This window comes from Bacillus sp. GW823-FHT06A11, assembly GCF_058795355.1.
This window is the reverse complement of the sequence record NZ_JBXAHS010000001.1, coordinates 574,698-632,368: the sequence shown is the minus strand read 5'-3', so window position 1 is coordinate 632,368 and position 57,671 is coordinate 574,698. Positions and strand designations below refer to the sequence as shown.

At 33.9% G+C, this 57,671-nt stretch carries 56 protein-coding genes, 1 pseudogene and 1 other annotated feature (1 of these 58 only partly in view); of the genes and pseudogenes, 47 read left to right on the top strand and 10 right to left on the bottom strand.

Annotation, left to right across the window (positions count from 1 at the left end; translation table 11 throughout):
- A protein-coding gene (locus AC1Q8L_RS03035) for a DUF4153 domain-containing protein (protein ID WP_001024718.1) crosses the window boundary here: on the top strand, positions 1-888 show its 3' portion. Its footprint begins 360 nt before the window's first position; 888 of the gene's 1,248 nt are visible here — the last part of the coding sequence; its start codon lies beyond the left edge, outside the window; the stop codon is at positions 886-888.
- A 211-nt stretch (positions 889-1,099) separates the two neighbouring features.
- On the opposite strand, the gene AC1Q8L_RS03030 is transcribed toward AC1Q8L_RS03035, so the two are convergent.
- Complete coding sequence (locus AC1Q8L_RS03030) at positions 1,100-2,065, bottom strand: arsenic resistance protein (RefSeq protein ID WP_000103816.1); 966 nt, start codon at positions 2,063-2,065, stop codon at positions 1,100-1,102.
- Positions 2,066-2,357: 292 nt separating this feature from the next.
- Here AC1Q8L_RS03030 and AC1Q8L_RS03025 point away from each other — a divergent pair, with 292 nt between their 5' ends.
- The 5 genes from AC1Q8L_RS03025 (at position 2,358) to AC1Q8L_RS03005 (ending at position 7,786) form a co-directional block, all read left to right on the top strand.
- Positions 2,358-3,050 (top strand): FMN-dependent NADH-azoreductase, encoded by a 693-nt coding sequence (locus AC1Q8L_RS03025; RefSeq protein WP_000522501.1) that lies wholly within the window; start codon positions 2,358-2,360, stop codon positions 3,048-3,050.
- A 238-nt stretch (positions 3,051-3,288) separates the two neighbouring features.
- Positions 3,289-4,647: a branched-chain amino acid transport system II carrier protein gene (brnQ, locus tag AC1Q8L_RS03020; RefSeq protein WP_001284785.1), complete on the top strand. Its 1,359-nt coding sequence runs from the start codon at positions 3,289-3,291 to the stop codon at positions 4,645-4,647.
- A gap of 85 nt (positions 4,648-4,732) precedes the next feature.
- Positions 4,733-5,152 (top strand): VOC family protein, encoded by a 420-nt coding sequence (locus tag AC1Q8L_RS03015; RefSeq protein ID WP_000750850.1) that lies wholly within the window; start codon positions 4,733-4,735, stop codon positions 5,150-5,152.
- A gap of 329 nt (positions 5,153-5,481) precedes the next feature.
- Positions 5,482-7,131, top strand: coding sequence for a copper resistance CopC/CopD family protein (locus AC1Q8L_RS03010; RefSeq protein WP_000114327.1), 1,650 nt, complete (start codon positions 5,482-5,484; stop codon positions 7,129-7,131).
- 34 nt (positions 7,132-7,165) lie between these two features.
- Entirely contained in the window at positions 7,166-7,786 is a 621-nt protein-coding gene (locus tag AC1Q8L_RS03005) for a YcnI family copper-binding membrane protein (protein WP_000821388.1), read from the top strand.
- A 42-nt stretch (positions 7,787-7,828) separates the two neighbouring features.
- Here the strand turns inward: AC1Q8L_RS03005 and AC1Q8L_RS03000 are convergent, their stop codons facing one another.
- Positions 7,829-8,734, bottom strand: a complete 906-nt coding sequence (locus tag AC1Q8L_RS03000) for a DMT family transporter (RefSeq protein ID WP_492339401.1) — start codon at positions 8,732-8,734, stop codon at positions 7,829-7,831.
- Between the two features lie 97 nt (positions 8,735-8,831).
- Between AC1Q8L_RS03000 and AC1Q8L_RS02995 the strand changes: the two genes are divergently transcribed.
- The 7 genes from AC1Q8L_RS02995 to AC1Q8L_RS02965 all read left to right on the top strand — a co-directional run bounded on the left by AC1Q8L_RS02995 (position 8,832) and on the right by AC1Q8L_RS02965 (position 14,810).
- Complete coding sequence (locus tag AC1Q8L_RS02995) at positions 8,832-9,701, top strand: LysR family transcriptional regulator (protein ID WP_000156761.1); 870 nt, start codon at positions 8,832-8,834, stop codon at positions 9,699-9,701.
- 120 nt (positions 9,702-9,821) lie between these two features.
- Entirely contained in the window at positions 9,822-10,253 is a 432-nt protein-coding gene (locus AC1Q8L_RS02990) for an Rrf2 family transcriptional regulator (RefSeq protein WP_000704085.1), read from the top strand.
- A gap of 71 nt (positions 10,254-10,324) precedes the next feature.
- Positions 10,325-10,975: a DsbA family oxidoreductase gene (locus AC1Q8L_RS02985; protein ID WP_000216673.1), complete on the top strand. Its 651-nt coding sequence runs from the start codon at positions 10,325-10,327 to the stop codon at positions 10,973-10,975.
- A 57-nt stretch (positions 10,976-11,032) separates the two neighbouring features.
- Positions 11,033-11,635, top strand: coding sequence for a nitroreductase family protein (locus tag AC1Q8L_RS02980; RefSeq protein WP_001277011.1), 603 nt, complete (start codon positions 11,033-11,035; stop codon positions 11,633-11,635).
- 125 nt (positions 11,636-11,760) lie between these two features.
- Complete coding sequence (locus AC1Q8L_RS02975) at positions 11,761-11,892, top strand: hypothetical protein (protein ID WP_000997344.1); 132 nt, start codon at positions 11,761-11,763, stop codon at positions 11,890-11,892.
- 111 nt (positions 11,893-12,003) lie between these two features.
- Positions 12,004-13,614 (top strand): amidase family protein, encoded by a 1,611-nt coding sequence (locus AC1Q8L_RS02970; protein ID WP_000759472.1) that lies wholly within the window; start codon positions 12,004-12,006, stop codon positions 13,612-13,614.
- Positions 13,615-13,796: 182 nt separating this feature from the next.
- A complete protein-coding gene (locus AC1Q8L_RS02965) occupies positions 13,797-14,810 on the top strand; it encodes an AI-2E family transporter (protein WP_001006602.1) in 1,014 nt (337 codons plus the stop codon).
- Between the two features lie 88 nt (positions 14,811-14,898).
- On the opposite strand, the gene AC1Q8L_RS02960 is transcribed toward AC1Q8L_RS02965, so the two are convergent.
- Entirely contained in the window at positions 14,899-15,843 is a 945-nt protein-coding gene (locus AC1Q8L_RS02960) for an L-lactate dehydrogenase (protein WP_000715322.1), read from the bottom strand.
- Positions 15,844-16,043: 200 nt separating this feature from the next.
- Between AC1Q8L_RS02960 and AC1Q8L_RS02955 the strand changes: the two genes are divergently transcribed.
- The 7 genes from AC1Q8L_RS02955 to AC1Q8L_RS02925 all read left to right on the top strand — a co-directional run bounded on the left by AC1Q8L_RS02955 (position 16,044) and on the right by AC1Q8L_RS02925 (position 23,417).
- Positions 16,044-17,480, top strand: coding sequence for a flavin monoamine oxidase family protein (locus tag AC1Q8L_RS02955; protein WP_000527998.1), 1,437 nt, complete (start codon positions 16,044-16,046; stop codon positions 17,478-17,480).
- A 106-nt stretch (positions 17,481-17,586) separates the two neighbouring features.
- A complete protein-coding gene (locus AC1Q8L_RS02950) occupies positions 17,587-18,510 on the top strand; it encodes a CobW family GTP-binding protein (RefSeq protein WP_001044941.1) in 924 nt (307 codons plus the stop codon).
- A gap of 262 nt (positions 18,511-18,772) precedes the next feature.
- Positions 18,773-19,990: a substrate-binding domain-containing protein gene (locus AC1Q8L_RS02945; RefSeq protein ID WP_000061994.1), complete on the top strand. Its 1,218-nt coding sequence runs from the start codon at positions 18,773-18,775 to the stop codon at positions 19,988-19,990.
- Positions 19,991-20,079: 89 nt separating this feature from the next.
- Positions 20,080-20,853 (top strand): ABC transporter ATP-binding protein, encoded by a 774-nt coding sequence (locus AC1Q8L_RS02940; protein WP_000149328.1) that lies wholly within the window; start codon positions 20,080-20,082, stop codon positions 20,851-20,853.
- Entirely contained in the window at positions 20,831-21,532 is a 702-nt protein-coding gene (locus AC1Q8L_RS02935; protein ID WP_001196708.1) for an ABC transporter ATP-binding protein, read from the top strand. Before AC1Q8L_RS02940 ends, AC1Q8L_RS02935 begins: the two co-directional genes overlap by 23 nt.
- 21 nt (positions 21,533-21,553) lie before the next feature.
- Positions 21,554-22,414 carry a branched-chain amino acid ABC transporter permease gene (locus tag AC1Q8L_RS02930; protein ID WP_000382787.1) on the top strand — a complete coding sequence of 287 codons (861 nt, stop codon included), beginning with the start codon at positions 21,554-21,556 and terminating at the stop codon, positions 22,412-22,414.
- Positions 22,415-22,463: 49 nt separating this feature from the next.
- Positions 22,464-23,417, top strand: a complete 954-nt coding sequence (locus tag AC1Q8L_RS02925) for a branched-chain amino acid ABC transporter permease (protein WP_002083259.1) — start codon at positions 22,464-22,466, stop codon at positions 23,415-23,417.
- A 93-nt stretch (positions 23,418-23,510) separates the two neighbouring features.
- On the opposite strand, the gene AC1Q8L_RS02920 is transcribed toward AC1Q8L_RS02925, so the two are convergent.
- Positions 23,511-24,299, bottom strand: a complete 789-nt coding sequence (locus tag AC1Q8L_RS02920; protein ID WP_000404994.1) for a LysR family transcriptional regulator — start codon at positions 24,297-24,299, stop codon at positions 23,511-23,513.
- 120 nt (positions 24,300-24,419) lie between these two features.
- Between AC1Q8L_RS02920 and AC1Q8L_RS02915 the strand changes: the two genes are divergently transcribed.
- The 15 genes from AC1Q8L_RS02915 to AC1Q8L_RS02845 all read left to right on the top strand — a co-directional run bounded on the left by AC1Q8L_RS02915 (position 24,420) and on the right by AC1Q8L_RS02845 (position 40,561).
- The gene (locus tag AC1Q8L_RS02915) at positions 24,420-24,968 is read left to right on the top strand and encodes a DUF4865 family protein (RefSeq protein ID WP_000579908.1); all 549 of its coding nucleotides are present in this window, start codon (positions 24,420-24,422) and stop codon (positions 24,966-24,968) included.
- A 42-nt stretch (positions 24,969-25,010) separates the two neighbouring features.
- Positions 25,011-25,430, top strand: a complete 420-nt coding sequence (locus AC1Q8L_RS02910) for a tautomerase family protein (RefSeq protein WP_001117236.1) — start codon at positions 25,011-25,013, stop codon at positions 25,428-25,430.
- Positions 25,420-25,743: a carboxymuconolactone decarboxylase family protein gene (locus AC1Q8L_RS02905; protein WP_000787201.1), complete on the top strand. Its 324-nt coding sequence runs from the start codon at positions 25,420-25,422 to the stop codon at positions 25,741-25,743. The genes AC1Q8L_RS02910 and AC1Q8L_RS02905 overlap by 11 nt, the downstream gene beginning before the upstream one ends.
- A 153-nt stretch (positions 25,744-25,896) precedes the next feature.
- Positions 25,897-26,340, top strand: coding sequence for a MarR family winged helix-turn-helix transcriptional regulator (locus AC1Q8L_RS02900; protein WP_001205523.1), 444 nt, complete (start codon positions 25,897-25,899; stop codon positions 26,338-26,340).
- Positions 26,341-26,460: 120 nt separating this feature from the next.
- Positions 26,461-27,537, top strand: coding sequence for an LLM class flavin-dependent oxidoreductase (locus AC1Q8L_RS02895; RefSeq protein ID WP_000417551.1), 1,077 nt, complete (start codon positions 26,461-26,463; stop codon positions 27,535-27,537).
- A gap of 572 nt (positions 27,538-28,109) precedes the next feature.
- Entirely contained in the window at positions 28,110-29,513 is a 1,404-nt protein-coding gene (gene cydA, locus AC1Q8L_RS02890) for a cytochrome ubiquinol oxidase subunit I (RefSeq protein WP_000448870.1), read from the top strand.
- The gene (gene cydB, locus AC1Q8L_RS02885; RefSeq protein ID WP_000950083.1) at positions 29,500-30,516 is read left to right on the top strand and encodes a cytochrome d ubiquinol oxidase subunit II; all 1,017 of its coding nucleotides are present in this window, start codon (positions 29,500-29,502) and stop codon (positions 30,514-30,516) included. Before cydA ends, cydB begins: the two co-directional genes overlap by 14 nt.
- Positions 30,516-32,237, top strand: a complete 1,722-nt coding sequence (cydD, locus tag AC1Q8L_RS02880) for a thiol reductant ABC exporter subunit CydD (RefSeq protein WP_000824020.1) — start codon at positions 30,516-30,518, stop codon at positions 32,235-32,237. The genes cydB and cydD overlap by 1 nt, the downstream gene beginning before the upstream one ends.
- Positions 32,234-33,958 carry a thiol reductant ABC exporter subunit CydC gene (cydC, locus tag AC1Q8L_RS02875; protein ID WP_492339400.1) on the top strand — a complete coding sequence of 575 codons (1,725 nt, stop codon included), beginning with the start codon at positions 32,234-32,236 and terminating at the stop codon, positions 33,956-33,958. The genes cydD and cydC overlap by 4 nt, the downstream gene beginning before the upstream one ends.
- 133 nt (positions 33,959-34,091) lie before the next feature.
- Positions 34,092-35,240 carry a hypothetical protein gene (locus AC1Q8L_RS02870; RefSeq protein WP_000664243.1) on the top strand — a complete coding sequence of 383 codons (1,149 nt, stop codon included), beginning with the start codon at positions 34,092-34,094 and terminating at the stop codon, positions 35,238-35,240.
- A 107-nt stretch (positions 35,241-35,347) separates the two neighbouring features.
- Positions 35,348-37,909 carry a glycosyltransferase gene (locus tag AC1Q8L_RS02865; RefSeq protein ID WP_001260417.1) on the top strand — a complete coding sequence of 854 codons (2,562 nt, stop codon included), beginning with the start codon at positions 35,348-35,350 and terminating at the stop codon, positions 37,907-37,909.
- 19 nt (positions 37,910-37,928) lie between these two features.
- Positions 37,929-39,059 (top strand): DegT/DnrJ/EryC1/StrS aminotransferase family protein, encoded by a 1,131-nt coding sequence (locus AC1Q8L_RS02860; RefSeq protein ID WP_000427961.1) that lies wholly within the window; start codon positions 37,929-37,931, stop codon positions 39,057-39,059.
- Complete coding sequence (locus AC1Q8L_RS02855) at positions 39,052-39,618, top strand: acyltransferase (protein ID WP_001084186.1); 567 nt, start codon at positions 39,052-39,054, stop codon at positions 39,616-39,618. The genes AC1Q8L_RS02860 and AC1Q8L_RS02855 overlap by 8 nt, the downstream gene beginning before the upstream one ends.
- A gap of 184 nt (positions 39,619-39,802) precedes the next feature.
- Positions 39,803-40,024 (top strand): hypothetical protein, encoded by a 222-nt coding sequence (locus tag AC1Q8L_RS02850; protein WP_000459099.1) that lies wholly within the window; start codon positions 39,803-39,805, stop codon positions 40,022-40,024.
- Positions 40,025-40,114: 90 nt separating this feature from the next.
- Complete coding sequence (locus tag AC1Q8L_RS02845) at positions 40,115-40,561, top strand: DUF6376 family protein (protein WP_000695203.1); 447 nt, start codon at positions 40,115-40,117, stop codon at positions 40,559-40,561.
- 101 nt (positions 40,562-40,662) lie between these two features.
- Here AC1Q8L_RS02845 and AC1Q8L_RS02840 read toward each other — a convergent pair.
- Both AC1Q8L_RS02840 and AC1Q8L_RS02835 read right to left on the bottom strand, forming a co-directional pair.
- Positions 40,663-40,934, bottom strand: a pseudogene (locus AC1Q8L_RS02840) (hypothetical protein); the annotation flags it as partial.
- Positions 40,935-41,077: 143 nt separating this feature from the next.
- Positions 41,078-42,079: a S66 family peptidase gene (locus tag AC1Q8L_RS02835; protein WP_000926327.1), complete on the bottom strand. Its 1,002-nt coding sequence runs from the start codon at positions 42,077-42,079 to the stop codon at positions 41,078-41,080.
- A gap of 206 nt (positions 42,080-42,285) precedes the next feature.
- Here AC1Q8L_RS02835 and AC1Q8L_RS02830 point away from each other — a divergent pair, with 206 nt between their 5' ends.
- Together AC1Q8L_RS02830 and AC1Q8L_RS02825 are read left to right on the top strand one after the other, a co-directional pair.
- The gene (locus tag AC1Q8L_RS02830) at positions 42,286-43,239 is read left to right on the top strand and encodes a D-alanyl-D-alanine carboxypeptidase family protein (protein WP_001080882.1); all 954 of its coding nucleotides are present in this window, start codon (positions 42,286-42,288) and stop codon (positions 43,237-43,239) included.
- Between the two features lie 246 nt (positions 43,240-43,485).
- Positions 43,486-44,088 carry a nitroreductase family protein gene (locus tag AC1Q8L_RS02825; protein WP_002153079.1) on the top strand — a complete coding sequence of 201 codons (603 nt, stop codon included), beginning with the start codon at positions 43,486-43,488 and terminating at the stop codon, positions 44,086-44,088.
- A 46-nt stretch (positions 44,089-44,134) separates the two neighbouring features.
- Here AC1Q8L_RS02825 and AC1Q8L_RS02820 read toward each other — a convergent pair whose 3' ends face one another.
- Positions 44,135-44,305 (bottom strand): hypothetical protein, encoded by a 171-nt coding sequence (locus AC1Q8L_RS02820; protein WP_001244281.1) that lies wholly within the window; start codon positions 44,303-44,305, stop codon positions 44,135-44,137.
- A 685-nt stretch (positions 44,306-44,990) separates the two neighbouring features.
- On the opposite strand from AC1Q8L_RS02820, the gene entFM reads away from it, so the two are divergent.
- Positions 44,991-46,283, top strand: a complete 1,293-nt coding sequence (gene entFM / locus AC1Q8L_RS02815) for an enterotoxin EntFM (RefSeq protein WP_000755510.1) — start codon at positions 44,991-44,993, stop codon at positions 46,281-46,283.
- Between the two features lie 99 nt (positions 46,284-46,382).
- Here the strand turns inward: entFM and AC1Q8L_RS02810 are convergent, their stop codons facing one another.
- A complete protein-coding gene (locus AC1Q8L_RS02810) occupies positions 46,383-47,147 on the bottom strand; it encodes an alpha/beta fold hydrolase (protein WP_001194304.1) in 765 nt (254 codons plus the stop codon).
- A gap of 240 nt (positions 47,148-47,387) precedes the next feature.
- On the opposite strand from AC1Q8L_RS02810, the gene AC1Q8L_RS02805 reads away from it, so the two are divergent.
- The 3 genes from AC1Q8L_RS02805 to hitS are packed head-to-tail and all read left to right on the top strand — an operon-like array spanning position 47,388 to position 50,936.
- A complete protein-coding gene (locus tag AC1Q8L_RS02805) occupies positions 47,388-49,148 on the top strand; it encodes an ABC transporter ATP-binding protein (protein WP_000453877.1) in 1,761 nt (586 codons plus the stop codon).
- A 40-nt stretch (positions 49,149-49,188) separates the two neighbouring features.
- Complete coding sequence (gene hitR / locus AC1Q8L_RS02800) at positions 49,189-49,866, top strand: envelope stress response regulator transcription factor HitR (protein ID WP_002153076.1); 678 nt, start codon at positions 49,189-49,191, stop codon at positions 49,864-49,866.
- Positions 49,863-50,936 (top strand): envelope stress sensor histidine kinase HitS, encoded by a 1,074-nt coding sequence (gene hitS / locus AC1Q8L_RS02795; RefSeq protein ID WP_142317956.1) that lies wholly within the window; start codon positions 49,863-49,865, stop codon positions 50,934-50,936. The genes hitR and hitS overlap by 4 nt, the downstream gene beginning before the upstream one ends.
- Before the next feature lie 24 nt (positions 50,937-50,960).
- Here the strand turns inward: hitS and AC1Q8L_RS02790 are convergent, their stop codons facing one another.
- The gene (locus AC1Q8L_RS02790) at positions 50,961-51,527 is read right to left on the bottom strand and encodes a DUF3139 domain-containing protein (RefSeq protein WP_000927526.1); all 567 of its coding nucleotides are present in this window, start codon (positions 51,525-51,527) and stop codon (positions 50,961-50,963) included.
- 217 nt (positions 51,528-51,744) lie between these two features.
- Here AC1Q8L_RS02790 and AC1Q8L_RS02785 point away from each other — a divergent pair, with 217 nt between their 5' ends.
- From AC1Q8L_RS02785 to AC1Q8L_RS02765, 5 genes are all read left to right on the top strand, one after another.
- Positions 51,745-52,464: a 3-ketoacyl-ACP reductase gene (locus AC1Q8L_RS02785; protein ID WP_000818985.1), complete on the top strand. Its 720-nt coding sequence runs from the start codon at positions 51,745-51,747 to the stop codon at positions 52,462-52,464.
- Positions 52,465-52,611: 147 nt separating this feature from the next.
- Positions 52,612-53,283 carry an O-methyltransferase gene (locus tag AC1Q8L_RS02780; RefSeq protein ID WP_025118476.1) on the top strand — a complete coding sequence of 224 codons (672 nt, stop codon included), beginning with the start codon at positions 52,612-52,614 and terminating at the stop codon, positions 53,281-53,283.
- Between the two features lie 133 nt (positions 53,284-53,416).
- The gene (locus tag AC1Q8L_RS02775) at positions 53,417-54,289 is read left to right on the top strand and encodes an aminoglycoside 6-adenylyltransferase (protein ID WP_001258528.1); all 873 of its coding nucleotides are present in this window, start codon (positions 53,417-53,419) and stop codon (positions 54,287-54,289) included.
- 118 nt (positions 54,290-54,407) lie between these two features.
- Positions 54,408-55,235 (top strand): peptidoglycan-N-acetylglucosamine deacetylase, encoded by an 828-nt coding sequence (locus AC1Q8L_RS02770; RefSeq protein ID WP_000291203.1) that lies wholly within the window; start codon positions 54,408-54,410, stop codon positions 55,233-55,235.
- Between the two features lie 71 nt (positions 55,236-55,306).
- A complete protein-coding gene (locus AC1Q8L_RS02765; protein WP_025118474.1) occupies positions 55,307-55,645 on the top strand; it encodes an SdpI family protein in 339 nt (112 codons plus the stop codon).
- Positions 55,646-55,693: 48 nt separating this feature from the next.
- Here the strand turns inward: AC1Q8L_RS02765 and AC1Q8L_RS02760 are convergent, their stop codons facing one another.
- Positions 55,694-56,302 (bottom strand): NUDIX hydrolase, encoded by a 609-nt coding sequence (locus AC1Q8L_RS02760; RefSeq protein WP_000141386.1) that lies wholly within the window; start codon positions 56,300-56,302, stop codon positions 55,694-55,696.
- Positions 56,303-56,383: 81 nt separating this feature from the next.
- Here AC1Q8L_RS02760 and AC1Q8L_RS02755 point away from each other — a divergent pair, with 81 nt between their 5' ends.
- Positions 56,384-57,022, top strand: coding sequence for a pyridoxamine 5'-phosphate oxidase family protein (locus AC1Q8L_RS02755; RefSeq protein ID WP_000402144.1), 639 nt, complete (start codon positions 56,384-56,386; stop codon positions 57,020-57,022).
- 233 nt (positions 57,023-57,255) lie between these two features.
- Positions 57,256-57,487: a binding site (T-box leader), on the top strand.
- Positions 57,488-57,671: the final 184 nt, after the last annotated feature.

The following is a 57,671-nucleotide window of genomic DNA, read 5'->3' as shown; positions in this document are numbered from 1 at the left end:
AAAAGTATTATTTATTCCCTTGCAGCGTTGTTCCTTATTTCCGGGATGTATCTTAATACGTTGCCATTAAATTATAAAGACAGTACCATTCTTGCTTATTTACATCTTCCTATATTTTTATGGGTCTTAGTAGGGCTTGCGTTTACAGGAAATGAATATTCAAAAGGCAGTACAAGATTAGCCTATATAAAATTTAATTTAGAATATTGTCTTCTCTACGCCAGCATGGCAGTGAGCGGAATGATACTAGCAGTATTCACCATGCGTTTATTTAGCTTTGTTGACTTAGATATAGGAGAATTCTATTTTAGTAATGTTGTTTTATTTGGAGCAGCGGCTCTCGCTATTGTGGCTGCATACTTAGTATCAATGAATCTTAAGCTTGCTAAAAATATTACACCATACATATCTAAAATTTTTAGTCCTCTCGTCCTGATCACGTTGCTTATCTATCTTATAACGGTAATTTGGGTCGGGAAAAATCCGTTCTTGGATCGCAATTTCCTAATGGCCTTCAACGGAATCCTCCTTGGTGTATTGGCTGTTACCATATTTTCTATCGTTGAAAGTGACTCGGACGAGAAAAAGAATATTTCAGATTATATAAATTTTTCCTTAATTGTTCTGGCGCTTATTATTGACACTGTCGCATTGTCAGCCATAGTATTTAGACTTTCTTCTTACGGGATTACACCTAATAGACTTGCTGTTTTAGGAGTAAACATACTGATTTGGGCAAATCTCATTTGGATTATGTTTGCCTATATGCGTTTCTTGCAAAATAAATCAGGACCAAAAGCTATCCAAGATGCCGTTACGAAGTATTTGCCAATATACGGACTTTGGGCAGCTTTCGTTATATTTACGTTTCCTATCATTTTTAATTAGAAAGGATCTGTTAATGCGGGAGTGGTGAGGGCTAATAATCATTGGGGGATGAACAAAACCCCCAATGATTAAAGTTTCACTTTATTACAATTGGTATTATTACGTTTGTAGTTTCGGTAATTTCATTTGTATTGATAAATAAGAAATAAGAAATAAGTGTTGTATGTAATCTTTCCATAATAAAAAACGTCCCAAAATGGGACGTTTTTTATTATGCGTATTGCCGTTTTTTCTTAATAAGCAACAAAACTTGTGAAACACAAGCTAGTACCGGTAACTCAATCAACGGTCCAATAACGAGTGCAAGTGCGATAAGAGGCTCGTCTGGAAAAGCTGTTACAGCGATAGCGAGTGCAACAGGTGAGTTTCTTGCTAACGTTGTTAAGCTTAGACTTACTGTATCTTTGTAAGATAAATGCATGATGCGTCCGATAAATTGTCCTAGTAAAAAATTAATGATGAAGAACAATAGAACAGGAACGAGTAATAATAAAACGACATTCATATTTTGCAGTAAATATTTACCTTGTGATGCAAACATCGCTACTATTGCTAAACTTAAAAATACAATTTGAGCAGAGCTGAAAAACGGAATGAGTTTATTCTCGAGAGTTTCAGCTTTTTTCATTTTATTCATAATGAATTTTGTAGCGTGTGCAAGTATAAATGGTAAGACGATTACGATAACAATACTTTCTACTAAAACAGAAACCACTACAGTTTTCATGACACCAGCAAATAAAAATAAATAAATTGGAAGGAGTAGTACTTGCAAAATTAAATTTACAGGTAAAATTGCAGTAGAAAGTGCTACATTTCCTTTCGCTATTTCAGTAAAGATTAAGTACCAATCTGTGCATGGAGTAACCATTAACATTATAAATCCAACCCAAAGTGCTGGATGATCTGAAAGAAATAGTGCTCCTAATCCCCAAGCGAGTAAAGGGGTCCATAAGAAGTTAATAGTAAGACTTGTTCCAGCAAATTTTAAATTGCGAAATCCGTTTTTTATTTCTTTTAATGGGATGCTGAGGAATAATCCATATAGCATAAAAAATAAGAAGGGAACAATAAACTTGTCTGAATACGTATGTATCATATTAAATTGTCCGAGTACGATGCCGCATGTAACAGCAAAAAGAATAATAAAAGTTTGAATCTTTTCTATAGTGCTCATGAATAAATCCTTTCTATATATGAATTTTCCTCTCTAAGTTTATTATACAAGTAATAAAGATGTATTTGGTGTTCAATTGTATTTTAGTTAATATTTTTAAATTGAGATTTTGTTTTTTATTGAAAGTTACTTGACTAAAGTAAGTGACTATATTACAATCACTTACATAAGGTAATTAAATAACAAAAAGTTTTGATAGCTTAACTTAAGGTATCTATTGAAACTTTTTCTTAGAATAAGAATTTTTATGATGATGAATAATGAATATGAAAAGAAAGATTAGGTGAAGAAAATGGGACTATTTAGCTCATTATTTGGTAAAAAAGAAGAAAATAAGAATGTAGAGGGGAATAAAAAAATGTCAAAAGTATTATTTGTAAAAGCAAACGATCGTCCAGCGGAGCAAGCAGTTAGTTCAAAAATGTATGAAACATTTGTAAGTACTTATAAAGAAGCAAATCCAAATACAGAAATTATGGAATTAGATTTATTTGCATTAGATCTTCCTTATTACGGAAATATCGCGATTTCAGGTGGATATAAACGTAGCCAAGGCATGGAGTTAACAGCTGAAGAAGAGAAGGCAGTTGCTACAGTAGATCAATATTTAAATCAGTTTTTAGAAGCTGATAAGGTTGTATTTGCATTCCCATTATGGAACTTTACAGTACCAGCACCATTAATCACATATATTTCATACTTATCTCAAGCTGGAAAAACGTTTAAATATACAGCAAATGGCCCAGAAGGTTTAGTTGGTGGTAAAAAAGTAGTTGTGTTAGGTGCTCGTGGTTCAGATTACTCTTCAGAGCAAATGGCTCCTATGGAAATGGCAGTTAATTACGTAACAACTGTACTTGGATTCTGGGGAATTACAAATCCAGAGACAGTTGTAATTGAAGGGCACAATCAATATCCAGATCGTTCACAACAAATTGTTGAAGAAGGTCTAGAAAACGTTAAAAAAGTAGCAGCGAAATTTTAATTCATGATAGTAAATGGAAAAACCAACATGGATGACCGTGTTGGTTTTTTAGTCTATTTTTCATGTTAAAAAATGTATATTTATAAAATAAAAGAAAAGTTCGAAAATAGTATTGCAAAATATTATATAGCAAACTATAATGAGTTCAAGAATAGTTGATACTTAAATTAAATATTCAGAAAATTCAATTAGTTAAAATTGGAAAATGAGATAAGGAAATTTGAATGGGGGTTATAATATGGCGAATAAAGTACCGTTTTCGTTCATAGTAGTTATTGGATTAATGTTATTTGCACTATTTTTTGGAGCAGGAAATTTAATTTTCCCAGCGATGCTTGGTCAATCAGCAGGAGAGAATGTATGGATTGCTAACGCTGGATTTTTAGTAACTGGTGTTGGATTACCATTACTAGGTGTACTAGCATTTGGTTTTTCAGGTAAAGATGATTTACAGTCATTAGCAAGTCGTGCTCACCCAGTGTTCGGGATTGTATTTACAACAGTTTTATACTTAGCGATCGGTCCGTTATTTGCAATACCGAGAACAGGAAATGTATCTTATGAAATTGGTCTTAAGCCGTTTATGCCAGAGGGAGTAGGTTCTACACCTTTAATTCTTTTCACAATTATATTCTTTAGCATCACTTGTTTTTTTTCGCTAAATCCCGCGAAAATTGTCGATATTGTTGGAAAAATTTTAACGCCAATTAAGTTGACTTTCATCGGTATTTTAGTAATCGTTGCTTTTATACATCCGATTGGAGATATGCAAGCACCAGTGGAAGCTTATACATCACATGCATTCTTTAAAGGATTCCAAGAAGGATACTTAACGATGGATACGCTCGCATCATTCGTATTCGGGATTATCATCATCAATGCTATTAAAGAAAAAGGTGCGAAAACGAAAACACAAATTATGGTCGTTTGTGCAAAAGCGACAATAATTGCAGCATCTATTTTAGCAATTATCTATACAGCTCTTTCTTATATGGGTGCTTCAAGTGTTGCAAAGCTTGGACATTTAGAGAACGGCGGAGAAGTATTAGCGAAAGTTTCTAACTACTATTTCGGATCATATGGCGGAGTATTATTAGGATTAATGATTACAGTAGCTTGTTTAACAACTAGTGTGGGACTTGTATCAGCATGTTCTTCATTCTTCCATAAGTTATTCCCAAATGTTCCTTACAAAGCAATTGCAATCACACTATGTGTATTTAGTGCAATTGTTGCAAACGTAGGATTAACACAGTTAATCGCAGTTTCTGTTCCAGTATTAACAGCAATTTATCCACTAGCAATCGTATTGATTTTCTTAACATTCTTCCATTCATTATTCAAAGGAAGAGCTGAAGTTTATCAAGTGAGCTTAATCGTAACATTTATCATCAGCTTATTCGATGGATTAAGTGCAGCTGGAGTTAACATTGAAGTAGTAAGCCAAGTGTTCACTAAATTCCTTCCGATGCAGGAAGTAGGATTAGGCTGGATCTTCCCAGCGATTATCGGTGGATTTATCGGATATGGCATTAGCGTTGTAAAAGCAAAAAATCAAGTTCAACCAGCAACTAGAGCGGATAAGAAAATAGGTTAAATAAAAAAGTTATAGAACTTGTTTCTATAACTTTTTTTGTTACTATTGATAAGGATAGAAAAAATAAAGTAGTAGGGGAAATAAAATGAAAAAAACAATTGATCATATCGGCATCGCAGTTCGAGATATAGATAGTACGATACGTTTTTATGAAAATGTGTTACTAGGAACTTTAATAGATCGTTACGTAAGTGAAGCTCCTGGTGTGGAAAGCGAAGTAGCCATTCTTGAAGTGGATGGAGATAGAATTGAATTACTTGCACCGACGAATAATACGACGTCGCCAATTGCCAGATTCATCAAACAAAAAGGTAAAGGTGTACATCATGTTGCATATCGAGTAGATGATTTAGATGTAGCTTTAGAAGAGTTAAAGGAGCAAGGCATTCGAACGTTAGAGCATACACTTCGAATTAATAAACACGGCAGAAGATTAATTTATCTTAACCCAGCGGATACTGAAGGAACGATTATCGAGTATTGTGATTATCCGGAAGAGAAATAGAAGAGGGATATTTTTTTAAAGGTGTTACGTAATAACGTAATACCTTTTTATTTATGTATTTCACATTTTCTTCACAAATGATTCACGATAACTTTTCTTCTTTGATAACTTACATAAATATATTTTATGATATAATAACAATCGACTTTAAAAATGTAAGTTGTATCTATCGTGATAGTTACTATCATATTAGAAGTTTAAAGGTGGAAGAGAAATAAAGAGTTATACTTTCTAGAAGTTTATATTTAATCAGGTTAATATTTCGCCGGAGAATCAAACTTCGGAAGTTAAAGTAATGAAAATAGAGCGATGAGGAAGAAAGAAGTGAAATGAGTGTGAAAGTAATGAGAAGATTAGGGACATGGTTATTACTTGCGTGTGTGCTTATCATATTGATACCGAAAAGTGCATCTGCTCATGCGTATGTTGTGAAATCAAACCCTACGGAAAATGAAACGTTGAAGAGAGCACCATCTGTTGTGAAAATTGAATTCGATGAGGACATACAAGTTTCACGTTTTAATACATTGTATGTGAGAGATACATCAGGTAAAAGAGTCGATTTAAAAGATGCTCATATTGATAAAAAAAATAAAAAACTATTAGAAGCCGGATTAAAAGAAAATCTCAAAAATGGTCTCTACTCTATTCAGTGGAAAGCTATTTCAGCTGATGGGCATCCAATTCAAGGGGTTATTCCATTCCGTATTGGATTAGCGGAAGCGGGAACAGACGATGTACAAGTGGAAGAGATGGGGTATGTCCCGCAAATCGATATGATTATGGAACGTGGGATTCTATATACGAGTTTCTCGCTATTTTTAGGAGTTCTCTTCTTTAATCTTATTATGTATAAAGGGAATGCAACCTCGGTTCGATCAAGGAGTAAGAACATAATATGGATCTCCTTATTTGGGATATTTATTAGCTTGTTATTCAACCTACCATTGCAAGCGAAAATAAATGCCGATGTTTCGTGGCTAGAAGCATTCAACCCTTTACTATTAAAAGAAACATTACAGCTTTCTGTTTTTGGTTATGTATGGATTACTCAAATGGTTCTCATTAGTACGCTTATAATTGTTACGTATTTTGCGGTGAAGCATGAGAAGTTTTCGTCGTTTAAAGTATGGAGTATTCCAATACTATTGTTTATAGGGTTACTTGTTATGAAGGCCTTTAATAGTCACGCATACGGTTTAAAGTTTAAAGACATTGCTGTCGTTATGGATTTTCTACATTTATTCGCAGCTTCATTATGGGCTGGTGGTTTATCATCTATTATTCTTCTTTTACGTAATGAGGATAACAAGTGGCATATGTATTGGGATATGATTAAGCGTTTTTCACCGTGGGCAACAGGTGCTGTCATCGTGATTTTAATAACAGGCCTTTTTAACAGTACATTTTTTATTCCAACAATCCACTCGTTATTTGATACGAAGTATGGATTGGCTTTATTAACAAAGATACTTTTATTCATTTTCATGGGGATATTGGGAATTATTCATTATGTGAAAGGGAGAATGCGAGCACAGCAAGGATTAGGAGCTACGGTGAAAGTAGAGTTTGTCATTGGAATTATCATTTTCGTAATCGTAGCTTTTATGACAAACGTACAAACACCACCGATGCCTCCTACTGGACCATTTACAGAGAGTAAGCAATTAGATAATGGATATGAACTTACGCTAAATGTAAGTCCGAATAAGGTAGGTCAAAATAAATTCCATATTACACTAAAGGATGAAAAGGGACAGCCTATTACTGATATGGAACAAATGATATTGACGACTCAATCATTAGATATGAACATGGGAAACGGTTCATTTAAAGTTTCAGCAGTTTCACCGGGAGAATATGAAGCAGAAGGTATGTATATTAACATGACAGGAAACTGGAATATACATGTTCATGGATTAACAAAATCTCTGGATAGCTTCGATACAGATTATAAATTTATTGTAGGTGGCAGATAAAGAGGCGTTATAGATGAAAGGGAGTTAATAGAAAATGAAACGTATAAAAAAATTAGGAACAACAATGATCGCAACAATAATTGCAATGGGAATCTTTTCGTTACCTGTTAGTGCTCATGTGACGGTAAAGCCAGAAACTTCTGATGTTAATTCATGGGAGACTTACACAATAAAGGTACCAGTTGAAAAAAATATAGCAACAACAAAAGTCACACTAAAAATACCGTCTGGCGTTGAGTTTCAACAGTATGAGCCAGTGCCAGGGTGGAAAGTGGAAGCGCAAAAAGATAGTGCTGGAAAAGTGAAAACTGTAGTATGGGAAGCGACAGGAGAAGGGATTTTAACCGGTCAATTCCAACGATTTACTTTCGTCGCTAAAAATCCGGATAAAGAGCAAAAAATAGCTTGGGATGCATATCAACAATATAAAGATGGAGAAATTGTTGAATGGACAGGCGATGAAAAAGCTGAAAAACCACATTCACTTACTACAATTGCAAAAGGTACGTCATTAACAGGAGAACATGGTGAAGTGTCTAGTGTAGAAAAGAATGAAGGCACTAGTAATATGCAAGTAATAGCGATTGTCTTATCTATTTTGGCGATTGTATCGTCGGTTGGTGCGTGTGTTTTTGTAGTACGTCGTAAAAAGTAAGACGTAAGAAAGAGCCTACAAACAGTAGGCTCTTTCTTACGTTTATTTCAATTCAACTTGCTGCCTTATAGCAAGTGCTTTTGGTTTTATATTTACAAAACAAATGCTCACAACAATAAATAATAGCCCAATAAATAAGCTCATTGTAATGGCCTCATGTAAGAAAATTGAACTTAAAATAATAGCGATTAGTGGAATGAGGAATGTATAAGCCCCAACTTTACTTGCTTCACCAGCTCCAACAAGTGTGAAGTATGCAAGCCACCCCATTGCAATAACGAAGAACGAAATAAAGAGAAGTACGCTAACAAATGGTATACTCCAAGCGATACTAGACCAGCTTTCAAACTCTGAACCAAATCCAATTAAGCAAAGCCCGCCAATAATGAGCTGAAGTGTTACCATCCAAATGGAATTAACGCGGTGCCCAGTCTTCTTAATAAATACTGTTCCAAGTGCCCAGCCAATAGCACATCCTATCGCGAGAAGGATTCCGATAATAGAGATATGTCCAGTTAAACTACTAGAGCTAATGACACCCACGCCAATAAATCCAAGAACAAGCCCAAAAATTTTTAAGCCGTACATAGATTCTTCAAGCCAAATCCATGAGAAAATGCCGAGTAAAACAGGTTGTAGAAATACAATGGCGGAAAATAACCCAGCTGGCATATATTGAAGGCCTACAGTTTGTAATCCGTAAAATATAATGATGTTAAGTAAAGAAGAAATAACGTATAAATGCCAAGTTTCTTTTAAGTGTAACTCTTTGTATTTCGGTAATGCGAAAAGGAGTAAAATGAATCCTCCAATTAAAGTTCGAACGCCTGCAAATAAAACGGGTGGTGTATAATGCAGGGCAAACTTAGATAAAGGCCAATTGATTCCCCACATGAAAACGAGAAAGGTAAGGATTATGGCCGTCTTAGTTCGAGAAAGCTGTGTCACGGTAAGACCTCCTTGTTGTTATTCATTTCACTATGATATGATATCGACTGTAATAAATAAAATGAATCTTTTTTATGGGGAGTATAAGTGATTAGTTATGACCATTACACAACTGCAAGTATTAATAAAAACCGTTGAGTTAGGTAGTTTTACGAAGGCAGCTCGGGTGTTAAATATGACGCAGCCAGCTGTTAGTCATGCGATTTCAAGTATTGAGTCAGAGATAGGAGTTACGATTCTTATACGTGATAAACGAAAAGGATTAATTGTTACGGATGTAGGAAACAGAATTCTTGTACATATTAGAGAGATTTTGAACGGTGTAGAGAAGATTGAACAAGAAGTTGCGATGGAGAAAGGGCACGAAGTTGGGACGATTCGAATTGGGAGTTTTCCGAGCGCTTCTGCACATTTCTTACCCAAAATGATAAACCTTTTTAAGGAGAAGTATCCGAACTTAGAAGTCGTTCTTTGTGAAGGAACGATTAAAGAAGTTGAAGATTGGTTAGTATCGAGGGTTATTGATATAGGAATTGTTATTTTGCCTAATAAAGATATGGAGATTGTTCCATTAACGAAGGGGAAAATGGTTGCTATCTTAAGAGAGGATCATCCTCTCTGTAAGAAGGACGCTCTTACAATTTGTGATTTAGAGAATGAACCGATCATATTATGTAAGGGTGGATACGAACCACCCATTATTGATATGTTTAAACAAGCAAACGTACCACTTCGGGCTGAATATGTAATTTCGACAGTTACTACAGCTTTAAATATGATTCAAGAAGGATTGGGCATTGCAATATTAGCTGAATTATCTTTAACGAATTTACCAAAAAATGTGCAAACGAGAGAATTGGAACCACAAGTATGGAGAGAAATTGCTTTAGCTGTTCCTTCATTAAAGGATTCTTCAATCGCTGTGCAGCTATTTATTGAAGAATTTCAATCGCTATTTGCAGAATAAAAAGAGGTGTCTCATATATCATAATGGGACACTTTTTAATTTACTTATAAAAAATCTATGAAAAGGATTGACTTATTTTTTGGTTGTAACTATAATGATTACATCGAGGTGGTGATTACGATGAAAATTAGTAGCCGCTTTTCCATAGCTGTTCATATTTTATCTATTTTGAAAAACAATCCATCTTCACTTTGTACTTCAGACTATATGGCTGAGAGTGTCAATACAAATCCAGTAGTCATTCGTAAAATCATGTCGTACTTGAAACAAGCTGGCTTTGTTTACGTAAATCGTGGACCGGGTGGCGCGGGATTACTAAAGGATTTATATGAAATCACATTGTTAGATGTGTATCATGCAGTGAACGTAGTCGAAGAAGACAAGCTATTTCATATTCACGAGCAACCGAATCCAGATTGTCCAATTGGGGCGAATATTCAAGCGGTGTTAGAAATTATTTTAATTCAAGCACAATCCGCGATGGAAGAAGTTTTGAGAAATATTACAATGGGGCAGTTGTTTGAGACTTTGCAAGAAAAAATGAATGCTTAAATCCTATTTATATTTTTTTGTCATTAATGTAACTGATTTGATTACAACAATAAAGGTAAGGTGTAAAAGTTATGACTGTAAAAATGAAAGTATACTCAGATTTTATATGTCCGTTTTGTTTTTTAGCAAAAGGTCCATTAGATGAGGTAGCGAAAGAGAAAGATGTAGAGATTGAATGGATGCCATTTGAATTACGTCCAAGTCCATATTCAAAAATAGATCCATGGAATGAACCAGAAAAATTAGGTTCATGGGATGCTTTCATTCTTCCGACAGCGAAGAAGTTAGGAATTGATATGCGCTTGCCACGTGTTTCACCACATCCATATACACATTTAGCTTTCGAAGGATGTCAATTTGCGAAAGAACGTGGACTAGGTAATGAGTATCATCACCGCGTATTCACAGCATTTTTCCAAGAAGAGCAAAACATTGAAGATATTGATGTGTTAACAAAATTAGCGGTAGAAGTAGGACTTCCTGAGGCGGAATTTAAAGATGCTTTAGTAACTCGTAAATATAAAGAAAAGCATCAAGAAGCAATTCAGCACGCATATGATGAAGCGAATATTATGGCTGTTCCAACTGTCATGATTGGAGATGAAGTCATTCAAGGGCTTGCTAGTAAAGAAACACTAGAAAGGGTCATTGATAAAGAAATTGAAAAGGATAAAACAAATTCATTTGAAGGTATGCAATGTAATACCGATGGATATTGCTAATTCGCTTGTTATGAAATAACAAAATAAATTATAAAACAAACATTTGGAGGAATTAAAATGTCAGCAACTACAACAAACTTAAAAGAAGCAATCGTGAACCGCCGTTCAATTCGTAAAGTAGCAAAAAACGATGCAATTACGAAAGAAAGAATTGAAGAAGTGTTAAAAACAGCTTTACACGCACCAACATCTTTCAATATGCAAAGTGGTCGTATGGTTGTATTAATGGATGGAGAGCATGAAAAGTTTTGGGATATCGTTAAAGAAACACTAAGAGCACGCGTACCAGCAGAAAACTTTGAAGCGACTGTAGAAAGACTAAAAGGCTTCCATGCAGGTGTAGGAACAGTTCTATTCTTTGAAGATCAAGCAACTGTAGAAAAAATGCAAGAAAATGCCCCATTATACAAAGATCAGTTCCCATTCTGGTCTCATCAAGGAAATGCGATGTTACAACATACTGTGTGGATGCTATTATCGGCTGAAGGAATTGGTGCATCATTACAACATTACAACCCAATCGTAGATGCTGAAGTGAAAGAAACTTGGAACATTCCAGCAGAGTGGAGCTTAGTAGGTCAAATGCCATTTGGTGAACCAAACGAACAACCAGCAGAAAGAACGTTCTTGCCTACTGAAGATGTAGTGAAATTTTATTAAGAAATACAATATGTAACGAGAAGGAAGCTGTGCTTAAAAACAGCTTCCTTTTTGTAGTGGTGTTAATTTATGCGCATTTAGGGAAGAAATATAAGAAATAATACGGTGAGAAGGGAATTAGAAAAATGAATGATGAGAAAAAATATACAGTGGTAGGTACTGATGTTGAGGAAGTAAAGCGTTTAAATAAAAATTCAGGATTAACGTATAATCAAGTGAAAGAAATGTTAGCAAAGCAAATGCAAAAAAAGAAGTAATTAGATTGAAATCTTTCATTTTTTCATTTAGCATTTTGATTGGAGAGAGTTAAGTAAAAGGTAACTCTCTTTTTTGTATAGCTAAGCATCTTATAGAGTGGAGGAAGCAACATGAAGAAATGGGTAAAGGTAACGCTGTCTATCACTGGAGGCATTGTCTTATTAGCGTGTGCCGGCGGATATTACGTGTATAAAAATTATTTTCCAAAGGAACCTGAGCGTATTGTATATGATAAAGAAAGAGTGCTACAACCGATACATAATCAGCTTAAAGGAATCAATATAGAAAATGTAAAGATAAAAGAAAAAGAAGTCGTAAATGCGACTGTAGATGAGCTTCAAAAAATGATTGATGACGGAAAGTTGTCATATGAAGAATTAACGAGCATTTATCTCTTTAGAATACAAGAACATGATCAAAATGGAATAACATTAAATTCTGTTACAGAGATAAATCCTAATGCGATGGAAGAAGCAAGAAAGTTAGATCAAGAGCGGGGTAGAAACAAAAATTCGAATTTATATGGTATTCCTGTCGTTGTAAAAGATAATGTACAGACGGAAAAAGTGATGCCGACTAGTGCAGGAACTTATGTATTAAAAGATTGGATTGCAGATCAAGACGCAACAATTGTGAAGCAGTTGAAAGAAGAAGGAGCATTTGTTTTAGGAAAAGCGAATATGTCTGAGTGGGCGAACTATTTATCTTTTACAATGCCAAGCGGGTATAGCGGGAAGAAAGGACAAAATTTAAACCCGTACGGTCCGATTACATTCGATACTTCAGGATCAAGTTCAGGATCTGCTACAGTAGTTGCGGCAGATTTTGCGCCGCTTGCAATTGGAACAGAAACGACGGGATCGATTGTTGCACCAGCGGCGCAGCAATCAGTAGTTGGGTTACGTCCATCTTTAGGTATGGTAAGTAGAACAGGAATTATTCCATTAGCTGAAACTCTTGATACAGCAGGACCTATGGCAAGAACAGTAAAAGATGCAGCAACGTTATTTAATGCAATGATAGGTTATGACGAAAAAGATGTTATGACAGAAAAAATGAAAGATAAAGAAAGAATTAATTATACAAAGGATTTATCAATAGATGGATTAAAAGGGAAAAAGATAGGGCTTCTTTTTTCTGTAGACCAACAAGATGAAAATAGAAAAACAGTAGCAGAAAAAATAAAAAAAGACCTTCAAGATGCAGGTGCAATATTGACTGATTATATTCAGTTAAACAATGGGGGTGTAGATAATTTGCAAACTTTAGAATATGAGTTCAAGCATAATGTAAACGACTATCTTTCACAGCAAAAGAATGTACCGGTAAAATCGTTAGAAGAGATTTTAGCGTTTAATAAAAAGGATAGTAAAAGACGAATAAAGTACGGACAAACATTAATTGAGGGGTCTGAAAAATCTGCTATAACGAAAGAAGAGTTCGAAAACGTAGTACAAACGAGTCAAGCAAATGCAAAAAAAGAGCTAGATAGGTATTTAGTAGAACAAGGTTTGGATGCTCTAGTTATGATTAATAACGATGAAGTTCTTCTATCAGCTGTAGCTGGTTATCCGGAATTAGCGGTTCCTGCTGGATATGATAAAAATGGAGAACCAATCGGTGTAGTGTTTGTAGGGAAACAGTTTGGTGAAAGAGAGCTTTTCAATATGGGATATGCGTATGAACAGCAGTCTAAAAATAGAAAATCACCTAGTTTATAAAAAGATTATATGAAAAATAACTGGAGTCCACCGAAATATGTTGGTGGATTCCAGTTAAACGAATCTAACAATATGAAAAGAAAAAAAGGATTCTTCTTAATTAGTAAGAAAGATTGTCTATAGGAGTTCATAAAATGTAATATATTCAATTTCCATCCATTGAAGGGGGAGGTTAATTTTTAATGAATGAAGTAAAGAGTTTTTTTCGAAGTAGAGGGTTTCAACGGTTTCTCGTTTTAATAATAGTAGCGCTTGTATTATATGCATTAAAAAGTATGATCAATTTAATATTAATTACGTTTATACTGACGTTTTTAATGGATCGATTTCAACGTTTTATTTCAAGAAAATTGAAAGTAAACCGGAAAATAGTTATTGCATGTTTGTATATAATACTAGTTTCCTTTATAGGCACAACGTTATATAAATATTTACCTGTGCTGACGATACAAATTTCACAATTAATTTATCAATTTAAACTGTTTTTTCAAAATCCACCTGATAATGAAATCGTTAAATATGTACTTTCGACAATTAATGGGATGGAAGTATCAAAATATATAGAACAAGGTGTAGATGTCATATATCAATCAATAGCAAATATAGGGAAGGTAAGTTTACAAATATTATTATCTCTAATTTTAAGCTTATTTTTCTTATTAGAAAAAGAGCGTATTATTACATTTACATCTAAGTTTAAAGATAGTAAGTTAAAAATCTTTTATGAGGAAATTGCATATTTTGGTGAAAGATTTGCAAGATCGTTCGGAAAAGTAATTGAAGCTCAGTTTTTAATTGCCGTTGTAAATTGTATTCTTACTGTCATTGCATTAATTGTTTTAGGATTTCCACAGCTACTTGTATTAGCTGTTATGGTTTTCTTACTAGGGTTGATTCCTGTTGCAGGTGTGATTATTTCTTTGTTTCCACTTTGTATCATTGCTTACAACGTAGGCGGAGTTATGTACGTAGTATACATACTCGTGTTCATAACAGTAATCCACGCTCTTGAAAGTTATTTTTTAAATCCGAAGTTTATGTCTGCAAAAACAAATTTACCAATCTTTTATACATTTATGATTCTCATCTTCTCAGAGCATTTCCTCGGAATATGGGGGCTTATTATCGGGATACCAATCTTTATCTTTTTATTAGATGTACTTGATATAAATAATGAGGATGCGACTAAAAAATAAGAAATGATAGAAAATCATTAAAAGGTCATAGGGGATAATTAAGATAAAAAAGCAATCCAAAATAAATTGGATTGCTTTTTTATCTTAATTAAAGAACCGGAGCCATTGTTTCTTTTAATACTTGAACAGAGTGATCGAATTTTAATTCTTCTTCTTCACTTAATTCAACCTCTAAAATTTCACGAACACCGCCGCGATTTAAAACAGCAGGCACCCCGATATAAACATCTTTTTGACCATATTGACCTTCTAAGTAAGCTGATACAGTTAATACACTATTTTCGTCGTTTAAAATTGCTTTTGTAACACGTAGAAGTGACATACCGATACCATAATAAGTTGCGCCTTTACGCTCAATAATATGGTAAGCTGCATCACGGACGTTTATGAAAATTTTGTCTAAATCTTCTTGATTATACGTGTTGTCTTTTTCAAGCAGTGTTTGTAGTTTTTGGATACCAACGGAAACATGACTCCAAACAGGAAGTTCAGTATCGCCGTGTTCTCCGATAATATAAGCGTGAATGTTGTGTGGACCAATATCGAAGTACTCACCTAACATATAGCGGAAACGAGCAGAATCAAGCGTTGTACCAGAACCGATTACACGTTCTTTCGGTAAACCAGATTCTTTCCAAGTTACGTAAGTTAAAATATCTACAGGGTTTGTTGCGATTAAGAAGATGCCATCAAATCCGCTATCCATAATACTGCGAACGATTTGTTTAAAGATTTTAGCGTTTTTCTCAACTAAATCTAAACGTGTTTCGCCTGGTTTTTGTGGTAATCCAGCTGTAATAACTACAAGGTCAGCATCTTTACAATCTTCGTAGCTGCCTTTCCATACTCTAGTTGGAGCTGGTGCGAATGGAACAGCATGACTTAAATCCATTGCTTCCCCTTCAGCTTTTGCCTCATTTACATCGACTAAAACAAATTCTTCAGCTACGGCTTGGTTAATCATGCAGTAAGCATAACTACATCCAACTGCTCCTGTTCCTACTAATACAACACGGTTAATACCTTTTTTCATTTCAAAATTCCTCGCAATTTCATTGATTTTATTATGTAAGATAATACGTCTTACTTCTATAGAGTCATATCTAGTTTATTACATTTTATAAAAGATATTCAAGTATTTGAAAATGTATCCGTGCAAATCCGCGAACAAAACATAGGAATTCAGTGAACCGAATATAATTCAGTAAAATCCTTTGTAAAAGGGGAAATGGCATGGGGAACCCATTAGCAATGGAAGAAATGCTTCATATTATTCATGCAGGGCTTGTCAAAAAGAATAACCCAAAACGGATTACGATTGCAGGTGCAGGGATTTCTGGATTAGTTGCAGGTTCTTTATTAAAAGAGGCTGGGCACGAAGTAACGATTATAGAAGCAAATAACAGAATAGGTGGCAGGGTGTATACGATTCGGGAACCATTTAGTGTGGGTTTATATTTTAATGCGGGACCGATGAGAATCCCTGACACCCATAAGTTAACCTTAGCGTATATTCATAAATTTAAACTACCTTTAAACCTTTTTATAAATAAAACTTTTGCAGATATCATTTATACGAATAACATTCAAACGAGATTGAATGTGTTTGAAAATGATCCAAGTGTACTTGAATATCCGGTTTTGGATAAAGAAAAAGGAAAAACGGCAGAAGAGCTAATGATTGAAGTATTAGAACCAATACTAAATTATATTAAGAAGGATCCTGATAAAAACTGGCTTATCGTTGAAAAAAAGTATAAAACGTATTCGCTTGGTTCATTTTTAATGGAGTATTATTCAGATGGTGCAATAGATATGATTGGGGTACTTCTTGATATGGAAGCTTATATGGGAATGTCCTTAATTGAAGTATTACGTGAAATGATTTTCTTTACTTCAACAACGAAATATTATGAAATAACTGGTGGAATGGATAAGTTATCGAATGCATTCTTACCACAATTAAGGGAACATATTTTAATGCAGTATAAGGTTGATAAAATTATACAAGAAGATAATAAAGTAATGTTACAAGGAAATCATGAACAAACGTTAGAGCAATTTACAATAACAAGTGATTTTGCTATTATTACAATTCCATTTTCAGCGTTAAGATTTGTAGAAGTTCAGCCATACTATTTATTCTCTTATTTTAAAAAAAGAGCAATTCGTGAATTAAATTATATTGCTGCAACTAAAATTGCAATAGAGTTTAAAAGTAGATTTTGGGAGAAAGCGGGACAGTGTGGAGGTAAATCTATTACTGATTTACCGATACGGTTTACATACTATCCGAGTTATGGCATTCATACTCCAGGACCAGCTATCGTTATAGCAAGTTATACGTGGGCAGATGAGGCGTTAACATGGGATAGTCTCCCGCAAAGAGATCGTATTCGTTACGCATTAAAAAATTTAGCGGAAATATACGGTGACATCGTCTATAGTGAGTTTGTCACTGGAACATCTTTTAGCTGGAGTAAAAATCCGTATTCTTGCGGTGCATTTACAGCTTTCGAACCAGGCCAAGAGCTCGAGTTATTTCCGTATATTACACCACCATCTGGAAAAGTACACTTTGCAGGAGAGCATACGACATTAACACATGGGTGGATGCAAGGGGCAATTGAGTCTGGAGTTAGAGTTGCATATGAAGTAAATGAACAGTGAATCTCTTATATTTACAAATGGTCATTCTTTTAATAAAATGATAAATATAAATCGTAATTATTACGCTTTGAATACATTTGAAGTAAAGAAATGGATGGTCGGTTGAATGAATAAAGTGGAGATTCATATATTAGGTGGTTTTTTAGGTAGTGGAAAATCAACATTATTACAAAATTTATTGTTAGCAGAGAAAAAGAAGAATAGAAAAGTTGCAGTATTAATGAATGAAATTGGTGAATACTCGGTAGATACAGATATTATTGGAAAAGAGAATGTTTTAAGAGAACTTCTTAAAGGATGTATTTGTTGTACGTTAAAAGAAGAGCTTGAAATACAATTACATTCGTTATACCAACAAGAAAGACCAGATGTAATTTATATAGAAACGACAGGTGTTGCGCATCCAATTGAAGTGTTAGACGCGTGTGTCTCGCCAATTTTAGCTCCTTTTCTGGAAGTGAAATCAATTGTAGTCGTTTTAGATGCAGTAAGGTGGTTAAACCGAAGTATATTAAGTGCAAATGTACAACAGCTATTGCATGAGCAACTTAAATTTGGTAGTCACATTCTTGTTAATAAAGCAGATTTACTAACAGATGAAGATAAGAACACAGTATTTGAAGAAGTAAAGGCAATAAATGATCATGCGAAAATGTATGAGACAAAGTATTGTAATATATCTTTAAAAGATATAGAAGAAGCAGAATTTCCAAATGATGAGGAACATGAGACACTACATGTCAAACAGCATTTACATATACAAACGATGACATATCAATTTACGAAACCGATTGATCAAGACAAATTATATGAATGGCTTTCGAATTTACCAGATAGTATTTATCGAGTGAAAGGTTTTGTGAAATTCCGTGGAGATAAATACCCTCACCTATTCCAATATTCGTTCGGAGTACCAACTTTATTAGAACAAGACTTCGGTTTCCCGACAAACTTAGTAGTAATAGGAGAAGGACTAGATAAGAAACAATTGGCTGAAGGGTTAGAGAAAGTAGAACTTAACTCTAATTAAGGGGAAAAGACTAACTTAAAAATAAGTTAGTCTTTTTGTATGGTCATTACTGAAATGAAACAGTATTTTCAATTGGATTGCAGAATATATATTGATTGTATGTCCGTTTCCATTACATAGGAAGGTGATTATATATTTGTGCCGAATGTAGAGGGTACTACAAGAGTTTTCCATTATCTATCGAATTAGTTAGTCATGATTACGGACAGGGGATTTTGGCGTGTTTGATTCTATCAGAAAGTAAAGTATGGGGAGGATCACAATGTCGATGAAAAAACGTAAGTGGCTAAAGACAATGTTTACTGGTTGTGTTTTAGGTTCGTTATTAATAACGGCAGCTTGTTCAGGAAAGAAAACAAGTACAGAGGATGAAAAAACGATTAAGGTAGGAGTCCTTGCTTCTTTAACAGGACCGCTAGAATCGTATGGAAAACAAACAGTGAACGGATTTGAATTAGGGTTAGATTATGCAACTGGTGGAACTGGGAAAGTAGATGGGAAAAAGATTAAGTTTGTTGTAGAAGATACAGAAACGAAAGCGGATGTAGCGGTTAAAAAAGCTACGAAGTTATTAGAAGAAGAGAAAGTTGATTTTTTAGTTGGATCGTCTAGTTCAAGTGATACGTTAGCGGTTTTACCACTGGCTGAAGAATATGAAAAGATTATGGTTGTAGAACCGGCAGTTGCGGATAGTATTACCGGGAAGAACTGGAATAAATATATTTTTAGAACTGGAAGAAGTTCCTCACAAGATGCGATTGCAGGAGCAGCAGCAATTGCGAAAAAAGATGTAAAGATTGCGACATTTGCCCCAGATAACGCTTTTGGTCGTGAAGGGATTGCTGCATTTAAAGCGGGTGCGAAAAAATTAGGTGCGAACATTGTGAATGAGCAATACGCGGATACAAATTCAACAGATTTTACAGCGAATATTCAAAATATCATTAGTTCAAAACCAGATTATTTATTTATCGTTTGGGCAGGGGCAAATTCACCTTGGAAACAGTTGAAAGATATGAATGTGGAAGCGCAAGGTATTAAAATTTCTACAGGTGCGCCAGATATACCAGCATTAAAAACAATGGATGCATTAGTAGGTATGCAAGGTTTTTCTGTATATTATCACACACTTCCAAAAAATAAAGTGAATGATTGGCTAGTTGAAGAGCATAAAAAACGTTTTAATGGTGCAGTGCCAGATTTGTTTACAGCGGGAGGAATGTCAGCAGCAATTTCTATTGTAGAAGCCTTAAAGAAAACAAAAGGTGATACAGATGTAGATACCTTGATTAAGAAAATGGAAGGAATGGAATTTGATACACCGAAAGGAAAGATGAAGTTTAGAGAGAAGGACCACCAAGCCATGCAGATACTGTATTCTATCACATTGAAAAAGCAAGACGGTGTTGATTATCCGGTGCCAGTGTTAGAGCGAGAATTAACGATGAAAGAAACAGAACCACCAGTTCAAAATAAATAGACTGAATTTTCTGTTGTTTTTGTATAAAGAGGGGGGACCCTCTTTATACATATTTCTTTCATACTCACGGCTTTAAAGGGAGGGATTTCGTGACACATTTGCTAGAGACGAAAAATCTTAGCGTATCTTTTGGTGAACATCATGTTATTAAAGATGTAAATTTAACTGTCCAAAAAGGAAAGCTCATTTCTATTATCGGGCCAAATGGTGCGGGGAAGACAACATTATTTAATTTACTAAGTGGACAGATTTCACCCACAACAGGTGAAGTGTATTTTAAAGGGCAAGATATTACAAAACTATCGATTTCAGATCGAACACGCTTAGGAATCGGTCGCTCTTTTCAGCTTACAAACATATTCCCAGAATTAACGGTACTTGAAAATGTCCGTTTAAGTGTTCAATCATTCGTACAAGATTACTATAGTTTTTTCCCGAGTTCAGCAAAATTAAAGCAACAAGTTGGAGAGGCGAGACGTTTCTTAAAAACAGTATTACTTCACGAGAAAGAGAACGTATTAGCGAAAGATTTGGCACATGGAGAGAAAAGAAAGCTAGAACTTGCGATGTTATTAGCTTTAAAAACGGATGTGTTATTACTTGATGAGCCGACGGCAGGTATTTCGGTTGAAGAGGTCCCTGCTATATTACAAGTGATTGAAAATATTAAGAAACATCCAGAGAGCACAATTGTACTTATCGAACACAAAATGGATATGATACTAGGTTTGTCAGATCATCTTATCGTTTTATTTCATGGAGAGTTATTGGCTGAAGGATTGCCAGAAGAAATTATGAAAGATGAGCGTGTACAAAGTGCTTATTTAGGGGGATTATATAGTGGCACTATTACAAGTGAATAATATAGAAACGTATTTAGATCAGTTTCATATTTTGCAAGGAGTATCTCTTACTGTTGAGAAAGGGACGATTACTGTACTGTTTGGTAGAAACGGGGCAGGGAAAACAACGACATTACGTTCAGTGATGGGGTTTCACCGCATTGCAGATGGTGAAATTTATTATGATAGTGCAAAAGTAAGTGGATTAGCTACACATTTAATTTCAAGGAAAGGAATAGGATATGTACCAGAAAATCAAGGTATTTTTCATGATTTGACAGTAGAAGAAACATTCGCTCTTGCTAGGGGGAAAGGTGAAGAAGTAGAAGGGAAAATAGAGTGGATGCTAGAACTATTTCCGGATTTAAAGCAGTTTTGGAATAAGAAAAGTGGGCTCTTGAGCGGAGGGCAAAAGCAAATGTTGGCTATTTCAAGAGCGTTTATTAATAGTGATGGATTATTACTTATTGATGAACCGAGCAAAGGGCTATCCCCGATAATGGTGGAGAAATTAATGGTAGCTATTTTGAAGATGAAAGAGAAAACAACAGTTTTACTTGTTGAGCAAAATTTTATGATGGCTAGTCAAATTGGCGATTATTTTTACATTATGGATAACGGACGAATTGTTCATAACGGTTTTATGAATGAATTAAAAAAGAATAAGGAAATGTGTCATAAATATTTAGGAATCTCTTAACATGAATCCGAGGTGAAAAGGATGGATGTGTTAATCAATTTATTTGTAAATGGGATTTCAACAGGGATGCTCATTTTTTTGTTAGCATCAGGGCTTTCACTTATTTTCGGTCTAATGAGCGTTTTAAACTTTGCACACGGTGGTTTATTTGCATGGGGAGCATTTACAGGTGTTTGGTTATTTAATATGACAGGAAGTTATATATTAGCTTTAGTTGGAGCAGTAGCCATGGGAATGTTCCTAGGATTTATTTTAGAAAGGTTTCTTATTAGACCGGTATATGGAAATCATGTTCGACAGCTGCTCGTTACGCTTGGAGGAATGCTCGTTCTTAGTGAGTGTATTAAAATATTTTGGGGGCCAAACCCTATTAGTGCAAAATTACCGTTATGGTTACAAGGAAGTTTTACATTCGGAGGTATTATATTAATTAAATATCGTCTATTTGTTATTTTGATTGGGATAATTATTTACATTGCACTACTACTATTACTCAAAAAGACGAAGATAGGTCTTATGATCCGTGCAGGTGTAATGGATAAAGAAATGGTTCAAGCGCTTGGTATTAATGTAAAAGCGATATTTTCTTTCGTCTTTTTATTAGGGGCAGGGATGGCAGCTTTGGGAGGATTCTTATTAGCACCGTATTCGGGCGTTATTTTCGCCGAGATGGGCATGCAGTATGCAATTTTAGCATTTATAGTAGTAATTATCGGTGGATTAGGAAGCGTACAAGGTTCAGCTATTGCTTCTTTAATTGTCGGATTAGCTGGTGCTTTTACAGCGTATTTTATACCAGATTTATCACTTGCAATTAATATGTTAATGTTACTATTTTTCTTAATAGTGAAGCCAACTGGACTTGTTGGTGAAAAGGGGTGAAATGGTGAACAACACATCGGACCGAATTAAAGTATACTTCGGAGTATGTATGCTCATTTGTTTAAGTGTATTTCCGTTCGTAAATGATTCACGGAGCCTGTTAATTTTGTTCACTCAAATCTTCATCTTTGCTATTTTTGCAATGAGTTTTGATGTATTGCTTGGGTATACAGGAATTGTATCGTTCGGTCATTGTATGTTCTTTGGGATAGGAGCATATGGGGTAGCGCTTTTATTTGATCGACAAGGCGTATCAATAACGAACTTTTTAATTGGAATAGTAGCTGCAATTATCGTTTCAGCAATCGTTAGTTATATAATTGGTTTGCTTTCTTTACGATTGAAAAGTCATTTTTATGCAATGTTAACACTTGCTATTTCACAGTTGTTTTTCGTACTTGCTGAAAAATGGCGTGGGCTTACTCACGGAGGAGATGGTTTTACATTTGGGGTACCAGAAATATTCCGTGATCGTTTTACTTTTTATTATGTATCACTTGTATGTTTATGCTTCATTTTTATTCTATTACGTCTTTTTACAAAGTCTTCTATTGGGAAAGTATTAAAGGCAATTTCACAAAATGAACAACGTGTTGAGGCACTTGGATATAAAGTCCTCCATTATAAAATAATCGCAAGTGTAGTCGCAGGAATAGTAGCTGCAATTAGCGGTGGTTTATTTGTTATTACATTGCGCTTTGTCAATACGACTGTATTTTCAATTGAAATGACACTAAATGCACTCTTAATGACAATGATTGGAGGAGTGGGAACATTAATTGGAGCTATTGCTGGGTCTGGGATTATTGAATCACTAAAATATTATTTATCAGAACTAGCGACGGAATATCCGATTTTTGAAAGATGGACGATTATTCTAGGTTTATTGTATATTATCGTGCTACTCGTTTTTCCGAAAGGATTGGTTGGGACGGTTAAGAAATTGAAGAGTTTTAAAAGGAATAAAAAGGAGAAAAGTACAGAAGTGGAGCAAAACGTGTGAAAAATCAATTGTATACAAAATAAAAATCCCTCTTTTATATTCGTTAAAGAGGGATTTTTATTTTGAAAAAAGTTTGTAATCAAAGTCATTTTATTAATCAAATAGTTCATCAGGGATATGCTTTATAAAGGTTTGATTCGTAAAAAAATGAACAGCTAAATTCTCAAGGGGAACATCTTCAATTATTACTAATGTATCATTTTTAATCGGTAAAAAAGCTATTCCTTTTCCATCAGCAATAAACTCTTCCATAAGCGAATAAGAATCCAACTGTTGAAGTTGTCGCTGAGATAGATTGTTTTCTTTTAGAAATTGTATTGTCTTATTCCTAAAAGGGCACTTTTTGTCATTGCTAACGAAGAAAATTTCTTTTGAATAATCAATGGTACATTTTTCTTTCGCTTTTAATAAGCCTACAGAAATTGAGGTTGTGAACACTTTTTTAAACGATGCGTCAGGATAATCCTCATAAGTTATGACCATATCAACTTTTTGTTGCTGCAGTAATTTTTGCAAATGACTACTACTTTCTACATATATTTGATAATTTCTGAAATTTACTTTAATACGCTTACTTAAATAATTTGTCAAAATAGATTGTGACGTCGCTATTATATAAGAAGAACCACTCGTTTTAATTTCATCTTTTACTTCTTCTAATAGAGTTAATATTTTATTCGTGTAATCTAATAAAATGTCACCAGCAGGTAACAAGGAAACACCTTTGTTATCTCTATGTAGTAAAGGCGTTTCTAATTCTTGTTCTAATTTTTTGATTCGCTCAGTTACGTTCGGTTGAACATATCCTAACTCTTTAGCAGCTTTACTAATAGAACCCTCACTGGCCACAGTTTTGAATATAATAAGATCATTTATTTCCATGTATCTCAGCCCCTTATGCACTATCATTATAAATGATACCAAACATAATTTATACCTATTTTACGTTAGCTACTTATCGATTTATCATAATGTATATAAGATTGAAAGCGAGTGATAAACATGATTGGAATGCAATATAAGGTCATTTTGCCAAAGGATTATGACATGGAAATTATTAAGAAAAGGGTAAAGGATAATGGCTATAAAACTGATGGTTTCCAAGAACTAAATTTTAAAGCTTATTTAATTACGGAAACGGAGAAAGACGGGAATTTTTATAACTGCTATGCACCTTTATATATTTGGAATGGTCATGAAGGGATGAATAAATTTATCTTTGAAGGGTATTACGATAACATTTTACAATCTTTTGGATGGCAACAAATACATATAGGTGTTCCATTAGTGGTTAATCTAAGTGATGGATTTAAGAAAAGTAGATATGTTGTTGAATATGCAGGAAGTATTTCTCAAAGTAAAACACTGATTGGGACTCAATTAAGCACTATGAATGAAGATGTACAAAACAACGAAAAGTGTTTAGGGAATGTAATCGTTTATAATCCGGATAAATGGGGATATAGTAGGTTTGAGTTTTATGAAGAGAAGCCTGATATTGTAGTGAATAAGGGTGTTACAGTATATGAGATTTTACACATTTCACGATGAAATTTTGTTGTATATTAAAAATAAGAAAAGGAATGAAAGTCTATGCCTTTTGTGAAGATTTATTATTCTGAAAACATATCAAATGAAGAAGAGCTGGAAAAAATGGGTGAATGTATTCATCTTTCATTAATTGAACATTTTAACATCCCTGAAAATGATTATTTTCAAATGTTCTTACCTTACCAACAAAACAAATTTTTATATAATCCATATTATTTGTTAGAAAGAGGAGAAAAGAGAACAGAGAATATGATTTATGTTTCTATTACATGTGGACCGGGAAGAACGGTGCAACAGAAAAGAGATTTGTATCAATCGGTATCCTTAAAAATTACGGAATATTCCGACGTTAAAACTTCGAATATTTTTATTACACTAAATGAGACAGCTGCTGAAAACTGGTCATTTGGTCAAGGAATAGCACAAATGGTGAAAATAAAGGGAGAAAAAAATGAAAAATGAACTTATTGAAGTACATATTAAAAAGAAAATGAGAGAAATGTCACCTGCATTTGCTCATTATAGTGAAAAGATATTATTTGAGGAAGTGTGGCGGGATGCCACTTTAACATTAAGAGAAAGAAGTTTGTGTACGGTGTCAGCACTAATCAGTCTCGGCAATACAGAACAATTACAATTTCATCTGAAGCTAGCTAAACAAAATGGGGTTATGGAGAATGAATTGGTTGCATTAATAACACATATGGCTTTTTACGTTGGTTGGCCAAAAGCTATGGCAGCTTTAAATATAGTAATGAATGAAATGAAAAGTTAAGAATAATGATAAGTGAGAATTCATGTTTATATGAATTCATACTTATCATTATTTATGCAATACTCTATCGCTATATTTATTACATTTTATCTTGCTTTTTTATCACTTGCGTAGTAAAGTGATAGTAAGATGAACGCTAGGAAGTGATGAAACATGCGTGATAATACGATAGGATCATTAATATGGTTACGTTTAATACGATTTACGAACCAAAGTAATCAAATGTCAAATGAGTTTTTAAAACGTTTTGATTTAACGACAGCTCAATTTGATGTGCTTTTGCAAATACGTACGTATCAACCACTAACACAAATGGAGTTAGCTGAAAAGGTAACTGTTACACAAGGTGGCATTTCTCGAATGTTAACTCGTCTTGAAAAAGAAGGATATATTGTACGAAAACAAGATTGGAAAACGAAAACAATTAGTCTTACAGAGCAAGGAGAAGCAGCTTTAGAGAGAGCATTGCCAGAGCAACTTGCATTTCAATCTTCGTTTTTTGATGATGTATTAAATGAAGAAGAGCAGAAAATATTATACGAGCTGATGACGAAAGTTCATAAGCATAGCGAAAAAAAAGAATTACCGCAAGAGTAATTTTTTTTACATCATCAATTGACTAATCAAGTGATGATGTAGGTAATACGGAGATATACTTGACTTACCAACGTTTTTAGAAGAAAAACTAATACTACTTTATTAAAGGGGAGAGTAACTATGGAAAAATACCGTATAGATACAAGAAAAGGAATTGAGTTTGGGTTATATTCAATTGGCGATCATGTTTTAAATCCACATAATGGGGAGAAAATTACGCCAGAGAAAAGAATTCACGAACTAATTGAAACAGCTAAGTTAGCAGATGAGGCAGGGCTTGATGTGTTTGCTGTAGGCGAAAGTCATCAAACGCATTTTACAACGCAAGCTCATACAGTTATTTTAGGTGCGGTCGCGCAAGTTACGAAAAATATAAAAATTGCAAGTTCCGCAACGATATTAAGTACATCTGACCCAGTTCGAGTATATGAGGATTTCGCTACCATTGACTTGATTTCTAATGGTCGTGCTGAAATCGTAGCTGGTCGTGGATCTCGTATTGGAGGATATAGTTTACTTGGTTACGATGTAAATGATTATGAAGAGTTATTTGAAGAGAAGATGGATCTTTTATTAAAAATTAATAAAGAGGAACATGTAACATGGAATGGGCAGTTCAGAGCACCACTTGAGCATGCTTCAGTTATCCCTAGATCTAAAAATAATAACCTGCCAATTTGGCGTGCGGTTGGTGGACCGCCAGCTAGTGCGATTAAAGCAGGACGTGCAGGTGTGCCAATGATGATAACAACACTTGGTGGCCCAGCAATTAACTTTAAAGTGTCAGTAGATGCTTACCGCGAGGCTGCTCAGCAAAGCGGATTTGATTCAGCTAGTTTACCAGTTGCGACAACGAGTTTATTTTATACGGCAAAAAATTCACAAGATGCACTTAGTGAATATTACCCTCACATTAATGCTGGTATGCTTACACTGCGCGGTGGTGGGTATCCGAAACAGCAATTTACAAATGCAATAGATTACCGTGATGCTTTAATGGTTGGTAGCCCACAACAAATCATTGAGAAAATGCTTTACCAATATGAATTATTTGGCCAACAACGCTTTATGGCACAAATTGATTTTGGGGGTGTACCATTTGATAAAATTGAGAAAAATATTGAATTAATTGCTACTGAAATTTTACCAGCCGTTAGAAAACATACAGCAAAACAAATAAAAAAACTGAGAGTCTAATCGACTTTCAGTTTTTTTATTTGTTCTGGAAAAATGACAAAAAAATGAACTTTTAGTCGAGGGAGAGGGAAGTTATTTTCTATTTTTGAATAACATTATTTCGAGTTTGAATTTTGAAAATACATTTTTCTCTTGACAAAAAACAAGCATTTATCGTGGGTGGTTTCGAGGACATTTTTTCGGGTGAAAGTCAAGTGTATGAAGAAAAAAACGATTGTTTTATAAATATAAAAGTAAGAAGTATATTGAAAAAACACATTTTGCTAATGAGAAAAATCTGATTCAAAAAAATGACAAAAGACATATTTCAGACAAAATGATGTCAATAATACGTCAAAAATAACCTGAATTTACTATGCAGGTATATTATACAATTCGATTAACGAATAAAACACTACAGAAATAGTGAAAAGGTAAAAAATAGCATTACAATAGTTTGAAAAACTGAAACTTCATATTTTTCGACAATACATACAAAATGTTTTTGTCTTTTCATATTTCTTAATAATTGAGTTTGATAAGATTGCTCAATTAACTTTTATTATAAAAACTATGAAGGAAGTGATTTTAGTATGGAAACGCTCGAATTGGCACGAATACAGTTCGCATCAACAACGATTTTCCATTACTTTTTTGTTCCGCTGTCAATTGGTTTAGCTTTTATTATTGCGATCATGCAAACGTTGTATGTGGTAAAAGGGCAAGAAGTATATAAGAAGATGGCAAAGTTTTGGACGCAATTATTCCTTATTAACTTTGCAGTAGGTGTAGTAACAGGTATTTTACAAGAATTCCAGTTTGGTATGAACTGGTCAACGTATTCACGTTTTGTAGGTGATGTATTTGGTCCATCACTTGCGATTGAAGGATTACTGGCATTTTTCATTGAGTCTACATTCCTAGGTTTATGGGTATTCGGTGAGGATAAATTACCGAAGCGAATTCACTTAATGTGTATTTGGCTCCTTTCAATTGGAACGATGTTATCAGCATTCTGGATTTTAACTGCAAGTGCATTTATGCAGTCACCTGTCGGGTATGAAATGGCAGCTGATGGTCGTGCACAAATGAATGATTTCTTAGCCATTATTCAAAACCCACAACTATGGGTACAATTCCCGCATACAATTACAGCAGCAATTGCAACAGGTGCATTCTTTATTGCGGGTGTAAGTGCATGGAAAATTACAAAAGGACAAGAAACTGTAGTATTTAAAAAATCTTTCCGCATTTCTATCATTGTTGGAACAATTACAACGGCGCTTGTATTATTCTTCGGTCATGCACAAGCGCAACAATTAATTAAGACACATCCAATGAAGATGGCGGCAGCTGAAGCGCTATGGAATACAAGTGAGGATCCAGCGCCATTTACAGTATTTTCGAAAATTGATACAGAGAAGAAAGAAAATTCGTTTGAAATTCAAATCCCTTATATGCTAAGTCTATTATCGTATGATAAGTTTAGCGGTCAAGTTGAAGGGATGAATCAAATTCAAAAACAATATGAAGAAAAATATGGACCTGGGGATTATATTCCTCCAGTGCATACAATGTTTTGGAGTTTTAGAGCGATGGTAATGAGTGGAACATTCATGCTTCTTCTAGGAGCTTACGGATGGTTCTTATCAAGAAAAGATCGTTTAGCTGAAAAAACGTGGTATTTAAAATTAATGGTGTATGCAATTTCTCTTCCATTCATCGGTAATACAGTAGGGTGGATTATGACTGAAATGGGTCGTCAACCTTGGGTAGTATTTGGTGTAATGAAAACAGAAGATGCTGTATCACCAAATGTAACATTCGGTGAAGTATTATTCTCACTTATTTCATTCACATCAATGTATTTAATTATGGGTGGAATTTGTGTGTACTTATTTGTTCGTACCATTAAGGGCCACACGAATAAGAAAACGAAAAAGGATTATCAAAGCCATGATCCATTTGATAAGGAGGAAGAGTATGTTATCTCTTAATGAGTTATGGTTTTTAGTTATTGCAATCTTATTTGTTGGATTCTTCGTACTGGAAGGTTTCGACTTTGGGGTAGGAATGGTTTCGAGGTTTTTAGGAAAGAATGATTTTGAAAAACGAGTTTACTTAAATACAATAGGACCGTTCTGGCACGCGAATGAAGTATGGCTTGTTTGTGCTGGTGGAGCCATGTTTGCGGCATTTCCGCACTGGTATGCAACTTTATTTAGTGGTTTTTATATTCCGTTTGTATTTATGCTTCTTGCTTTAATTTTAAGAGGTGTTTCCTTTAAATTTCGTGCGAAAATAGATAATCATAAATGGAAGAGTGCGTGGGATTGGGGGATGTTTATTGGAAGTATGTTACCTCCTATCCTTTGGGGAGTTGCGATTGCAAACTTTATGGTAGGTGTACCTATTGATGAGAGTAAAAATGTTGTAGGTGGATTCCTGCAATTACTTCATCCATTTGCGTTACTTGGAGGAGTAATGTTTCTCCTACTATGTATTGTTCACGGATTACAATTTCTTACGATACGTACAACTGGTAAATTGAGAGAACGTGCACGAATTGCTGCAATAAAAATTGCACCATTTTCATTAATTACACTTCTTGTTTTTGCTGGTGTGGGGTTATGGAAAACCGACATTTTCACTGCTCATGGAACAGAATGGATTATGGTACCAATCGGAGCTTTTGTAGCACTATTAGTGTCCACTTTATTAAATAAAAGAAGAAGAGATGGTTGGGCTTTCTTTATGACGAGTTTAACAATTATTTTACTAAGTGCGAGTGTATTTATCGGTATGTTCCCACGTGTTATGATTAGCTCTTTAGGAGCAATGAATGATTTGACAATTTACAACGCAGCATCAGGAGCTTATGCATTAAAACTTATGACTTACTTTGCGATTGCTATTTTGCCTTTCGTTATCGGAAGTCAAATATGGAGTTATTATGTATTTAGACAACCTGTTAAGTCAGACAACGATTTGGAGTACTAATGAAAAGAAAAAGAGGACTTCCGTCTTATCCCGGTAGCCGTATTTTATATGTAGCGTTAACGATTATTAGTATTTTAGAAGCTTTTAGTATTATTGCGCAAACAATCTTTTTAGCACGAGCTATTACGTTTTTATTTCATGGAGAGACAGTACAAACAATATTAAGTGAAATTGTTTATTTTGGTATCGCGTTTGCAGCGCGTCACATAGTAGTTCGAACATCACAAATATTAGTGGAACGTTTTGCTGAAAAAACAGGGTCGTTACTAAGAAAACAACTAATAGAGGCATATTTCACATTAGGTCCAAGGTATGTTCAAACTGTTGGAACTGGTCATCTGGTTACCTTATCAATTGAAGGGATTGAGAAATTTAAAACATATATTGAATTAACGATTCCTAAAATGATTAGAAGTAGCATCGTTCCAGGTCTAATTGTACTATACGTTTTTACGCTAGATATTGAGTCTGGAATCATTTTAGTTGTAACGATTCCTATCGTGATCATATTTATGATTCTTCTCGGATTAGCAGCGCAAAAAATGGCAGATAGTCAGTACGAGATATATCGTGTACTTTCGAACCATTTTGTAGATACGTTAAAAGGTTTAGAAACATTAAAGTATTTAGGGAAAAGTGAACAGCACGAAGGAAAGATTGAAAAAGTAAGTAAAAGGTATAGAAAAGCAACGATGCGTACTTTGCGAGTTGCTTTTCTTTCTTCTTTTGCATTAGATTTCTTTACGAGTTTATCAATCGCGTTTGTGGCAGTTGGATTAGGGATACGTTTAATAGATGGAACGATTATACTATTACCAGCCCTTACAATTTTGATTTTAGCTCCGGAATATTTTCTGCCGATTAAACAAGTGGGAGCAAATTATCATGCGACATTAGATGGACAAATTGCGATGGAGCAAATAGAAGAGATTTTGCAACAACAAAAAGGAATACAAAAGAAAGATTTAAATGAAGATATAGTATGGAATGCCTCTAGTAGCTTGAAATTACAAGATATCAAAGTTAATAATGCTGAATCTGAAAAGGCTATATTAGAAGGGATTAATTTTACTTGGGAAGGTAACGGTGCTATTGGTGTTATTGGTGAAAGTGGTGCAGGGAAATCGACGTTAATCGACGTATTAGCAGGTTTTTTATCTCCTTCGAGTGGAAAGATTTTAGTAAATGGTGTAGAAGTTGATGGATCTACTCGTGAAGATTGGCAAAAAAATATTGCTTATATTCCGCAGCAACCCTATATATTTCCGCTTTCATTAAAGGATAATATTCGTTTTTATGAAACAAATGCAACAGATGAAGAAGTTGAAAGAGTTATTAATGAAGTCGGCCTTCGTTCACTCGTTACATCACTTCCAAATGGGATGCACGAAAGAATTGGAGAAGGTGGACGTATGCTAAGTGGCGGACAAGAACAGCGTGTTGCTATGGCGCGTGCACTTTTAAGTAAAAAACCAATCATTTTATTAGATGAGCCTACGGCACATCTTGATATTGAAACCGAATTTGAAATAAAGCAAGCAATGTTACGTCTATTTAATGGAAAGTTAGTATTTTTAGCAACTCACCGTCTACATTGGATGAAACAAATGGACCATATCCTTATTTTAAATAAAGGGGAAATGAAAGAAAGTGGGACGTATGAAGAACTTTTAGAGAATGAGACATTACATTTTCATAAGGAAGAGAGGGGAGAGAAATGAGTAACTGGGTTAAACCTTATATAAAACAAAATAAAGGTAGAATGACTTTAACTATTTTCCTTGGTCTTCTTGGAGTTAGTTCAGGAGCGATGTTACTTTTTATTTCAGGTTATTTAATCTCAAAATCTGCCCTTAGACCAGAAAATGTAATGGCTGTATATGTTCCTATTGTTGCAACAAGAGCGTTTAGTATAGGGCAAGCTGTGTTTCATTATATAGAGCGCTTAGTCGGACATGATGTCGTACTACGTATATTAGAAAAAATGAGAACGAAGCTATATAGAATAGTAGAACCACAGGCGTTATTTTTCCGTTCTCGATTTCAAACGGGTGATATGTTAGGAGTGTTATCCGAAGATATAGAGCATTTGCAAAACCTATATTTACGTACAATATTTCCTAGTATATTAGCGCTAGTTGTTTATAGTATCTTTGTACTTGTTATCGGTGCATTTGACCTTGTGTTTGCACTTATTGTAGGTTGTATGTTAGCTATTATCGTGTTTCTTCTTCCATTTGTATCATTACTTTTGATGAAGAAACACCATGTTACTTTAAAGCAAGGCAGAAGCCGTTTGTATCAAAAACTGACAGATGCTGTTTTTGGATTATCTGATTGGCAAGCAAGTGGTCGTAAAGATGAATTTATTAATGAGTATGTAAAACAAAATGATCAGTTGTTAAAAATCGAAAAGAGAGTGAAACGCTGGTATCATATTCGGGACAGTATCATTCAATTAGTAGTAGGTATTGTAGTTATTTCGATGATCATATGGACTGGGAATGGAGCGGCAAGTGAACAAATTGCTCCTACAGTTATCGCAGCTTTCGTATTAATGACTTTATCTGTAACGAACGCGCTTATTCCTATTGCAGATGCCATCGATCGAATACCGTCGTACGTAGAATCTACCCATCGTCTTAATGGCGTAGAAAGTGATAGTGTTTTACATGATGAAACGGATTTGCATGGAGAGAAAGATTATATTGAACCAAAACATGTAGATATTGAACTGAATCACGTATCGTATAGTTATCCAGATAGTAATGAGATTGTATTAAAAGATGTATCATTACAAATAAAAGCAGGGAAGAAAATTGCTATTTTAGGGAGAAGTGGGACAGGGAAATCTACTTTACTAAAATTGTTAACAGGGGCGTTAAGCCCAGTAAATGGCCAAGTTGTATTGAATGGTGAACGAGCTCATACGAATCTTTTATCTAAATATATTTCTGTATTAAATCAAAAGCCGCATTTGTTTGATACGACAATTGGAAATAATGTACGAATTGGCAAACCAGAGGCGACGGATGAAGAGATATGGAAAGCTTTAGAGAAAGCACAACTAGCTTCACATGTTACTTCTCTTCCAGACGGATTACAAACAAAAATGCATGAAATGGGAAAGCGGTTTTCTGGTGGGGAAAGACAAAGGGTTGCTTTTGCTAGAACTCTTATGCAAGAAACACCCATCATTGTACTTGATGAACCGACTATCGGTTTAGAGCCGAAAACAGAATTATCTTTAATTGAAACAATGTTTTCTTCAACGGAAGAAAAGACGGTTATTTGGATTACGCACCATCTTGTAGGAATAGAACATGTAGACGAAGTTATATTCCTTGATCGTGGCCAAATTGTCATGCAAGGTAGTCATAAACAACTTCTGAAAGAAAATGAAAAGTATCGTAAACTTTATGAGTTAGATAAAGGAATATAATTTGAATAAGCAATAATTGTAAAAATAGCTACGCCTAATGGTGAAGCTATTTTTTTTTGTTAGATTGCAGGTGTATATGATTGTTACGAATTAAAAATGAATTTCATATTATACATATAATGGAGGGATGTGCATGAAGGAGCAATATAAAATCATTGTTTTAAGTGATGAATTATCAGGGGATAGGATTCGAAATACATTAGACAAAAATAAATGTAAAACAATAGTTCATGTTATAGACGTTTCAGATGTTGTTCGAATAGAAAATTCTTTTCAATATATAGTCATTTGGAGAGTGGACGCAGAAAAACTTACAAATGACTTGATAAATAGGGGCGTGCAAAGTTCAAAAATTATTAATTTAACAAAATACATGTATGAATGGAAGGATAAATTAATTTCTATCTATCAAATAAATCCGGATCTTATGTCTTTATACATTTCTATAAAAAAAGCAAAGAGTGATCCGACGTATGAATTGTTTGCTACCGGTTTGTCTTATCCACATTGTGGCATAAGTACGGAGCTCCTCTCAAAAAAGTCAATAAAATTAACACTTCCATCTCAAGATCTATACTATGATTATTTAATAGCGTCACAAATTCTATCAAACACTCATTCATTTCAATATTGTTTAATAGGAATAGCCTATTTCTCGTTTTACTTTGACATGTCGTTATCCTCTGAAGCATATAGAATTCACAAAGTATATTATCCATTGTTTCAAGATGGTCATCATACTGTAGTTCATTCTCCTCTACCCACTGATGGATTCTTACATCTAAATACTCCGAAACCACTTCTTTCTATTTTTAATTTGCATTTTGAATATATTTTATTAGACGAACTAAAAGATGAATCATTGATACTGCCTTGGATAAACGCTGAATGGAATATCATTCCACTTCACATTCCTTTTGAAGAACACGGGAAAATAAGAGCAGCTTCACATGCTAAATTGGTGTATCCTCATACTTTAGTTGAGAATAAAATGATTTTTAAGAAATATTTAGAATTACTGTTGAAAAACGATATAAAGCCATTAATTGTTGTATTCCCTGTTACTTCACATTATTTCAATTGTAGTAGTAAGAAATTAAAAGAAGATTTTTATAGAGTTATAAATGAGTTTCAAACTCAATATTCTTTTCAAATCATAGATCTATTTGATTCGCCATTATTTTGTGAGGATGATTTTTATGATAGTGATCATATGAATAAAAAAGGTGCAAATAAAATGTCCGCGTTATTAAATATGTTTATTCAGGAACGAAAAGTATGATATTTTGTTTCATGTTTGCATAAAAGTATATAGGCTCCATACAGTTAAAGTAATGTGATTTTTGTGTCGCGTATATAAATAGTATGCGAAGAGGTGAGAGAGTTAAAATGAGAACTCGTATTGAAAGAACTGAAGAGGTGGTAGAGCAACTTCCATTGGTAAGTGTATTAATTCCTACGTATAATCGTCCTCACTACTTTGAAAAGGCTTTATGTAGTGTGTTAGAACAAACGTACCCTAATATAGAAATTATAGTTGGAGATGACAGCACGAATGACGAAACAGAAAAGATGTTACAAAAATATTTATGTAATCATTCAAATATTATTTATATAAAAAACAGATCAACTCTCGGACAGTTTGAAAATGCGTTAATGTTATTTCATGAAGCGAATGGTGAGTATATAAATTTTTTAATGGATGATGATATATTTCATGTGAATAAAATTGAAAAGATGATGAAGTACTTTTTCAATGATCTAGATAATGAAATTAAGCTAGTAACATCTCATCGTCAAGTAATTGATGATAAAGGGAAAGAACTACGACATATTTATTCAACTGTCCGTTTATTTGAAGAGGATACGATTATAGAGGGGACAGAATTAGGAAATAAGGTAATTGTGGAGCAAAAAAATTATATTGGAGAACCGACAACAGTTTTATTTCGTAAAAATGATTTGCAAGAACCGTATGGGATTTTTGATAAGAGGCGGTATTTATGTAACGTAGATATAGCTTCATGGTTATCTTTATTAAGTAAAGGAAAAGCAGTATATATAGCAGAAACACTTAGTTACTTTCGATTACATCCAGATCAACAGTTAAATGAATCTAATAAAATGATGGATGGGTTAGAAGATTTTTCACACAGTATTATAGCAGGAGAACAATATGGTTTCTTATCCACCGAAAAAGAGTTAGACAAAGCGGTAACTAATTTTCTAGATTATGCAAGAAGGATAGTTCCATCATCCATATTATATACATTAGACTATTACCAAAAAATTAGAGCGAAGAAAATAAACATAGAAAAGAAAAAACAACATATAAATAATAATTCTTCTTTACCGAAAGTAAGTATACTTATTCCTGCGTACAATAGACCTTATTACTTGGAATTAGCGCTCAACAGTGCTCTGAATCAAACATATGAAAATATAGAAATTATTATTTCTGACGACAGTACAAATAATGAAGTCAATGCTATGATTCAACCGTACTTACGTGAATATGAATGTATTACATATGTTAAAAATGAAACGCCGTTAGTTGCCGAAAACTTTAATAAGTGTGTAGAACTTGCGGATGGGAACTATATAAACTTTTTATTAGATGATGATTTATTTCATCATGAAAAGATCGAGAGAATGATGCAATACTTTTTGACGTTAGAAAATATTTCATTTGTGACGTCATATCGTGAACTGATTGATGAGAATGGAGAGATATTACCACCTTCAACATTAAATATGAAAATCGCGAAAGAAACTACACTTTTTGAAGGAAAAGAATTAGGGAATTATATGTTAAAAAACTTGAAAAATGTAGTTGGTGAGCCGACAACTGTTTTGTTTAATCGGAATTTGTTTGACGGGAAGTTTGGATATTTTAAAGGAAAGGCTTATTCTGCTATTAATGACATTGCAACTTGGCTAGATATGATGAGGAAAGGAAAAGTAGTTTATATACAAGAACCTCTTAGTTATTTTAGACAACATAGTGGACAAAATCAAAAACAAATGCATTTTATTTTAATGACAATTGAAGAGTGGATTGAATTAATTATAGATGCATATAATAGTGGATTTTTAAGTTCCGAAAGTGAGTATAAAGAGAGTTTATCTTATTGTTTAGAAAATGCGGGATTTATAGTTAAGGATGCAGTAAGAAATGGCGAACTAGATCAAATTTATAATGAAAAGATAAAAAAAGGATTAAACAAGTTAGTTGCTCATATGTTCGAGAAAGAATCTTGTTATTGTCAATATTGCAATCAACAATTTGAAAAATTTTCACCTTGGCCAGCACATTATGATTTTCCGAAATATAAATTTGAGATGTGGAATAAAGATACAGGGATATGTCCAGTTTGTAATTCGATGGATCGTGAAAGATTGTATCGTGCGTACATTGAAACGGAAACGGACTTGTTAAATAGAAACTATACAATGCTTCATATTGCACCTGAAGCGAAGTTAAGAGATTGGTTTAACGAGTATAAAAATATTACGTATGTATGTGGTGACTTAGAACCAAAGGATCCATTAATGAAGGAAATTGATGTTACAAGGATTACATATGATAGTAATACTTTTGATGTAATATTATGTAGTCATGTGTTAGAACACGTTCCTAATGATGACAAAGCAATGCGAGAGTTATATAGAGTGTTAAAGCCAAATGGATGGGGAATTATTCAAGTACCAATCGTAATGAATGTAGATTTTATTGTAGAGAATGAATTAATTGTAACACCACAATTGAGGAAACTAGCTTTTGGTCAAGAAGATCATGTGAGAATTTATAATCAATCGGGATTTATTCAACGATTAATGAATGCAGGATTTAAGGTAGAATTATATAACATAGCGGAAAAACAAGGAATGAAAAGTGCTAGGAAATTTGGATTATCTGAAACAGATATGCTCTATATTGTCCGAAAATGATAGGAAGGAATAGATAGATATGGAGAATATTCCTTTTTTACGTGCTTCAACTGTACCTGTAAGTGAGTATTTGGACGAATTGAAGGAAATTGATACATCTCACATATATACGAATTATGGACCTATAAATCAACGTTTTGAGGAAACAATTATGTCGGCGTTTTTTCAAAACAGGGGAGCTGTTACAACAGTAGCAAACGCAACGTTAGGGTTAATGGCGGCTATTCAACTAAAGAAAAGAAGAAAGGGAAAGTATGCTCTCATGCCTAGCTTTACATTCCCTGCGACTGCCTTAGCCGCTATTTGGTGTGGATTGGAACCTTACTTTATTGATATTTCAATAGATGATTGGTATATGGATAAAACGGTACTTTTGGATAAGATAGAAGAATTAAAAGAAGAGGTTGCGATTGTTGTCCCGTACGCCACCTTTGGATCATGGATGAACTTAGAAGAATATGAAGAATTAGAGAAGAAGGGGATTCCGGTTGTCGTAGATGCGGCGCCGGGATTTGGATTAATGAATGGAGGGATGCATTACGGTCAAGATTTTAGTGGAATGATCGTATATAGCTTTCATGCAACAAAGCCGTTCGGAATTGGTGAAGGAGGGCTCATATATAGTAAAAACGAAGAAGATATACAACGTATTAAAAGAATGGGGAATTTCGGATTTGATAAAAATCGTGAATGCACGATGATGGGGTTTAATTGTAAAATGTCTGAATACGCAGCAGCTATTGGGATTGCGACTATAAAAAAGTGGGATCAAAAATTAAAAGAACGCACCCGTATTTCTGAATGGTATAAACAGTTGTTACAAAATACTGGGTTAATGAAAAAAGGGTGGAAAGTCCAAAAGACAGAAGCAGTTATTCACCAATTTATGCCTATCATTTGTCCAGAAGAAGTTCGCAACATACAAGTAATAGAAGAACTGAAAAAACAGAAAATAGAAGCTAGATTATACTTTTCACCATCTTGCCACCAACAAGTTCTTTTTAAAAACTATAAGTCTACAGATTTAACAAAAACGAATAAAATAGCAAAACGAATCGTAAGTTTACCTTTATGGGAAGGAATGACGAAAGAACTAGTAGAGCAAATTGTAATCTGTTTAGAGCAGAAGGTGGTGTCGGTAGATGAATAGTTTTTATAGTCAAGAAGAACTAAAGAAAATTGGATTTTTATCTGTTGGGACAAATGTATTGGTTAGTAAAAAAGCAAGTATATATAATCCGAGTGCTATATCAGTTGGCAATCATGTAAGAATTGATGATTTTTGCATTTTAAGTGGTAAAATCACAATTGGAAGTTATTCGCACATATCAGCGTATACAGCGTTATATGGAGGGGAAGTTGGGATTGAAATGCATGATTTTGCAAACATCTCAGCTAAAACAATCGTATATGCAGTACTTGATGATTTCAGTGGAAATACATTAATGGGGCCAACCGTCCCGAATCAATATAGGAATGTGAAAGCAGAAAAAGTTATTTTAAAAAAACATGTGATTATTGGTGCTAATTCTATTATTTTTCCAAATGTAACGGTAGGAGAAGGAACGGCAGTCGGCGCGATGAGTATGGTAAAAGAGAGTTTAGATGATTGGTATATTTACGCTGGAGTTCCCGTAAGGAAAGTAAAACCTCGTCAAAAAAAGATGCTAGAGTTAGAAATTAATTTTTTAAAAAGCATTCATTCTTAACAAAAAAGAATGAATGCTTTTTATTTTTATCCCGCTATTTGCTGGTAAAGATTCGACTGGTGAGGGCTAATTAAAGTTTCACTTTATGATAGAGCGGAGTGTATCTTAACTTATTATGTTTTAAATTTTGCTGACCAAGGCAATACTGAGCCATAGTGAATGTAAAGTTGGAGGGCGAGCGTATATGTTTGATGAGGATGGGATTGTTTTAATTATGGAACCAGCTGATGAAAGAAACTTGAGGAGATTTATTTTTTCAGTGCCAAAGTCAGTGTATGAAAAGAAGGGGCTTACATTACACTATGGAACAGCTATAGGACAAGGATATATGGATATAATTGAAGATATTATAAGCGTACATATAGAAATAGATGTTGTAACGATAATAGGGCATGTAAGAGGGTAAATAGCTATTTGAAAAAGGTTATAAACAATTTAGCTAGAAGTTATGTATAGAGAAAATTACAGACAATGATAAAGACGAAGGGAGTCTAAAATGAAAATAAAATCAATTTTATTAGTATTTATAGTTTCAATTGGTTTAATGGGATGTTCAATAGTGGAAGAAGGAAAGAACTCCATAGATTATGCTCAAAAGGCGACAGACTATGTAAATGAAATAAGTGCATTTGCAAACGATGCACCAGCATTAGCAGAAAAGGCCGTTAATGATAGCGAGGCTCGAAAAGAATTAGAAACGAAGCTTAGTGAAATTAAACAAGATATACCCGCATTCAATGAATTAACGCCACCTGATGTAGCAAAGGATCTTCATCAACAAATCGTCGGATATAACGAAAAGTTAAATACGTTAATTGATACGGCGATGACAAAGATAGAAGAAGGAAAAGTGGATGTAGAGCAATTTAAAAACTCAGAGCTTATGCAGACGGTAGATCAAGTTCGAGATTTGAAAGATAAGGTGCAAAATTTAGGTCAATAGTAAAAAGCTCCGTTTGTGATAAACGGAGCTTTTTATTATTGGATACAATAAACGATTACACCAACGATAATAATAGCTGCACCAAGTAAATGATTCCACTAAATCGTATCTCCAAATAGAAATACTGACCAAAGCATTGACCATAGTATAATAATCCCGCGATGTGAATATGCTTTTGAAATTTCGAAATGTTTAATTACTTGTTGCCATAAAATTGCATATCCGAATAAAAGTACAACTAGTCCGAAATAAGCAACAAAAAATTAGATGGAAGAAATTAGGAATTGAGCTGCCCATTTCATGTAAACCATAATGATAGAATATATCAAAAAGCTACATGTAAAAATACATAATTTTTAATAGTTGGTTTCATTTATTCACTCTCTTTTGCATATAAATATATATTTATACCTAATTTTTCTAATGATAGATATTGGAACCTATTTTGTTTAATCTTTCACATTCCAAATTACATAGTATCATGGCTTTTATTGTAAAACAATAGAAGCCATACATTCATTTTTTCCAAGGTTCTACAATATGTATCGTTTTATTTGTTGCATCCATCTCTACTTGAACACCAATAGGCATGGTGATCATTGGATGTGTATGGCAACAATCGAAGTCAGCTAGAAAAGGAATTCTTTGATTTTGAAGTACTTCTAATAGTATTTCAAAAGGTTTTCGATTTGTACCACAATCATCAAATTGCTCATGTTTTCCAAGAATGATACCTGAAATTTTATCGAATACACCGTTAATTTTAAGGAATGAAAAGCTTCTTTCGATAGTAGCTGCATCTTTTGAACTGTCCTCAATAAAGAGAATATCGCCTTCTTGAATATGTGGCATATAGGGGCTAGCCCAAATTCCTTGTATCGTGTTTAAATTCCCGCCAATAATACGACCAGTAGCTTTTCCGTCAATTACTGAAATCCAATTGTTTGGTCGAAGTTCTTTCTCCTTCGTCTTTTCTTCCCAATTAATAAATTCATCTGACCAAAATAATGGTTGTTTTATATGATAAGGAAGAGATTGATCATGTAGTAAAGTTTCTGCAAAATATTTGTATGTGCAATTAGCAAAAGGTTCAAATTCGCCAAAGGAAGGGACGAGAGCTGGCCCATAAAATGTAGGGATTCTTGTTTTAGCATAAATTCCTAGTAATAAAGCAGTTGCATCTGAATATCCAATCATTATTTTAGGGTTATTTAGAAAAGCATCATAATCAATATAAGGTAATATTGAATTTGAATTCATCCCACCAATTGTTGACATAATACAAGAAATATTAGGGTTTCTTATCAAGGCATTTAGTTCATCAGCACGCTCTTGTATACTACCAGAACGATAAAAATCATATCGACCTGTTAATGAACCTTCTAATATACGAAACCCTTTCTGTTGTAAGTAAGATTTTGCTCGTTCAAATCTTTTTGGAGAAGTGTAGGTTACTGGTGAAGAAGGGGAGTAGATCCCAATTGTGTCTCCATATTTTAATGATTTTGGAAGTAGCATTTGTATGAATCCCTTCTATTAAATAGTTTATTTACAAGATTTTATTGTTGAATATTCTTATATTTCAGTATTATAAGTGTAACATAAACAAATTAAAATAATAATTCCTGTATATGAATAAATATACTTTTTACCTTGACTGTATAAAGGAATTGTTGTTAAGGTTAAATGTGAGTGTATAAAAGGTTTGCTAAAGGAGTTTTGAAATGAATCGGTTAAAATGGGGAAGGATGACAGTCCTATTAGTCATTATTTTAGGGATATGTTGGTTCTTATTCCAAGGAAATCAAAAGAGCGTAGCGAATGTAGAAGGACAACCTTTGCAAGTGGCAGAACTACCTAAAGCAGGATTTACTGAAAAAGTAGTCCCGCCAAAGTACATCCCACCAGAAATTAACGCAAAAGCGGCTATGATTATCGATGCGAGTGATGGAGATATTATTTATCAATATAATGAAAATGAAGCTTTTGCACCGGCTAGTATGTCTAAGATGATGACAGCGTATCTCCTACTAGAGAGTATACATAACGGGAAAGTTCGCTGGGAAGATCCAGTTAAAATGAGTGCGAAGGCGGCACAAACAGAGGGAGCGAGAATCCCAGTACAAGTTAATGACACATTAACTGTTAAAGATTTATATCATGCATTAATGATTGAGTCAGCTAATAATTCAGCTGTGGCTTTAGCAGAACATATGGCAAAATCGGAGAAAGATTTCGTTCAGCTTATGAATGCAAAAGCGAAACAGTTAAAAATGTCGGAACATGCTAAATTTGCAAATGCTTCTGGATTACAAGAGCCAGATGGAAGTGAAACAAAAATGACGGCTGCTGATGTAGCACAATTGGCGTATCATCTTATAAAAGATTATCCGGAAATATTAGAAGTGACTCACTTGCGTCAAAGTCAGCTAGCATTTAATAATATTAATGTTATAAGCACAAACGACATGTTAAACAAAAATAATAAAAGTTTATATATAGAAGGAATGGACGGACTAAAAACAGGATTTACAGATAGTGCAGGATATTGTTTTACTGGGACTGCCAAGCAAGGTGATAACAGAATTATTACAGTAGTCATGGGGACATCAAGTAAAACAAAACGTTTTACAGAGACAAATAAGTTAATGTCGTATGCATTTGGATTAGTTAATTAAGTAAGTAAAATACGAATCTAGATCGCTACATAAGTAAGACTGTTTGTTGTTACTAATTTTAGATAACAACAAACGGTCTTTTTATTTTAACTTTAAAAAGGAAAAAGATTCTAAATACAAGTGTTATCATTTGAGTTTATTTGTTGCTGTGATATTATAAAGTTATAAGCTTATTAATAATAAGTTTGAGGGGCGTAATATGACATATACATATGAAATAGCCTCAATTGAAAATTGGAGGGAATTATGATGGCAAAAGATTTTTACTCAGCAATTGAAGACAGAAGATCTATTTATGCAATTAGTAAAGAGCAAGTAGTTTCTGATGAAAAAATTCAAGAAGTGATTTATCATGCTGTAAAACATACACCTTCAGCTTTTAATTCTCAAAGTGCTCGCGTTGTTGTTTTATTAGGAGAACAACATGATAAATTATGGGATATTACGAAAGAAACATTAAGAAAAATTGTACCTGAAAATAACTTTGCACCTACTGAAGAAAAAATGAATGCATTTAAAAGTGGTTATGGAACGGTTTTATATTTTGAAGACAGTGAAGTTGTGGAAGGCCTTCAAGCAAACTTTGCATTATATAAAGATAATTTCCCAACTTGGTCTCAGCAATCATCAGGAATGTTACAATTTGCAATTTGGACAGCTTTAGAAATTGAAGGGTTTGGTGCTACGTTGCAGCATTACAATCCGCTAATTGATGAAGAAGTGAGAAAAGAGTGGGATGTTCTAGCAAATTGGAAGCTCACTGCGCAAATGCCATTTGGTAAACCGGTAGTACATGCTGGTGAAAAAGAATTCCAACCGTTAGAAAACCGTGTGAAAATTTATAAATAAAATAATTTGATAAAAGGTGAACAGGAATATAACCTGTTCACCTTTTTTATACGTAATAAGGGTTTTTTTGTCCAGCATTTTTCATCTGATTTTTTAATTCATTTTTACGTATTTCAATAGCTGATACTTTTTGTAATGTTATCATTGAAACGAATTGAATAAAAGCATAGTATGGCTCTATATTTTTTTGTATTGGATCATCTATTATATTTCTCACAAATATGCCTCCTCTTTTTATTCCAATAAAATTCCGCATTAATGGGTAGCCCGAGTAGTGAGGGTTAATAATTAGCGGGGGGATAAAACCTTTACTAATTAAAGTTTTATTATGATATATAATACTATGATTATCCTATAAATTCCATTATCGCAAAAGAAAACAGTTGGTATAGTGTGTGTTTTCTTTAAAGGAGAAATGGTTTTTATGAAATAAATCTTACAATTCGTCAAATTATTTCAAAATTGTAGATAGTATAGAAATTTAGTTTTCTAAAAATATTATACTATTGATAAATAGAGTGATTTTTGTCATGATGAAAGTATACTTCATGTAAGGAGCTTTATAAGGAAATACATAATGTGGTTTGTATTAGGTTAATAGAATTTTTTATAGAAGATAGAAAAGCGATGTTTTATATTGAGATATTAAATGAAATGTCGAATTTTCATGCGATATATAAGAAATTTGAAAAAATCATTGCAAAAACACTATATTTAATGATAAAGTTCACATGAAGTTCACACGGATTTCACTTTGTTCATTTAAAATGAGCTCTGTGTGAAAAATAAAACTCTTGCTAAAAAATGGAACTGGATGAATATTTTACTTTGATAATATTGTAAAGTATTAAAGTTTTAAGTTTTTTTAAGAGGATAGTAGGGAAAGGAAGTAAAGACAACTTATGAAAAAAGTAATTGCAGGTTTAGCAGCAGCTTCTGTAGCTGGCGTTGCAGTTCCAGGAATGGATTCTGCTCATGCACAAGTTTCAAATGAAGCGCTAAAAGAAATTAATGGACAAACTCAAACTCAAACTCAAACGACTGTAACTGAAACAAAAACTGTAGAAACAACTTCTGAATTAAAATACACAGTAACTGCTGATGTATTAAATGTTCGTTCAGGTGCTGGTACAGGACATAACGTTATTTCTAAAGTGAAATCAGGTCAAGTGCTACAAGTAGTTGGACAAGAAAATGGTTGGTTCAAAGTAAACGTAAATGGTCAAACAGGTTATGTAAGTGGTGACTTCGTAACGACTGGTGGCAAAACAGGAACGACTGTTCAACAAGGAACAGGTACTTACACAGTAAACGTTTCTTCACTTAACGTACGTACAGGCCCAAGTACATCTCATACAGTATTAGGTTCTGTAAACAAAGGTAAAACAGTACAAGTTGTAGGTGAAGTACAAGATTGGTTTAAAATCAACTTCAATGGTGGAACTGGATACGTAAGCAAAGACTTCGTAACAAAAGGTGGTTCTGCTGTATCTAACGAAACACAACAACCAACTACAAACAACAATACTACAACAGTTCAAACTGGTGGTTCTTATGTTGTTAACACTGGTGCTTTAAAAGTACGTACAGGCCCAGCTACATACAACGCTGTAATCGGTGGAGTAACAAATGGTAAAGTACTAAACGTTACTGGCGCTGAAAATGGTTGGTACAAAATTAACCATAACGGCCGCACGGGTTACGTAAGTGCAGACTTCGTTAAGTTTGTAAAAGGCGGAGTAAACAACGTTACAAATAACAATAACAATAACGTTACAAATAACGTTCAACAACCAGGTAAAGACGTACAAAAACCAACAACAGGTGGAGATACATCTTCAATCGCTGGATTCGCTAGATCTTTAAATGGTTCACCATACAGAAATGCTGGTACAACACCTGCTGGTTTTGACTGCAGTGGATTCATTCACTACGTATTAAATCAAACTGGTCATAAAGGCGCTCGTCAAACAGTTGCTGGATACTGGAGCTCTAAAACAAAAACTAGCAATCCACAACCAGGTGATTTAGTATACTTCCAAAATACTTATAAATCAGGTCCTTCTCACATGGGTGTTTACTTAGGAAACGGTCAGTTCATTAGTGCAGAAACAGATGCAACTGGTGTACGTATTAGTTCTGTAAGTAACTCTTACTGGAGCAAGCACCTATTAGGTTACACAAAAGCATACTAAGAAAAAGTAGTTTTATATACTTTTCGTATAGAGAAAAGGCTTTCCAAGGAAACTTGGGAAGCCTTTTTATAGTTGAATAAATTGGAAGTTTAATAGTTTTTATTTTAACTTTCCATTTAAAAATCGATCATATAAGTCGTGGAAATAGTTAGGACGAAATAAGTTAGCTGCATGTCCTGCTAAAGGTATTTCCTTGTATAGAACGTTAGGTAAAATAGATTTCAAATCAAATAGACAAGATTTATAGAGATGATCATGCTCTCCCATTACCCATAGTATAGGGTGAGGAAGTGATTTTAATTTAGACTTTAAATCGAATTCTAACCGATGTCGTAATGACTGGGCAATAATGGATGAATGTAATTGTAATCCGAAACGGTAGTAAATATTTCTTGAAATGACTGCAAACGGATTTGATTTTAGTATACCACTTGGAAAAATAGTATTTGCGTATTGAGAGAGCCATTTAGAGTATTCATCTCCTCGTTTCTCCCAAAATTTTTGGAATACGTTAAATAAGCGAGAAGGGTTATTGTAATGTCCTCCAATATGACAAATACTTAATACTTTTTCTGGATGCATTTGTGCAAAAATTGTAGAGATGTAACAGCCGTAACTTAGCGCACAAATATGAGCTTTTTTAATACCTTCTTGTTCGTATAAGTTTAATAATTGATCTACGAGGCGCTGTAATGAAAAGTCGATTGCTTCTCCTTTATCATCACCGTGACCTAATAAGTCATAAGTTATAATGTTGTAGGAGGCAGAAAATCGTTTTTGCTCCTTTTTGAAGGCGCGACGATTGCCAACTAATCCATGAATAAAAATAATTGTTTCCTTTTCAGAATGTATATTTGTTTGCAAAAAGGATACTCCTTTCACTAACTGGAGATTTATATCGTGTTTTAAATTATTTATCTATAATTTACATAGAATAATATTAAGTACCAGGTAATAATATCAGATGTTTATATCTGTTGTAAAGATGAGTTTTTATGTATATTTTGTAAAAATAGAAAAAGTGTGTTTACATTCAGTTTACATTTGTATCGTATTCTAATTTTAGAAAGAACAGTTTGGTTTAACACGAGGAGATGAACAGGAATGGAAGTTAGAAATGAAATGAAGAAAAAAGGGAGCTGGAGGCAGTTTTTACGCCTTATTCAAGATACAAATCCTCCGAAAGGAATTTTAATTTTTGCGTTATTAATGAGTTTGCTTTCTACGGGAGCGAGTTTATTTATTCCTATGCTGACAAAAGGATTAGTAGATAATTTTTCGCTTTCTTCAATTAGTGCAGGACAAATTGTTGGGTTAGTTGCTTTCTTTGTAATGCAAACTATTGCGGCAGGGTTGTCTATATATTTACTCAATTATATTGGGCAGAAGATTGTAGCGGGACTAAGAGAACGTTTGTGGAAAAAGGTACTTATCTTGCCGGTATCTTATTACGATCAAAATAGAACAGGTGATACCATTAGCCGTATGACGAATGATACAGGTGTTGTGAAAACGTTAATTTCTGAGCATTTGTCAAACTTATTAACAGGTGGTATTTCAATTGTTGGATCGTTAATTGTATTATTTGTGTTAGATTGGAAAATGACTGCGTTACTTTTAACGGTTATTCCGTTGTCTGTATTAATTTTAGTTCCACTTGGACGAAAAATGTATAAGATTTCAAAAGCGCTTCAAGATGAAACGGCATCTTTTACAAGTGTATTAACGCAAGTGTTATCAGAAATTCGTTTAGTGAAATCTTCAAATACAGAAAAAAGAGAATATGAAACGGGTAATACAGGTATACAAAAGTTATTACAATTTGGTTTGAAAGAAGGAAAAGTGCAAGCATTAATTTCGCCAGTTATGTCGTTTGTTTTAATGGCACTACTTGTTATTATCGTAGGATATGGCGGGATGAGAGTTTCTAGCGGTGCATTAACAACTGGTGAACTTGTAGCGTTTATTTTGTATTTAGTTCAAATTGTAATGCCGATGAGTCAATTATCTATGTTCTTTACACAATTCCAAAAGGCAATTGGTGCAACGGAAAGAATTAGTACGATTTTAGAATATAAAGTAGAAGATCATGAAACTGGTGTGAAAGTGACAAATGCTAAGCAACCGATCGTTCTTGAAAATGTACATTTTGAGTATAACGAAGAAGAGCAAGTTTTGAAAAATATTGATTTCATAATTGAATCTGGAAAAGTGACAGCGATTGTAGGACCAAGTGGTAGTGGGAAAACAACGTTATTCTCATTACTGGAACGTTTTTATGAGCCAACTAGTGGTGCCATTAAATTAGGAAAAGAATCAATTACGAGTTATTCATTACAGTCATGGCGACGTCAAATCGGTTACGTATCACAAGATAGTCCATTAATCGATGGAACGATTCGTGATAATATTTGTTACGGCGTTGAAGGTGAAGTAACGGATGAAGAAATTGAAAAAGTAGCAGCAATGGCATATGTTGATGCATTTATTCATGACTTACCAAACGGTTATGCAACAGAAGTTGGAGAACGCGGTGTGAAGCTTTCTGGTGGACAAAGACAGCGAATTGCCATTGCCCGAGCGTTACTTCGAAATCCGCAAATTCTTATGCTCGATGAGGCAACTTCAAGCTTAGATAGTAAATCTGAGTCTGTCGTTCAAAAAGCGTTAAATAACTTAATGAAAGGCAGAACAACGTTAGTGATTGCGCATAGACTTTCTACTGTTGTAGATGCAGATAAAATTATCTTTATTGAAAAAGGGAATCTTACAGGTAGTGGTACGCATGATGAATTATTACAGACGCATGATATGTATCGTGAGTTTGCAACGCAACAATTGAAAATTAAAGAGGGTGCATTTTAAAAAAATATATTAGATGCTAAGTAGAAAGGAAATGGTTCCTTTGATACCTAAAATTTTAATAGTAGACGACGATCCGCACATTAGAGAACTCGTTTCTGTATTTTTAGAACGAGAAGGTTTTCAAACGTATGAGGCAATTGATGGAATAGATGCACTTCAGAAAATGGACGAAGTAAAAGTCGATATGGTTATTCTTGATATTATGATGCCGAATATGGATGGGTTTGATGTATGTTTTGAATTAAGAAAATACTATGATTTCCCGATTCTGATGCTAACTGCCAAAGGGGAAACATCACAAAAAGTAAAAGGATTTCACCTTGGAACAGATGATTATCTTGTAAAGCCCTTTGATCCTATAGAACTAGTAGTGAGAGTAAAGGCATTATTGAAACGTTACCAAATTACAGTCTCGCAATCGATTCAAGTTGGAAATGTATTATTAAATCGTAAAACATTTGAAGTTATAGCTGGAGAACAAACGGTTACGTTACCGTTAAAAGAATTTGAGTTGCTCTTTACTTTAGGGTCTAAATCGGGAAGAACTTGTTCGAGAGAGCAATTAATTGAGGAAATATGGGGATATGACTTTGAAGGGAATGAACGTACACTAGACGTTCATATTAATCGGTTACGTGAGAAGTTTCAAGAAGAACAGTCGAATTTTAGTATTAAAACAATAAGAGGATTAGGGTATCGCTTAGAGGTAAGTAAATGAGAAAAAGGAAACGGATGAGTAAGTTGAAGATGCTGAAAGTATTTGGAGCGGTATTAGCGCTCTTTTCTTTTCTTACTATCATTTGGTCTATCGCATTTTATGTAGCAACTAGTATATTGAATGCTTTTGACGTAAACGTATCGCCATTTGTTGCCTTTCTAATTAGTGATATGGTCGGTTTTGTATTTATTATTCTTATTTGGACATTAATTGGAATATTAATGAGGCCAAAACGAGAGGCAATGATTTGGACTATTATTGAACCGATACAAAAAATTGCAAAAGGAGACTTCTCCGTAAAAATACGAAATGAAGAAAAGTATGATGGAGAAATTGGTGTGCTCGTAAAAAGTATAAATGATATGACAGATGAACTGAATACGATGGAGAAAATGAGACAAGAATTTGTATCGAATGTTTCTCATGAAATACAGTCACCATTAACTTCTATAAAAGGATTTGCTAGAGCACTACAAGACGATAATCTTTCTGAGGAAAAAAGAAAACATTATCTTACCATTATTGAAACTGAAACAACGAGATTATCTAAACTAAGTCAAAACTTATTGAAGCTAACTCTTTTAGAATCAGAAGAGTATATACCAGAAAGAGTGAGTTATCGATTAGATCAGCAGTTAAAGCAAATTGTGTTAAATAGTGAACCACTCTGGGCTGAAAAAGAAATCGAGTTAGAACTAGATTTAGAAAAAGTACATGTTATTGCTGACCAAGAAAGTATGAGTCAAGTGTGGATTAATTTAATTCATAATAGTATTAAATTTACTCCAAGCGGTGGCACGATTACTATTCAGTTAAAGGAAGATGAAACAGTAGTGGAAGTGCGCATCCATGATTCGGGAATCGGTATATCAGAAGAACAGAAACAACATATTTTTGAGCGTTTTTATAAAGCGGATTCTTCACGAAATCGTGCCTATGGAGGAAGTGGCTTAGGTTTAGCTATTGTAAAGAAAGTACTCGACCTTCATCAAGGAGAGATAAAAGTAGAGAGTGAAGAAGGAAATGGAACAGAATTTATTGTGTGTATTCCTAATTATGAAGAAAAATAGTGTTAGAAGGAGAGCCTTCTAACACTATTTTTCTTTAAAAATGCATTTACCGTTACTGCAATTATATTGATAAGCTTTTCCTTCGCTATTCATACGGTATGAGTAATCAGATTCTTTATCTTTCTTAAAGTCAACGTATGCTTCTGCACCGTTTTTATCGTCATCTATATCAATGAATTGAACGTTTCGTATAGAATAATCTTTCTTTTCTCTTAAACCTCTTCCTTGCAAGTTTGTATGAATACCATCTACTAACTGGTTAAACAACGACCAGTTTAAATTAAGATGTTCAAATGACTCAGTATGTCTTCCTAAAATACCGTTGTCTTGTATTATTTTTTTATTATCATCGTATGTATAAGAGTATGTAAAATATGGTTCGTCTTTATATACTACTGTTGCATAATAGCCAATATTATAAATGGGAGTATATTTTCCGGTTATGTCTTGCATTTCTTCTTGCTTATAACCTTTTTTAATATGGAGATAATTGCTAGTATCTTTTTCTATTACTTTATAATTTAGTGGATTACCAAATATAAAGTACAGGGCAAACAAAATGATAAATAGTCCGACTGCAGTTAGTAACAAGACTCATTTTTTTCTTTTCATACACATACACTCTCCTATGCTGGATTTGTTTTTATTTTACATGAATAATGGTAAAAACATGAAACTTATAAACAAAACCTTTCTATAGTTACCTACAAGTAACCTACGCACATGAAAGTGCATCATTGCCTTTTTACATAAACATAGATACAATTTTAATATAATACATAACTGAGATGATTAAGGAGTGTTATACTTGGCAGAATTATTACAAGGTAAAAATGCTTTAATTACAGGAGCAGGTAGAGGGATTGGTCGCGCTGTAGCAATCGCATTAGCGAAAGAAGGCGTAAATGTAGGCTTATTAGCTCGTTCAGAAGAAAACTTAAAAGCTGTAGCGAAAGAAGTAGAAGCAGAAGGTGTAAAAGCTGTTATTGCCACTGCTGATGTTTCTTCATACGAAGAAGTCACAACTGCGATTGAAACGTTAAAAAATGGTTTAGGATCTATCGATATTTTAATTAATAACGCTGGTATTTCTAAATTCGGTAAGTTTTTAGAACTAGACGTTGCTGATTGGGAAAAAATCATTCAAGTAAACTTAATGGGTGTATACTATGCAACTCGTGCAGCTTTACCGAGCATGATTGAACAACAATCTGGTGATATCATTAACATTTCATCTACAGCAGGGCAAAAAGGTGCACCTGTAACAAGTGCATATAGTGCTTCTAAATTTGGTGTCCTTGGCTTAACAGAATCGTTAGCGATGGAAGTTCGCAAACATAACATTCGTGTAACAGCTTTAACTCCAAGTACAGTAGCAACTGATATGGCTGTTGATTTAGGATTAACTGATGGAAACCCTGATAAAGTAATGCAAGCAGAAGATATTGCAGAATTTATCGTAGCGCAGCTGAAATTAAATAAACGTACATTTATTAAATCTGCTGGGCTTTGGTCTACTAATCCATAGGAAGTAAATTTAACTTTAAAAGAAGGGATATCTATTCTATAAGGGGTAGATGTCCCTTCTTTATTTTTTGTATTCGAGACAGAATTATCGGTATAATTAAAAGTGAATGGTAGAAAGCATTGGGAAATTGAAAGGGATGGTATTTGCATGAGTGAAATTGAGAAATGGACGGCTGTTGATCAATATATGAGTGATGTATTAATACCGAAAGATTCTACATTAGAAGGGGTTCTTCAAACTAATGCTGCAGCTAATTTGCCAGCACATGATGTATCACCAACGCAAGGGAAGTTTTTACAATTATTAGTACAAATTCAAGGGGCTCGTAATGTTTTAGAAATTGGCACGCTAGGCGGGTATAGCACGATATGGCTTGCTAGAGCATTGCCATCTGGAGGCCGAGTTGTTACATTGGAAGCAAGTGAAAAACATGCTGAAATTGCACGTAGCAATATTGAGCGTGCTAATTTGACTGATAAAATTGAAATACGAACAGGATTAGCGTTAGATTCTTTACAACAAATAGAAAACGAGAAGTATGAACCGTTTGATTTTATTTTTATAGATGCTGATAAACAAAATAACCCTGCTTATTTTGAATGGGCACTAAAACTATCACGACCGGGTACTGTAATTATTGGGGATAACGTAGTACGTAAAGGAGAAGTTATTGACAATACTAGTACCGATCCTCGTGTACAAGGGATACGTCGTTTCTATGAATTAATAGCTGCTGAGCCACGTGTTAGTGCTACAGCGCTTCAAACTGTCGGAAGTAAGGGATACGATGGATTTGTAATGGCAATCGTAAAAGAATGAGGTAAGGAGATAGATAGAATGAAAAAGATGTTTGAAAAATTATAACATGTATCTTGTATAACGAGATTAGCTCGTGGGCCTCCGACATACATAACACTATATTATATATCAAAAAATTGGAGGCTATAAGTAGATGAGAACTGAAAAAGAAATGCTAGACTTAATTATTAATACAGCAAAAGAGGATGGAAGAATTCGAGCAGTTATCATGAATGGATCGCGTGTAAATCCAAATGTGAAAAGAGATTGTTTTCAAGACTATGATATTATGTATGTTGTAAATGATATACAATCTTTTACGTCTAATCATAATTGGGTTCATAGATTTGGAGAAATAATGATAGTACAAATGCCAGAAGAAATGTCGTTAGTTCAACCAGATGAAGATGGGAAGTTTCCGTATTTGATGCAGTTCATGGATGGGAATCGGATTGATTTAACGCTAGTTCCAGTTGAGTTAATAAAAAAGTTCGTTGGACAAGATAGTTTAAGTAAATTACTTCTCGATAAAGATAATTGTATGGAAGGATTCCCGCCAGCAAGCGATAAAGATTACTTAATAAAAAAGCCTACAGAAAAAGAGTTTTTGGATTGTTGTAATGAATTTTGGTGGTGTAGTACGAATGTGGCAAAAGGGCTATGGAGAGAAGAGCTTTCTTATGCAAAAGGAATGCTTGAGGGACCAGTGCGAGATATGTTCATCGTAATGCTAGAATGGTATATTGGTATGAAAACAGATTTTACAGTTAATGCAGGGAAGTTTGGAAAGCATTTCGAGCAATATATTGAAAAAGATATGTGGGTGCAATTTAAAAGAACATTTTCTAATGCAGAATATGAAAACATATGGAAGTCATTCTTTGTCATGGGTGATTTATTTAGGGAAGTGGCGAACGAAATCGCTAACACATATGAATATCAATATCCGCAAGATGATGATGATAAAGTGACGAACTATTTAAAACATGTGAAAGCTTTGCCAAAAGATAGTACATCGATTTATTAATAATAGTAAGCAGTAAGACTGTCCTAATTAAGGACAGTCTTATTTTTGTTTATGAATAACAATTTCTCTAACAAAGTGCAGATGAATCACATATGAAAATTTAGGGAGGTTTTTTATCATGTATTATTTTTATTCGCCAGAAATGTTTGCTCCATATCAATGGGGACTAGAACGAGATGTTTCGTATGCTTATATGCCATATAACTCATTTTATTATGGAGACTATATAAGCGCATTGCCATACGCATATATCCCTCAAAGCTATGAAGTACAAATGAAAGCAGATGATCGTGGATCGTGGACACCATTTACATGGGTTGAAAAATATGCGTACGCATTTTCAGGACCGTATAATAAAGCGGAAGTAGCTCTTACATTTGATGATGGACCAGATTCAGAATTCACGCCAAAAATATTAGATAAGTTAAAACAACATAATGTAAAAGCTACTTTTTTCTTACTTGGTGAAAACGCAGAAAAATTTCCGAACGTAGTAAAGCGTATTGCAAATGAAGGGCATGTAATTGGTAATCATACGTACAGTCATCCGAATTTAGCGAAAGTAAATGACGCTGAGTACCGTAATCAAATTATAAAAACGGAAGAAATATTAAAACGTTTAGCCGGCTATGCTCCTAAATTTATACGTCCACCGTATGGTGAAATACTTGAAAATCAATTGAATTGGGCAACTGAGCAAAATTTTATGATTGTACAGTGGAGTGTTGATACAGTTGATTGGAAAGGTGTAAGTGCCGATACGATTACAAATAATGTGTTAGGGAATTCATTTCCAGGTAGTGTCATACTGCAGCATTCTACTCCAGGTGGGCATTTACAAGGATCTGTTGATGCACTAGACAAAATCATTCCGCAGTTAAAAACGAAAGGGGCACGTTTTGTAACACTTCCAAGTATGTTCCAGACATCGAAAGAAAGAAAGTGAATGTGTTATAAATTGGAAAAATAAGGGTTGTGTCGTATAATGAAAGTGTAAGTTAGGGGGGGATATAATTGATTGATGCACTAGTAAACATAGGAATAAGCATATTGATTGGTATTATTTTTATACTTGCGGCAATTATTCTTCAAAAAAATCCACCGACCGATATTAATGCGGCATATGGTTATCGTACGAAACGATCTATGAAAAATAAGGAATTATGGGATGCGGGTAACAGGTATAGTGCAGAAGTGATGAAGCAAAACGGATTCATCATGATGTTAATTGGAAGTGTTATTAGTATACTGTTTAGATATCCACATACAATAATAGCGATTATAGTGGTTATGCTGTTATTAATCATTCGTTTATTTATACAAGTAGAGAGTAGATTAAAAATACTTGAACAATAATAAAAAAATAGGACTCTACGCAATATTATGCAAGGAGTCCTATTTTATTTATAAACTATTATTTTTTAATAATTCTTTTCCTTGCTCTATAACAAATTCATAGTATGCAAGATCATACGGATAAATATCTTCAAATGTTATCGTAATCGGTGTATTGTTTAAGACTGAAATAGTCGTTAAAGATGAAATCTCTCCTTTTAAAAGTTGTAGAAAAGAAGTTGCATGTACTTTCATCACATCGTCTACTTCTTCACCTGGTGCGAATGGAAGTGGATTGATGACATTGTGAAAATACATATGACAAAATTCACGATCAGTAAGATTTGAAATTTCATAATCTATTTTAAAGATTCCTTTGTATACTAAATCAGTAGTTTGAAAGGAAAGCCCCAATTCTTCTTCGATTTCACGAAGACCACCAATTTGTACATCTTCATCATGCATAATATGTCCAGCTGAAGTAATATCCCATATACATGGAGCTTCTTTTTTGTTTTTAGAGCGTAATTGGAAATATAAGAATATATCGTTAGCATCTTTTTCTACAAACCAACAATGAAATGTTTCGTGCCAATCACCGTCACGATGCACTTCATCGCGTAATTTCTTCCCAAGTGTATTTCTTTCAGAATCAAATATTGTTAACCACTCTGTCATTTTAATTCCCCTTTCTGCAAATTTTATTATACAATATTCGTATTGAATTTTGGGAAAATAAAGAAAAAGGGGCGATTATAAGTGGAGATAGAGCGTATGGAAATAAAATCGATTATTTCAACAGAGGAAGAGTTACGGAAAATATTGGGGCAACCAAGTGAGCGAGCATTGAAAAAAGTTATTTCATCATTAGACCACCATTGCGTAGATTTTCTTTCTAAATCTCCTTTTCTAGTATTATCCACTGGAAATAAGTTGGGGGAGTGTGACGCCTCGCCGCGAGGAGACGCACCTGGATTTGTATACGTACTCAATAATAATAAAATTATCATTCCAGAAAGACCAGGAAATCGTCGTATAGACTCCATTTTGAATATTATTTCAAATCCACGTGTAGGACTAATCTTTTTTATTCCAGGTCTTGGGGAGACACTCAGAATAAATGGCCGAGCGTATATTACAAACGACGAAGAAATTTTGAAAGAAATGCAGGCGAATGGACGCAATCCGTTGCTTGGAATTGTTGTTGAAATAGAAGAGTGTTATATTCATTGTGCAAAAGCGTTTATTCGTTCTAAGATGTGGGATCCAGAATCTTGGTTAAATAAAAAAGAGTTACCATCAGCAGTAAAAATGTTGCTGGAGCATGCGAAAGTGAATACTTCAGAAGAAGATGTTGCACGTTCTTTAGAAGAAAGTTATACAAAAAGATTGTATTGAAAATTTTATTGATATAGTTTTGTAAGGTGGATATGTACGGGTTTTAGAATGGGGAACTTATATATGAACCGTTGATTTATAAAATGGAGAAATAACAAAATAGGTAAATTGAGTGGCGGTTGCATAATGCTATTGTAAAATATAATAAAAAAAATTCTTGAAAATAGTTAGTAAAAATAGGCTTGCTTTTTAAAAAGTTGATAACTATAATAAGTTAACAAATAGACATGAACGAAAAAGTAACGATAAGGACAAGAAATCATTTTTACGGTTTACAGAGAGGGAAGTCTAGGGTGTGAGCTTCCTAACACGAGAAATGATTTTACCACCTTTGAACTTCAATAGTGAACGAGTAATCTATTAATTATTGACGGTATCAGCCGTTATCTGAACTTGAGCAATCTAGGGAGAGATACGTCTAGATTGGAACAAGGGTGGAACCACGAAAATACATTCGTCCCTTTCCTAGGGATGGGTGTGTTTTTTTACGGATTTGTAGATTGAAAATTTTAAATAATTGAAAAATATTATTGATTTTGTTTTTTATGCGAGTATAATGAGTTAACAAATAAACATGAACGAAAAAGTAACGATAAGGACAAGAAATCATTTTTACGGTTTACAGAGAGGGAAGTCTAGGGTGTGAGCT

Excerpts from the sequence above, each read along its gene's own strand:
- AC1Q8L_RS03030 (WP_000103816.1), bottom strand. The coding sequence starts at position 2,065 with ATGAGCACTATAGAAAAGATTCAAACTTTTATTATTCTTTTTGCTGTT.
- AC1Q8L_RS03025 (WP_000522501.1), top strand. The coding sequence starts at position 2,358 with ATGGGACTATTTAGCTCATTATTTGGTAAAAAAGAAGAAAATAAGAAT.
- brnQ (WP_001284785.1), top strand. The coding sequence starts at position 3,289 with ATGGCGAATAAAGTACCGTTTTCGTTCATAGTAGTTATTGGATTAATG.
- AC1Q8L_RS03015 (WP_000750850.1), top strand. The coding sequence starts at position 4,733 with ATGAAAAAAACAATTGATCATATCGGCATCGCAGTTCGAGATATAGAT.
- AC1Q8L_RS03010 (WP_000114327.1), top strand. The coding sequence starts at position 5,482 with ATGAGTGTGAAAGTAATGAGAAGATTAGGGACATGGTTATTACTTGCG.
- AC1Q8L_RS03005 (WP_000821388.1), top strand. The coding sequence starts at position 7,166 with ATGAAACGTATAAAAAAATTAGGAACAACAATGATCGCAACAATAATT.
- AC1Q8L_RS02995 (WP_000156761.1), top strand. The coding sequence starts at position 8,832 with ATGACCATTACACAACTGCAAGTATTAATAAAAACCGTTGAGTTAGGT.
- AC1Q8L_RS02990 (WP_000704085.1), top strand. The coding sequence starts at position 9,822 with ATGAAAATTAGTAGCCGCTTTTCCATAGCTGTTCATATTTTATCTATT.
- AC1Q8L_RS02985 (WP_000216673.1), top strand. The coding sequence starts at position 10,325 with ATGACTGTAAAAATGAAAGTATACTCAGATTTTATATGTCCGTTTTGT.
- AC1Q8L_RS02980 (WP_001277011.1), top strand. The coding sequence starts at position 11,033 with ATGTCAGCAACTACAACAAACTTAAAAGAAGCAATCGTGAACCGCCGT.
- AC1Q8L_RS02975 (WP_000997344.1), top strand. The coding sequence starts at position 11,761 with ATGAATGATGAGAAAAAATATACAGTGGTAGGTACTGATGTTGAGGAA.
- AC1Q8L_RS02970 (WP_000759472.1), top strand. The coding sequence starts at position 12,004 with ATGAAGAAATGGGTAAAGGTAACGCTGTCTATCACTGGAGGCATTGTC.
- AC1Q8L_RS02965 (WP_001006602.1), top strand. The coding sequence starts at position 13,797 with ATGAATGAAGTAAAGAGTTTTTTTCGAAGTAGAGGGTTTCAACGGTTT.
- AC1Q8L_RS02960 (WP_000715322.1), bottom strand. The coding sequence starts at position 15,843 with ATGAAAAAAGGTATTAACCGTGTTGTATTAGTAGGAACAGGAGCAGTT.
- AC1Q8L_RS02955 (WP_000527998.1), top strand. The coding sequence starts at position 16,044 with ATGGGGAACCCATTAGCAATGGAAGAAATGCTTCATATTATTCATGCA.
- AC1Q8L_RS02950 (WP_001044941.1), top strand. The coding sequence starts at position 17,587 with ATGAATAAAGTGGAGATTCATATATTAGGTGGTTTTTTAGGTAGTGGA.
- AC1Q8L_RS02945 (WP_000061994.1), top strand. The coding sequence starts at position 18,773 with ATGTCGATGAAAAAACGTAAGTGGCTAAAGACAATGTTTACTGGTTGT.
- AC1Q8L_RS02930 (WP_000382787.1), top strand. The coding sequence starts at position 21,554 with ATGGATGTGTTAATCAATTTATTTGTAAATGGGATTTCAACAGGGATG.
- AC1Q8L_RS02925 (WP_002083259.1), top strand. The coding sequence starts at position 22,464 with ATGCTCATTTGTTTAAGTGTATTTCCGTTCGTAAATGATTCACGGAGC.
- AC1Q8L_RS02920 (WP_000404994.1), bottom strand. The coding sequence starts at position 24,299 with ATGGAAATAAATGATCTTATTATATTCAAAACTGTGGCCAGTGAGGGT.
- AC1Q8L_RS02915 (WP_000579908.1), top strand. The coding sequence starts at position 24,420 with ATGATTGGAATGCAATATAAGGTCATTTTGCCAAAGGATTATGACATG.
- AC1Q8L_RS02910 (WP_001117236.1), top strand. The coding sequence starts at position 25,011 with ATGCCTTTTGTGAAGATTTATTATTCTGAAAACATATCAAATGAAGAA.
- AC1Q8L_RS02905 (WP_000787201.1), top strand. The coding sequence starts at position 25,420 with ATGAAAAATGAACTTATTGAAGTACATATTAAAAAGAAAATGAGAGAA.
- AC1Q8L_RS02900 (WP_001205523.1), top strand. The coding sequence starts at position 25,897 with ATGCGTGATAATACGATAGGATCATTAATATGGTTACGTTTAATACGA.
- AC1Q8L_RS02895 (WP_000417551.1), top strand. The coding sequence starts at position 26,461 with ATGGAAAAATACCGTATAGATACAAGAAAAGGAATTGAGTTTGGGTTA.
- cydA (WP_000448870.1), top strand. The coding sequence starts at position 28,110 with ATGGAAACGCTCGAATTGGCACGAATACAGTTCGCATCAACAACGATT.
- cydB (WP_000950083.1), top strand. The coding sequence starts at position 29,500 with ATGTTATCTCTTAATGAGTTATGGTTTTTAGTTATTGCAATCTTATTT.
- cydD (WP_000824020.1), top strand. The coding sequence starts at position 30,516 with ATGAAAAGAAAAAGAGGACTTCCGTCTTATCCCGGTAGCCGTATTTTA.
- cydC (WP_492339400.1), top strand. The coding sequence starts at position 32,234 with ATGAGTAACTGGGTTAAACCTTATATAAAACAAAATAAAGGTAGAATG.
- AC1Q8L_RS02870 (WP_000664243.1), top strand. The coding sequence starts at position 34,092 with ATGAAGGAGCAATATAAAATCATTGTTTTAAGTGATGAATTATCAGGG.
- AC1Q8L_RS02865 (WP_001260417.1), top strand. The coding sequence starts at position 35,348 with ATGAGAACTCGTATTGAAAGAACTGAAGAGGTGGTAGAGCAACTTCCA.
- AC1Q8L_RS02860 (WP_000427961.1), top strand. The coding sequence starts at position 37,929 with ATGGAGAATATTCCTTTTTTACGTGCTTCAACTGTACCTGTAAGTGAG.
- AC1Q8L_RS02855 (WP_001084186.1), top strand. The coding sequence starts at position 39,052 with ATGAATAGTTTTTATAGTCAAGAAGAACTAAAGAAAATTGGATTTTTA.
- AC1Q8L_RS02850 (WP_000459099.1), top strand. The coding sequence starts at position 39,803 with ATGTTTGATGAGGATGGGATTGTTTTAATTATGGAACCAGCTGATGAA.
- AC1Q8L_RS02845 (WP_000695203.1), top strand. The coding sequence starts at position 40,115 with ATGAAAATAAAATCAATTTTATTAGTATTTATAGTTTCAATTGGTTTA.
- AC1Q8L_RS02835 (WP_000926327.1), bottom strand. The coding sequence starts at position 42,079 with ATGCTACTTCCAAAATCATTAAAATATGGAGACACAATTGGGATCTAC.
- AC1Q8L_RS02830 (WP_001080882.1), top strand. The coding sequence starts at position 42,286 with ATGAATCGGTTAAAATGGGGAAGGATGACAGTCCTATTAGTCATTATT.
- AC1Q8L_RS02825 (WP_002153079.1), top strand. The coding sequence starts at position 43,486 with ATGATGGCAAAAGATTTTTACTCAGCAATTGAAGACAGAAGATCTATT.
- entFM (WP_000755510.1), top strand. The coding sequence starts at position 44,991 with ATGAAAAAAGTAATTGCAGGTTTAGCAGCAGCTTCTGTAGCTGGCGTT.
- AC1Q8L_RS02805 (WP_000453877.1), top strand. The coding sequence starts at position 47,388 with ATGGAAGTTAGAAATGAAATGAAGAAAAAAGGGAGCTGGAGGCAGTTT.
- hitS (WP_142317956.1), top strand. The coding sequence starts at position 49,863 with ATGAGAAAAAGGAAACGGATGAGTAAGTTGAAGATGCTGAAAGTATTT.
- AC1Q8L_RS02780 (WP_025118476.1), top strand. The coding sequence starts at position 52,612 with ATGAGTGAAATTGAGAAATGGACGGCTGTTGATCAATATATGAGTGAT.
- AC1Q8L_RS02775 (WP_001258528.1), top strand. The coding sequence starts at position 53,417 with ATGAGAACTGAAAAAGAAATGCTAGACTTAATTATTAATACAGCAAAA.
- AC1Q8L_RS02770 (WP_000291203.1), top strand. The coding sequence starts at position 54,408 with ATGTATTATTTTTATTCGCCAGAAATGTTTGCTCCATATCAATGGGGA.
- AC1Q8L_RS02760 (WP_000141386.1), bottom strand. The coding sequence starts at position 56,302 with ATGACAGAGTGGTTAACAATATTTGATTCTGAAAGAAATACACTTGGG.